General features: G+C 54.6%; 51 protein-coding genes and 2 tRNA genes (1 of these 53 running past the window's edge). 11 read left to right on the top strand and 42 right to left on the bottom strand.

Features of this window, described 5'->3' with window-relative positions:
* Nucleotide 1: 1 nt before the first annotated feature.
* The 8 genes from ACCW76_RS18825 to tam form a co-directional block, all read right to left on the bottom strand.
* Nucleotides 2-75, bottom strand: a tRNA-Arg gene (locus ACCW76_RS18825).
* 8 nt (nucleotides 76-83) lie between these two features.
* Nucleotides 84-176, bottom strand: a tRNA-Ser gene (locus tag ACCW76_RS18830).
* Nucleotides 177-479: 303 nt separating this feature from the next.
* Nucleotides 480-665 (bottom strand): carbon storage regulator CsrA, encoded by a 186-nt coding sequence (gene csrA, locus ACCW76_RS18835; protein WP_004155916.1) that lies wholly within the window; start codon nucleotides 663-665, stop codon nucleotides 480-482.
* 250 nt (nucleotides 666-915) lie between these two features.
* On the bottom strand, nucleotides 916-3,543 hold the full coding sequence (alaS, locus tag ACCW76_RS18840; RefSeq protein ID WP_436339743.1) for an alanine--tRNA ligase: 2,628 nt from the start codon (nucleotides 3,541-3,543) through the stop codon (nucleotides 916-918).
* Nucleotides 3,544-3,677: 134 nt separating this feature from the next.
* Nucleotides 3,678-4,193 (bottom strand): regulatory protein RecX, encoded by a 516-nt coding sequence (locus tag ACCW76_RS18845; RefSeq protein WP_197079611.1) that lies wholly within the window; start codon nucleotides 4,191-4,193, stop codon nucleotides 3,678-3,680.
* Between the two features lie 110 nt (nucleotides 4,194-4,303).
* Entirely contained in the window at nucleotides 4,304-5,374 is a 1,071-nt protein-coding gene (gene recA / locus ACCW76_RS18850; RefSeq protein WP_034822205.1) for a recombinase RecA, read from the bottom strand.
* 94 nt (nucleotides 5,375-5,468) lie between these two features.
* A complete protein-coding gene (pncC, locus tag ACCW76_RS18855) occupies nucleotides 5,469-5,963 on the bottom strand; it encodes a nicotinamide-nucleotide amidase (protein ID WP_436339746.1) in 495 nt (164 codons plus the stop codon).
* A gap of 101 nt (nucleotides 5,964-6,064) precedes the next feature.
* The gene (tam, locus tag ACCW76_RS18860; protein ID WP_436339748.1) at nucleotides 6,065-6,841 is read right to left on the bottom strand and encodes a trans-aconitate 2-methyltransferase; all 777 of its coding nucleotides are present in this window, start codon (nucleotides 6,839-6,841) and stop codon (nucleotides 6,065-6,067) included.
* A 167-nt stretch (nucleotides 6,842-7,008) separates the two neighbouring features.
* Here tam and ACCW76_RS18865 point away from each other — a divergent pair, with 167 nt between their 5' ends.
* Nucleotides 7,009-7,896 carry a dihydrodipicolinate synthase family protein gene (locus ACCW76_RS18865; protein WP_436339750.1) on the top strand — a complete coding sequence of 296 codons (888 nt, stop codon included), beginning with the start codon at nucleotides 7,009-7,011 and terminating at the stop codon, nucleotides 7,894-7,896.
* Nucleotides 7,897-7,931: 35 nt separating this feature from the next.
* On the opposite strand, the gene ACCW76_RS18870 is transcribed toward ACCW76_RS18865, so the two are convergent.
* Nucleotides 7,932-8,267: a zinc ribbon domain-containing protein YjdM gene (locus ACCW76_RS18870; protein WP_038645217.1), complete on the bottom strand. Its 336-nt coding sequence runs from the start codon at nucleotides 8,265-8,267 to the stop codon at nucleotides 7,932-7,934.
* Nucleotides 8,268-8,353: 86 nt separating this feature from the next.
* Nucleotides 8,354-9,436, bottom strand: coding sequence for a lytic murein transglycosylase B (gene mltB, locus ACCW76_RS18875; protein ID WP_045816437.1), 1,083 nt, complete (start codon nucleotides 9,434-9,436; stop codon nucleotides 8,354-8,356).
* A 348-nt stretch (nucleotides 9,437-9,784) separates the two neighbouring features.
* Here mltB and mutS point away from each other — a divergent pair, with 348 nt between their 5' ends.
* Complete coding sequence (gene mutS, locus ACCW76_RS18880) at nucleotides 9,785-12,346, top strand: DNA mismatch repair protein MutS (protein WP_436339752.1); 2,562 nt, start codon at nucleotides 9,785-9,787, stop codon at nucleotides 12,344-12,346.
* A 112-nt stretch (nucleotides 12,347-12,458) separates the two neighbouring features.
* Here the strand turns inward: mutS and rpoS are convergent, their stop codons facing one another.
* The 13 genes from rpoS to cysG all read right to left on the bottom strand — a co-directional run bounded on the left by rpoS (nucleotide 12,459) and on the right by cysG (nucleotide 23,892).
* Nucleotides 12,459-13,451, bottom strand: coding sequence for an RNA polymerase sigma factor RpoS (gene rpoS, locus ACCW76_RS18885; RefSeq protein ID WP_034822992.1), 993 nt, complete (start codon nucleotides 13,449-13,451; stop codon nucleotides 12,459-12,461).
* 51 nt (nucleotides 13,452-13,502) lie between these two features.
* The gene (gene nlpD, locus ACCW76_RS18890) at nucleotides 13,503-14,642 is read right to left on the bottom strand and encodes a murein hydrolase activator NlpD (protein ID WP_436339753.1); all 1,140 of its coding nucleotides are present in this window, start codon (nucleotides 14,640-14,642) and stop codon (nucleotides 13,503-13,505) included.
* A 166-nt stretch (nucleotides 14,643-14,808) separates the two neighbouring features.
* Nucleotides 14,809-15,435, bottom strand: a complete 627-nt coding sequence (locus ACCW76_RS18895) for a protein-L-isoaspartate(D-aspartate) O-methyltransferase (RefSeq protein WP_038645170.1) — start codon at nucleotides 15,433-15,435, stop codon at nucleotides 14,809-14,811.
* Nucleotides 15,429-16,190 (bottom strand): 5'/3'-nucleotidase SurE, encoded by a 762-nt coding sequence (surE, locus tag ACCW76_RS18900; RefSeq protein WP_200681242.1) that lies wholly within the window; start codon nucleotides 16,188-16,190, stop codon nucleotides 15,429-15,431. Before surE ends, ACCW76_RS18895 begins: the two co-directional genes overlap by 7 nt.
* Nucleotides 16,191-16,407: 217 nt before the next feature.
* Complete coding sequence (gene truD / locus ACCW76_RS18905; RefSeq protein WP_436339754.1) at nucleotides 16,408-17,451, bottom strand: tRNA pseudouridine(13) synthase TruD; 1,044 nt, start codon at nucleotides 17,449-17,451, stop codon at nucleotides 16,408-16,410.
* A 2-nt stretch (nucleotides 17,452-17,453) separates the two neighbouring features.
* Complete coding sequence (gene ispF / locus ACCW76_RS18910) at nucleotides 17,454-17,930, bottom strand: 2-C-methyl-D-erythritol 2,4-cyclodiphosphate synthase (RefSeq protein ID WP_045816453.1); 477 nt, start codon at nucleotides 17,928-17,930, stop codon at nucleotides 17,454-17,456.
* Nucleotides 17,930-18,646 carry a 2-C-methyl-D-erythritol 4-phosphate cytidylyltransferase gene (gene ispD / locus ACCW76_RS18915; protein ID WP_436339755.1) on the bottom strand — a complete coding sequence of 239 codons (717 nt, stop codon included), beginning with the start codon at nucleotides 18,644-18,646 and terminating at the stop codon, nucleotides 17,930-17,932. Before ispD ends, ispF begins: the two co-directional genes overlap by 1 nt.
* Before the next feature lie 3 nt (nucleotides 18,647-18,649).
* Complete coding sequence (ftsB, locus tag ACCW76_RS18920) at nucleotides 18,650-18,967, bottom strand: cell division protein FtsB (RefSeq protein WP_007893240.1); 318 nt, start codon at nucleotides 18,965-18,967, stop codon at nucleotides 18,650-18,652.
* A 171-nt stretch (nucleotides 18,968-19,138) separates the two neighbouring features.
* Nucleotides 19,139-19,459: a DUF3561 family protein gene (locus tag ACCW76_RS18925; protein WP_058961495.1), complete on the bottom strand. Its 321-nt coding sequence runs from the start codon at nucleotides 19,457-19,459 to the stop codon at nucleotides 19,139-19,141.
* A gap of 56 nt (nucleotides 19,460-19,515) precedes the next feature.
* A complete protein-coding gene (cysC, locus tag ACCW76_RS18930) occupies nucleotides 19,516-20,121 on the bottom strand; it encodes an adenylyl-sulfate kinase (protein WP_436339757.1) in 606 nt (201 codons plus the stop codon).
* Nucleotides 20,121-21,548, bottom strand: a complete 1,428-nt coding sequence (gene cysN / locus ACCW76_RS18935) for a sulfate adenylyltransferase subunit CysN (protein WP_045816431.1) — start codon at nucleotides 21,546-21,548, stop codon at nucleotides 20,121-20,123. Before cysN ends, cysC begins: the two co-directional genes overlap by 1 nt.
* Before the next feature lie 10 nt (nucleotides 21,549-21,558).
* Entirely contained in the window at nucleotides 21,559-22,467 is a 909-nt protein-coding gene (gene cysD / locus ACCW76_RS18940; protein WP_034823008.1) for a sulfate adenylyltransferase subunit CysD, read from the bottom strand.
* 9 nt (nucleotides 22,468-22,476) lie between these two features.
* Entirely contained in the window at nucleotides 22,477-23,892 is a 1,416-nt protein-coding gene (gene cysG / locus ACCW76_RS18945) for a siroheme synthase CysG (protein WP_038645158.1), read from the bottom strand.
* A gap of 248 nt (nucleotides 23,893-24,140) precedes the next feature.
* Here cysG and ACCW76_RS18950 point away from each other — a divergent pair, with 248 nt between their 5' ends.
* Together ACCW76_RS18950 and ACCW76_RS18955 are read left to right on the top strand one after the other, a co-directional pair.
* Nucleotides 24,141-25,160 carry an aminopeptidase gene (locus tag ACCW76_RS18950; RefSeq protein WP_038645156.1) on the top strand — a complete coding sequence of 340 codons (1,020 nt, stop codon included), beginning with the start codon at nucleotides 24,141-24,143 and terminating at the stop codon, nucleotides 25,158-25,160.
* Nucleotides 25,161-25,169: 9 nt separating this feature from the next.
* Complete coding sequence (locus ACCW76_RS18955; RefSeq protein WP_038645154.1) at nucleotides 25,170-25,454, top strand: YciI family protein; 285 nt, start codon at nucleotides 25,170-25,172, stop codon at nucleotides 25,452-25,454.
* A gap of 99 nt (nucleotides 25,455-25,553) precedes the next feature.
* Here the strand turns inward: ACCW76_RS18955 and ACCW76_RS18960 are convergent, their stop codons facing one another.
* The 3 genes from ACCW76_RS18960 to cysJ are packed head-to-tail and all read right to left on the bottom strand — an operon-like array spanning nucleotide 25,554 to nucleotide 29,814.
* On the bottom strand, nucleotides 25,554-26,288 hold the full coding sequence (locus ACCW76_RS18960) for a phosphoadenylyl-sulfate reductase (protein WP_436339759.1): 735 nt from the start codon (nucleotides 26,286-26,288) through the stop codon (nucleotides 25,554-25,556).
* Entirely contained in the window at nucleotides 26,285-28,009 is a 1,725-nt protein-coding gene (gene cysI / locus ACCW76_RS18965) for an assimilatory sulfite reductase (NADPH) hemoprotein subunit (protein ID WP_436339760.1), read from the bottom strand. The genes ACCW76_RS18960 and cysI overlap by 4 nt, the downstream gene beginning before the upstream one ends.
* Nucleotides 28,009-29,814, bottom strand: coding sequence for an NADPH-dependent assimilatory sulfite reductase flavoprotein subunit (cysJ, locus tag ACCW76_RS18970; RefSeq protein ID WP_436339761.1), 1,806 nt, complete (start codon nucleotides 29,812-29,814; stop codon nucleotides 28,009-28,011). Before cysJ ends, cysI begins: the two co-directional genes overlap by 1 nt.
* 294 nt (nucleotides 29,815-30,108) lie before the next feature.
* Here cysJ and queD point away from each other — a divergent pair, with 294 nt between their 5' ends.
* Together queD and ACCW76_RS18980 are read left to right on the top strand one after the other, a co-directional pair.
* Nucleotides 30,109-30,471, top strand: a complete 363-nt coding sequence (gene queD / locus ACCW76_RS18975; protein ID WP_176505758.1) for a 6-carboxytetrahydropterin synthase QueD — start codon at nucleotides 30,109-30,111, stop codon at nucleotides 30,469-30,471.
* Between the two features lie 130 nt (nucleotides 30,472-30,601).
* On the top strand, nucleotides 30,602-31,201 hold the full coding sequence (locus ACCW76_RS18980) for an inorganic diphosphatase (RefSeq protein ID WP_436339763.1): 600 nt from the start codon (nucleotides 30,602-30,604) through the stop codon (nucleotides 31,199-31,201).
* Nucleotides 31,202-31,307: 106 nt separating this feature from the next.
* On the opposite strand, the gene queE is transcribed toward ACCW76_RS18980, so the two are convergent.
* From queE to rlmD, 6 genes are all read right to left on the bottom strand, one after another.
* Nucleotides 31,308-31,979, bottom strand: coding sequence for a 7-carboxy-7-deazaguanine synthase QueE (gene queE / locus ACCW76_RS18985; protein ID WP_436339765.1), 672 nt, complete (start codon nucleotides 31,977-31,979; stop codon nucleotides 31,308-31,310).
* A gap of 149 nt (nucleotides 31,980-32,128) precedes the next feature.
* Nucleotides 32,129-33,424 carry a phosphopyruvate hydratase gene (gene eno / locus ACCW76_RS18990; protein WP_034823037.1) on the bottom strand — a complete coding sequence of 432 codons (1,296 nt, stop codon included), beginning with the start codon at nucleotides 33,422-33,424 and terminating at the stop codon, nucleotides 32,129-32,131.
* A 77-nt stretch (nucleotides 33,425-33,501) separates the two neighbouring features.
* Nucleotides 33,502-35,139, bottom strand: coding sequence for a glutamine hydrolyzing CTP synthase (pyrG, locus tag ACCW76_RS18995; protein ID WP_034823046.1), 1,638 nt, complete (start codon nucleotides 35,137-35,139; stop codon nucleotides 33,502-33,504).
* 249 nt (nucleotides 35,140-35,388) lie between these two features.
* Nucleotides 35,389-36,180 carry a nucleoside triphosphate pyrophosphohydrolase gene (mazG, locus tag ACCW76_RS19000; protein WP_045816425.1) on the bottom strand — a complete coding sequence of 264 codons (792 nt, stop codon included), beginning with the start codon at nucleotides 36,178-36,180 and terminating at the stop codon, nucleotides 35,389-35,391.
* 176 nt (nucleotides 36,181-36,356) lie between these two features.
* A complete protein-coding gene (gene relA, locus ACCW76_RS19005) occupies nucleotides 36,357-38,591 on the bottom strand; it encodes a GTP diphosphokinase (protein WP_034823050.1) in 2,235 nt (744 codons plus the stop codon).
* A 32-nt stretch (nucleotides 38,592-38,623) separates the two neighbouring features.
* Nucleotides 38,624-39,940: a 23S rRNA (uracil(1939)-C(5))-methyltransferase RlmD gene (gene rlmD, locus ACCW76_RS19010; protein WP_436339768.1), complete on the bottom strand. Its 1,317-nt coding sequence runs from the start codon at nucleotides 39,938-39,940 to the stop codon at nucleotides 38,624-38,626.
* A gap of 91 nt (nucleotides 39,941-40,031) precedes the next feature.
* On the opposite strand from rlmD, the gene barA reads away from it, so the two are divergent.
* On the top strand, nucleotides 40,032-42,761 hold the full coding sequence (gene barA / locus ACCW76_RS19015) for a two-component sensor histidine kinase BarA (protein ID WP_436339770.1): 2,730 nt from the start codon (nucleotides 40,032-40,034) through the stop codon (nucleotides 42,759-42,761).
* A 195-nt stretch (nucleotides 42,762-42,956) separates the two neighbouring features.
* On the opposite strand, the gene ACCW76_RS19020 is transcribed toward barA, so the two are convergent.
* The 6 genes from ACCW76_RS19020 to ACCW76_RS19045 all read right to left on the bottom strand — a co-directional run bounded on the left by ACCW76_RS19020 (nucleotide 42,957) and on the right by ACCW76_RS19045 (nucleotide 49,950).
* A complete protein-coding gene (locus ACCW76_RS19020) occupies nucleotides 42,957-44,096 on the bottom strand; it encodes a glycerate kinase (protein ID WP_436339772.1) in 1,140 nt (379 codons plus the stop codon).
* Between the two features lie 85 nt (nucleotides 44,097-44,181).
* Nucleotides 44,182-45,066 (bottom strand): 2-hydroxy-3-oxopropionate reductase, encoded by an 885-nt coding sequence (gene garR, locus ACCW76_RS19025; RefSeq protein ID WP_034823058.1) that lies wholly within the window; start codon nucleotides 45,064-45,066, stop codon nucleotides 44,182-44,184.
* A gap of 19 nt (nucleotides 45,067-45,085) precedes the next feature.
* On the bottom strand, nucleotides 45,086-45,853 hold the full coding sequence (garL, locus tag ACCW76_RS19030) for a 2-dehydro-3-deoxyglucarate aldolase (RefSeq protein WP_436339774.1): 768 nt from the start codon (nucleotides 45,851-45,853) through the stop codon (nucleotides 45,086-45,088).
* A gap of 52 nt (nucleotides 45,854-45,905) precedes the next feature.
* A complete protein-coding gene (gene gudD / locus ACCW76_RS19035; RefSeq protein ID WP_045816420.1) occupies nucleotides 45,906-47,237 on the bottom strand; it encodes a glucarate dehydratase in 1,332 nt (443 codons plus the stop codon).
* Nucleotides 47,238-47,247: 10 nt separating this feature from the next.
* On the bottom strand, nucleotides 47,248-48,594 hold the full coding sequence (locus ACCW76_RS19040; RefSeq protein ID WP_038645131.1) for an enolase C-terminal domain-like protein: 1,347 nt from the start codon (nucleotides 48,592-48,594) through the stop codon (nucleotides 47,248-47,250).
* A gap of 9 nt (nucleotides 48,595-48,603) precedes the next feature.
* Nucleotides 48,604-49,950, bottom strand: a complete 1,347-nt coding sequence (locus ACCW76_RS19045; RefSeq protein ID WP_436339776.1) for an MFS transporter — start codon at nucleotides 49,948-49,950, stop codon at nucleotides 48,604-48,606.
* Between the two features lie 506 nt (nucleotides 49,951-50,456).
* On the opposite strand from ACCW76_RS19045, the gene garD reads away from it, so the two are divergent.
* Nucleotides 50,457-52,016, top strand: coding sequence for a galactarate dehydratase (gene garD, locus ACCW76_RS19050; protein ID WP_436339778.1), 1,560 nt, complete (start codon nucleotides 50,457-50,459; stop codon nucleotides 52,014-52,016).
* 126 nt (nucleotides 52,017-52,142) lie between these two features.
* Here the strand turns inward: garD and ACCW76_RS19055 are convergent, their stop codons facing one another.
* The 4 genes from ACCW76_RS19055 to syd all read right to left on the bottom strand — a co-directional run bounded on the left by ACCW76_RS19055 (nucleotide 52,143) and on the right by syd (nucleotide 54,845).
* Nucleotides 52,143-52,589 (bottom strand): flavodoxin, encoded by a 447-nt coding sequence (locus ACCW76_RS19055; protein WP_038645126.1) that lies wholly within the window; start codon nucleotides 52,587-52,589, stop codon nucleotides 52,143-52,145.
* A gap of 12 nt (nucleotides 52,590-52,601) precedes the next feature.
* Nucleotides 52,602-53,381: a tRNA pseudouridine(65) synthase TruC gene (truC, locus tag ACCW76_RS19060; protein WP_045816417.1), complete on the bottom strand. Its 780-nt coding sequence runs from the start codon at nucleotides 53,379-53,381 to the stop codon at nucleotides 52,602-52,604.
* Complete coding sequence (locus ACCW76_RS19065; RefSeq protein ID WP_436339780.1) at nucleotides 53,381-53,707, bottom strand: YqcC family protein; 327 nt, start codon at nucleotides 53,705-53,707, stop codon at nucleotides 53,381-53,383. Before ACCW76_RS19065 ends, truC begins: the two co-directional genes overlap by 1 nt.
* 589 nt (nucleotides 53,708-54,296) lie before the next feature.
* Nucleotides 54,297-54,845: a SecY-interacting protein gene (syd, locus tag ACCW76_RS19070; RefSeq protein WP_436339781.1), complete on the bottom strand. Its 549-nt coding sequence runs from the start codon at nucleotides 54,843-54,845 to the stop codon at nucleotides 54,297-54,299.
* 62 nt (nucleotides 54,846-54,907) lie between these two features.
* On the opposite strand from syd, the gene queF reads away from it, so the two are divergent.
* From queF to xni, 3 genes are all read left to right on the top strand, one after another.
* Complete coding sequence (gene queF / locus ACCW76_RS19075) at nucleotides 54,908-55,753, top strand: NADPH-dependent 7-cyano-7-deazaguanine reductase QueF (protein WP_045816415.1); 846 nt, start codon at nucleotides 54,908-54,910, stop codon at nucleotides 55,751-55,753.
* A 186-nt stretch (nucleotides 55,754-55,939) separates the two neighbouring features.
* Nucleotides 55,940-57,295: a nucleotide 5'-monophosphate nucleosidase PpnN gene (gene ppnN, locus ACCW76_RS19080; RefSeq protein ID WP_034823077.1), complete on the top strand. Its 1,356-nt coding sequence runs from the start codon at nucleotides 55,940-55,942 to the stop codon at nucleotides 57,293-57,295.
* A gap of 38 nt (nucleotides 57,296-57,333) precedes the next feature.
* Nucleotides 57,334-57,671: the start of a flap endonuclease Xni gene (gene xni, locus ACCW76_RS19085; protein ID WP_436339782.1), read on the top strand. Its footprint extends 418 nt past the window's final position; the window shows 338 of its 756 coding nt (coding positions 1-338); its start codon is at nucleotides 57,334-57,336; the stop codon falls past the right edge of the window.

The raw sequence follows: 57,671 nt of genomic DNA on the forward strand, positions 1-57,671 counted from the left end.
GTGCATCCAGGAGGATTCGAACCTCCGACCGCTCGGTTCGTAGCCGAGTACTCTATCCAGCTGAGCTATGGATGCATCGGAAATGGCGGTGAGGCGGGGATTCGAACCCCGGATGCAGCTTTTGACCGCATACTCCCTTAGCAGGGGAGCGCCTTCAGCCTCTCGGCCACCTCACCTTACGCGTCCTTCCGAACCGTGCTTCTGAACTTGTTTCTGCTCATCGGCACTGCGTGGCGCACATATTACTTTCCCGCACTTATAAGTCAAACAATTTTTCCCGACTTTTTCTGGATATCGTTCTGTTTGCACAAATGACGTGCAATTAGGATGTTTTGCCGACAAAAAGAGTGATTAATCAACAGCGAAAGCACGTTGCAGTTAACAAAATGGGAAGAAAGAAAATGAGGTTAAGGGCGGAAAAAATGAAGAGGGGGGGATAAAAGCGGTAGCGCCTCGCAGGATGCGAGGCGCTGAATCCGTTAGTAACTCGTTTGCTGAGTTTTTTCGGCCTGGATACGCTGATAGATTTCTTCGCGATGCACCGAAACTTCTTTAGGCGCATTGACGCCAATACGGACCTGGTTACCTTTAACACCCAGCACCGTTACAGTCACCTCATCGCCAATCATGAGGGTTTCACCAACTCGACGAGTTAGAATAAGCATTCTTTGCTCCTTGAAAGATTAAAAGAGTCGGGCCTGTTCGGTCTCCCGGCCATATCCATCATATAACGCTGAACAATGTCTATGACAAATACACCATTGTGCATCGCCACGCCAATACATTCTGCTGATAGTTAGTTTAGCCGAAATACACTACATCAACCGGACTTTGTCATTATCGGGTGCACACCGCGTTAAAAAGCGCCAGAACACGGGGGTTCTGGCGCTTCTCACGATGCTGAATTTTAATTCGTTACAGTCGGTTACTCACCCACTCCGACACGCCAGCCAGTGCGCCAGCCAGTGCCTCAGGGTTTGTACCCCCCGCCTGAGCCATATCAGGACGACCGCCGCCTTTACCGCCAACCTGAGCGGCCAGTTCGCCGACCAGCTCACCCGCTTTGACGCGGTCAGTCAGGTCTTTAGTCACCCCAGCAATCAGGGAAACCTTACCTTCTGCAACAGTTGCCAGCACGATGATGGCCGAGCCGAGCTGATTCTTCAGGTCATCCATCATGGTGCGCAGCATCTTCGGCTCAACGTTGTTAAGCTCGCTGACCAGCAGTTTGGTACCCTTCACGTCCACTGCTTTACTGCTCAGCGAGGCACTCTCTTGCGCCGCTTGCTGATCGCGTAGCTGCTGCAGTTCTTTTTCCAGCGCGCGGACATGATCAACCAGACCGCGTACTTTCTCATTCAGATTACTGCTGTTGGCTTTAACCACCTGCGCAATTTCAGTTATCTGATCGCTCTGCGCATGCAGCTGAGCCATTGCGCCTTCACCCGTCAGCGCTTCAATACGACGCACACCTGCCGCCGTGCCGGATTCAGACTGAATGCGGAACAGGCCAATGTCGCCAGTGCGCGCTGCGTGCGTACCGCCGCACAGCTCAACGGAATATTCACCCATGCTGACCACGCGCACACGCTGTTCATACTTCTCACCGAACAACGCCGTTGCGCCGCGCGCTTTCGCTTCATCCAGATCCATCACTTCAGTCTGGATGAGTAAATTGCGACGAATCTGGGTATTAACGATATCTTCAACGGTGCGAATCTGCTCTGGCTTCATCGCTTCGGTATGAGAGAAGTCGAAGCGCAGGTATTTATCGTTGTTGAGTGAGCCTTTCTGACCTACATGATCGCCCAATACTTCACGTAACGCTTCATGCATCAGATGTGTTGCGGAGTGGTTGAGAATAATACGAGCACGGCGCTCCTCATCCACTTGTGCATTGAGGCGGTCACCCACACGCAGCTCACCGCGGTTGAGCTTACCGATATGACCAAAGGCTTTGCCATACTTCTGTGTATCCTGGACGCTGAATTCAGCATTCTGCCCAGTCAGCACGCCGGTATCGCCCACCTGGCCACCTGACTCGCCATAGAATGGTGTTTGATCCAGAATCACTACCGCTTCCTGGCCAGCCGCGATCTGCTCAACCTGCTGACCGCCAACGAACAGCGCCTGCACGGTGCCTTCAGCCTGCAGCTGGTCATAACCTTTGAAGTCAGTGGCAGCATCAAAGCGAATCACGCTGTTGTAGTCCGCGCCAAAACCACTGGCCTCACGCGCACGCTGGCGCTGCTGTTCCATAGCCGTTTCGAAGCCCGCTTCATCAATCTTCAGATTGCGCTCGCGGCAGACGTCAGCCGTCAAATCGGCCGGGAAACCGAAGGTGTCATACAGACGGAAGACCGTTTCGCCATCCAGCGTATCACCTTGCAGATTGGCCAACTCTTCATCCAGCAATGCCAGGCCGCGTTCCAGCGTTTTGGCAAATTGCTCTTCTTCATTTTTCAGCGTGTTTTCAACATGCTTCTGCTGGCGTTTCAGATCTTCACCGGCATCACCCATGACGTCGATCAATGGCGCAACCAGTTTGTAGAAGAAGGCTTCTTTAGCTCCCAACATATTGCCATGACGCACTGCACGACGAATGATACGGCGCAGCACGTAGCCACGGTTTTCATTCGATGGGATGACGCCATCAGCGATCAGGAATGCACAAGAACGGATGTGGTCAGCGATCACGCGCAACGATTTATTGTTGAGATCGGTTGCACCTGTGACCTGAGCAACAGCCTTGATCAGTTTGGCAAACAGATCGATTTCATAGTTGGAGTTAACATGCTGCAGTACCGCGGCGATACGCTCCAGACCCATACCGGTGTCAACTGACGGCTTCGGTAGAGGTTCCATGGTGCCGTCAGCCTGACGGTTGAACTGCATGAAAACGATGTTCCAGATCTCAATATAGCGATCGCCATCTTCTTCCGGGCTACCCGGCGGGCCACCCCAGATATGGTCGCCGTGATCGTAGAAAATTTCGGTGCACGGACCACAAGGGCCGGTATCACCCATCTGCCAGAAGTTGTCAGACGCGTAGGCGCTGCCTTTGTTATCGCCGATGCGAATAATACGTTCGCGCGGCACGCCGACATCGTTAGCCCAGATTTCGAAGGCTTCATCATCGGTTTCATAAACGGTGACCCACAGACGCTCTTTCGGCAGCTTGAACCACTGCTCACCCGTCAGCAGTTCCCAGGCATAAGCAATCGCTTCTTTCTTGAAGTAGTCGCCAAAGCTGAAGTTACCCAGCATTTCAAAGAAGGTGTGGTGACGAGCGGTGTAACCCACGTTCTCAAGATCGTTGTGCTTACCACCGGCGCGCACACAACGTTGAGACGTAGTTGCGCGTGCATAATCGCGTTTATCCTGACCGAGGAAAACGTCTTTAAACTGCACCATTCCCGCATTGGTAAACAGCAACGTTGGGTCGTTGTTCGGTACGAGGGAGCTGCTGGCTACAACCTGATGTCCCTTGCTATGAAAAAAGTCGAGAAACGCTTGACGGATCTCAGCAGTGCTCTTGCTCATATAATTCCTGGAATCACGCTAACGAACGTTCCCTTTCGCGGGTAAACCACATCTGCAGGTTTACCGCTGATTGAGGAACAAAAAGTGGGAATAAGATAAATTTTCTTCAGTGGGAAGTAAAATCCCATCGCCTTTCAGTCGTCAATATTTCTGAAAACTGCCTGAATATCTTCCATCATAAAGCCTTTAGCCATTAAAAAGCGCTGTACCTTGCTTTTCTCAGCCCAGGTTTGCGGCAGAGGATCACCAAACTTACGCTTAGCCAAATCGGCCGCGCATTGACTCCAGTCCACTTCAGTATCCATCATCGCCTGATTGATCTCATCGCGGCTGATGCCCTTCTGCTGTAATTCCATGCGCACGCGCTGTGAGCCGTAACCTTTACGTGCGCGACTTTGGATAAAGCGTTCGGTGAAGCGCTGATCGTTGAGCCAGCCACTCTCCTGGCACCAGTCGAGCACCTTTTCCAGCAGCTCATCCGGTATCGGCACATTTTCTTCTTGCTTCAGATAAGCTGCACGCTGAGAAGAGAGTTGCAGCTTGCGCTTCAATTCATCACGACTGTGGTCTCGCTGCGATAAGACACGCATGGCACGATCCAGCAAACGGGAAAATGTCGGCACCGAAGCCGTTGAAGGTGATGATGACATGAATTTGACCTTGTTCTGACTGTTGCGCAGGGTAAAGCAAGAAGACGATCAGGGGAAGTGTTGACGGGGAAAAGCAAACGGGAGCATCGCTGCTCCCGTGGGGGTATATCTTAGAAATCTTCGTTGGTTTCGCTAGCTTCTTCGTAGTCATCAGCAGAAATTTCTGCTGCACCCGCTCCAGCCGTTGCACCCGTCAGCAGCAGATCGCGTAACTTCTTATCGATCTCGTTAGCAATCGCTGGGTTCTCTTTCAGGAAGTTGGTCGAGTTCGCTTTACCTTGACCAATCTTTTCGCCGTTGTAGCTGTACCACGCACCGGCTTTCTCAACCAGTTTGTGTTTCACGCCGAGATCCACCAGCTCGCCAAAGGTGTTGATGCCTTCACCGTACATAATCTGGAATTCAGCCTGCTTAAATGGCGCAGCGATTTTGTTCTTCACCACTTTTACGCGGGTTTCGCTACCGACCACTTCATCGCCCTCTTTAATCGCACCGATACGGCGGATATCAAGACGAACAGAAGCATAGAATTTCAGCGCGTTACCACCGGTAGTGGTTTCTGGGTTACCGAACATCACACCAATTTTCATACGAATCTGGTTGATGAAGATCAGCAGCGTGTTGGACTGCTTCAGGTTACCCGCTAACTTACGCATCGCCTGGCTCATCATACGTGCGGCCAGACCCATGTGCGAATCACCGATTTCACCTTCGATTTCCGCTTTCGGCGTCAGTGCCGCAACGGAGTCAACGATGATCACATCAACGGCACCGGAGCGTGCTAACGCATCACAAATCTCCAGCGCTTGCTCACCGGTGTCCGGCTGCGAACACAGCAGATTGTCGATATCAACGCCGAGTTTTTTGGCATACACCGGATCAAGCGCATGTTCAGCATCGATAAAGGCACAGGTTTTACCTTTACGCTGTGCAGCGGCAATCACCTGCAGCGTCAGCGTGGTTTTACCGGAAGATTCTGGTCCGTAGATCTCAACGATACGCCCCATCGGCAAGCCACCAGCCCCCAACGCGATATCCAGTGACAGTGAACCGGTTGAGATGGTTTCTACGTCCATTGAGCGGTCTTCACCCAGGCGCATGATCGAGCCTTTGCCAAATTGTTTCTCAATCTGGCCCAGCGCGGCAGCTAAAGCTTTCTGTTTGTTCTCGTCAATCGCCATTTCCACTCCTAATCATGCTGGGTAAGCCGACATCATTGTGTGCCTGCTCGTTCTGTTGCCGGTAATTATACTGTATGACCATACAGTATCAAGTTTAATTTGTCAGAAATTCATCAAGCAGTGTTTGTAGCGCCCAGCTGACGGATTGCCGACGCACCGCGTCACGGTCTCCGGCAAAGACCTGCCGCTGCGCCAGAACACGATCGCCAGGTCCGGCAATGGCAAACCACACGGTACCCACTGGCTTTTCTGCTGAACCGCCATCTGGCCCCGCAATCCCGCTCACAGCAATGCCAAACTCAGCGGCGGCGGCATTGCAGGCACCTTGAGCCATCTCACGCACAGTTTGCTCACTGACCGCGCCATACTGCGCCAAAGTCGCTGCCTGCACGCCCACCATCTGCTGTTTGGCTTCGTTGCTGTAGGTCACGAAACCCCGCTCAAACCAGGCAGAGCTGCCACTGACATCGGTAAACACTTTGGCAATCCAGCCACCGGTGCAGGATTCCGCCGCGGTCACCGTTGCCTTGCGTTTCTTCAGCTGTTCACCAATACGCTGGCTGAGCTGCTGCAACTGTTGGTCGTTCATCGCCTTCTCCTGTTTTGGCGCTGCGCGTTAGACATAAATGGTGCAACAGAGCGCCCTTTTCAACCTCTGTCACACCATTTTGCGTGCGCGCTTCCACGATACTAATGCGTTCTCACTGCCACCATAAATAAACGCGGGAAAGCCAGCAAAACCTGACCATTGCTGCGTGGGGGATAAGCCGGCATTAATGTCTGATGATAGTCATGCAGAAAATCGGCCTGTTGCTGTTCAGTCAATCCGGCGAGGAAGGGACGCAAGCCCGTGGCACGGAGCCAGGTAATGATGGCCTGCGCATCGGCCATCGGGTGATAGTACGTGGTACGCCAGATATCCACCTGACAGCCTGCATCATTCAGCAAATCATAATATTGTTCCGTGCTTAGCAGGCGTTTGCGATCCGCGGCCTGTGGCGAGATATGTGCCTGCCAGCGTTCACTGGCCGCCACTTTACGCATCAAGCTGTGAGAAGCTTCTTCAAGATTGTCCGGCATCTGTATCGCCAGAGCGCCACCGATATCCAGCTGTTCAACCAAATGCGGCAGCAGCGTGTGATGATCGGTTAGCCACTGCAGCGAAGCATTCGCATAGATGACCTGCTGTGGCTGGTTAGCCTGCCAGGTACGAATATCCGCCTGCAGAAAAGTGCAGGCAGGTAACCGCTCATGCGCTTGTTCCAGCATGGCTGCAGAGCTATCGATGCCTGTAATCACCGCGTCTGGCCACGCTTGCGCCAGCAGCTCAGTACTGTTGCCGGGACCGCATCCGAGGTCAGTCGCGAAATGCACGTCGGTTAGTGGAATACGTTCTAATAGTTCACGCGCAGGGCGCGTGCGTTCCGATTCAAATTGACGATACAGCTGTGGATTCCAGTCTTGCATGGCAACGCTCCTGTCTGGCTGAAGAGCATCACACTACCTGTTTTCTCAATCGCTAAGCGAAGAGAAAAGTGCGATGTCTCACCTTTTTACCCTTTGTCACTGGTTAATGTCAGTCACGAGCACTAAGTTAAAACAACGTTTCATTTTTAAAAATTAAGGATCGCGTTATGGCTGCACAACCTGAATTAACCGGCGTCTGGTGTCCTTCAGTTACCCCTTTCGATCAACATAATAAGCTCGATATTGATGCGCTGGGCCGCCACTTTGCGCGCCTGAACGCCTCGGGGATTGATACGCTGTTGTTGATGGGCAGTATCGGGGAGTTTGCTTCGCTGACGCAACAGGAACGGCTGATGCTGATTCGCGAAGCTCGTCAGCTTTCGCCACTGACCATGGTCGCGAATATCTCAAGTACCTGTGTTCCCGACATGTTGCAGCTCGCTGAAGCCGCCTGGGAAAATGGTTATGACGCCGTGATGGTTTTGCCGCCCTACTACTATGGGCAAACGCAGAAACAGCTGTTGAGCTACTTTAAAGCACTGGATAAACAGTTAGGTGGCAAGTGGTTTGCCTACAACTTTCCGGCGCGCACCGGCTGCGATTTAACGCCGGCATTGGTGGCTGAATTAGCCGCTGAACTGCCGCAATTTATCGGCATTAAAGACACCATGGATTGTCTTTCACACAATCGAGCCCTGATTGAAGAAACCAAAAAGGTTCGCCCTGATTTCACCGTACTTTCAGGGTATGACGAATATCTTCTGCCCAATTTGCTGGCAGGCGGTGCCGGGGTGATTTCCGGCTTAAACAACATCGTACCGGAGTTGTTTGCCAAGGCGATGCACGCATGGCGAGCGGGAGAGTTAACACAGTTGGCACAGATTCAACAGCGTATTGGTAAGCTGATGGCGATTTACACCATCGGCGATGACTTTGTCACGACTATCAAAACCGCAGTGGCGCGCAAATATGATTCGATGGGCAGCCATTCACGTAATTATGGCGGCGAACTCACGGTTGAGCAGTGCGCAGAGCTGGATCGTTTGCTGATGTGATCACAATAAGGGACGGCCGGACAGCCGTCCTATACTCAGTTCTTTTTCACAAACTCAGATTTGAGTTTCATTGGGCCAAAACCATCGATTTTGCAATCAATGTTGTGGTCGCCTTCAACCAGACGAATGCTTTTCACTTTGGTGCCAATCTTCAGGGTTGAAGAGCTGCCTTTCACCTTGAGATCCTTGACCACGGTAACGCTGTCACCATCGGCCAGCAGATTGCCATTGGCATCCCGCACCACCAAACCCTCCGATGCTGCATCAGCACTCGGTGACCAGATATGGCCACAAGATGGGCAGTTCAGGTTCTCACCATCCTGCCAGGTATAATCAGCCTGACACACAGGGCAAGCAGGTAATGTTGTCATGAGCATTCCTCAGAAGTCGAAAGGCGGTGAAGATGGCACCGCAAAAGGGGCGCCATCTTATACCCTCACTCTTTATAAGGACAGCATTAAAGCATGTTGCCCTGACGCGCTTTCGCCACTGCCTGGCCCAACTGCCATACCGCCATGGCATAGTGTGTGCTGTGGTTATAACGCGTGATGACATAGAAGTTAGGCAGGCCATACCAATATTGATAACTGGTACCAAGATCAAGCCGCAACAGACTCGCCTGGTTATTACCGTCCAGCGATCCTTGTGGCGTCAGGCCGCTCGCCATCAGCGTATTCACCGGATAAAGCGTTTTAAAGCCATTTTCCAGCGCAGGAGCCTGCCCGCTTGCCGGTACGGCAACATTCTGCCCTGCCCGCCAACCGTGCTCTTTAAAGTAATTTGCTACGCTGCCAATCGCATCCACAGGATCCCACAAATTAATGTGGCCATCACCATTGAAGTCGACCGCATACTCTTTATAGGAAGACGGCATAAACTGGCCGTACCCCATTGCACCCGCAAAGGAACCGCGCAGATCCAGCGGATCATCCTGTTCAGTGCGCGCCATCAGCAGGAAGGTTTCCAGTTCGCTGCTGAAGTAGGCCGCGCGACGAGGATAGCTAAAGGATAAGGTAGCCAGCGCATCCAGCAGACGCGTTTTGCCCATCACCCGACCCCAACGTGTTTCCACGCCAATGATTCCGACGATGATCTCCGGCGGCACGCCATAAACCTGCTGAGCGCGTTGCAGAGCGTCCTGATATTGATCCCAGAATGCCACGCCATTTTGTACATTATCTGGCGTGATGAATTTATTGCGGTAGCGGATCCAGGCTCCGTTCGGCCCCGTCGGCGGCGTGTAGCTTGGCGCTTGTTGGTCCATCAGACGCAGCACGTAATCGAGACGCTTCGCCTGGCCGATCACCGCATGCAGTTGATCACGGTTAAAACCGTGTTTTGCCACCATTTGATCAATAAACTGCTCAGCCGCCGGATTCCCCGCGAAATCACCAAACATCGGCTGAACGGCGTGTGAAGGCTCCAGTAAGAAACCACCTTTTGGTGCTGGCACAACGGCGGTTTGCTGCTGGGTTGCAGGCTTACTGCTGCAGGCAGCAAGCAAGGCGATAAGTGGAAGAAAAGCAACCTTAAAACGCATTAGATATCCATAAGCCAGATGAAACCGGAAGCCAACATGGTAATCGTTCATCAAAGCGGGATACAGAGCAATATCTTAAATTTACGCCGCTTTTCCCTGGTTTCAGTGGGTTGCAGCGAAAATTTGCGGAACAGCTCCACACTTTACCTTTATCCCCCGATTTTACTTTTTACTGCTTATCGCAATTTGTTAAGGTCGGCAGCCAGAATCAATTGCGGGCGGATGATGCGCGCAGGGCAAAATGCTAATATCTGCGCCTTGGTTATCCGTCTGTGAGATAACGCACCATACTGGCCTGCTCATATCGGGCAGCCATGATTGAACGAGTGAATTTTGAGCGAAAACGAGATGAAAGGAGCAGCGCAAATGGACTTTACTGGCCACACGCCCATGATGCAGCAATACCTGCGCCTGAAGGCTGACCATCCCGAAATCCTGCTGTTTTATCGCATGGGCGATTTTTACGAGCTGTTCTACGACGACGCCAGGCGAGCATCACAACTGCTGGAGATTTCACTCACGAAACGCGGCGCGTCAGCGGGTGAACCCATCCCGATGGCGGGCGTGCCCTATCATGCTGTTGAAGGTTATCTGGCAAAACTGGTCCAGCTCGGTGAATCCGTGGCGATCTGTGAACAGATTGGCGACCCGGCACTGAGCAAAGGACCGGTTGAGCGTAAAGTCGTGCGCATTGTGACGCCCGGCACCATCAGTGATGAAGCGCTGCTACAGGAGCGTCAGGACAACTTACTGGCGGCAATCTTCCAGAGCCAGCGCGGGTTTGGCTATGCCACCCTCGATATCAGTTCGGGGCGTTTTCGCCTGAGCGAACCGGTCGACCAGGAGACCATGGCGGCAGAACTCCAGCGCACTAATCCTGCCGAACTGCTCTATCCCGAAGATTTCCAGGCCATGGCGCTGATCGATCAGCGCCGTGGTCTGCGCCGTCGTCCGTTATGGGAATATGAAATCGACACCGCACGCCAGCAATTAAACCTGCAATTTGGCACGCGTGATCTCAGCGGCTTTGGTGTTGAACAGGCTCATCTGGCGCTACGTGCTGCAGGTTGTCTGCTTCAATATGTCAAGGATACCCAACGCACCTCCCTGCCACATATTCGCTCGTTAAGTATGGAGCGTCAGCAGGACAGCGTAATCATGGATGCAGCCACTCGCCGCAACCTGGAAATCACGCAAAATCTGGCCGGAGGTACCGAAAATACCCTGGCAGCAGTGTTGGATAAAACCGTGACCCCGATGGGCAGCCGTATGCTGAAGCGCTGGCTGCATATGCCACTGCGCGACGTCACCACCATCAGTCGTCGCCAGGAATCGATTGCCGAACTGCAATCCCTGAGTGAAGCATTGCAGCCGGTTCTGCGCCAGGTGGGCGATTTGGAACGCATCCTGGCGCGTCTGGCACTGCGCACCGCGCGCCCGCGTGATTTAGCTCGCATGCGACATGCATTCCAGCAACTGCCGGAATTAAACCAGCAGCTGGAAGGTGTCGAGGCGACTCAACTGGTCAATTTGCGTTCGCAGATGGGTGAATTTACTGAATTGCGCGAGCTGCTGGAACAAGCCGTCATTGAATCCCCTCCCGTGCTGGTGCGTGACGGTGGTGTGATTGCACCCGGCTATAACGCTGAATTAGATGAATGGCGTGCGCTGGCCGACGGTGCCACTGATTATCTCGACCGCCTGGAAATTCGCGAACGAGAGAAGCTAGGGCTGGATACTTTAAAGGTAGGTTTTAACGCGATTCATGGTTACTACATTCAGGTCAGTCGCGGCCAAAGTCACCTGGTGCCGATTCACTATGTACGCCGCCAGACGCTGAAGAACGCCGAGCGCTACATCATTCCTGAATTGAAAGAGTACGAAGACAAAGTACTGACCTCGAAAGGGAAAGCGCTGGCGCTGGAAAAAGGACTTTACGAGGCGTTGCTCGACCGTCTTCTGCCACACCTTGAAGCACTGCAGATCAGCGCGGCGGCACTGGCTGAACTGGATGTGCTGGCTAACCTGGCAGAGCGTGCCTGGACACTGAATTACTGCCGCCCGGTGTTGCAGGAAAAAGCGGGCATTCGCATCACCGCAGGCCGCCATCCGGTCGTGGAACAGGTCCTGAAAGAGCCGTTTATTGCTAACCCGCTATCGTTGTCAAATCAACGACGCATGCTGATCATCACCGGCCCCAATATGGGCGGTAAAAGTACTTACATGCGTCAGACTGCATTGATTGCGCTGATGGCGTGGATTGGCAGCTATGTGCCAGCTGAAGAAACCATAATGGGTCCCATCGATCGCATCTTTACTCGCGTCGGTGCGGCTGATGACCTGGCGTCTGGACGGTCAACCTTTATGGTTGAGATGACGGAAACGGCCAACATCCTGCACAACGCCACGGAAAACAGCCTGGTGTTGATGGATGAAATCGGTCGCGGCACATCGACCTACGATGGGCTGTCGCTGGCATGGGCTTGTGCGGAGAGTCTGGCAAACCGCATCAAAGCAATGACGCTGTTTGCCACCCACTACTTCGAACTGACGACCCTGCCGGAAAAAATGGAAGGCGTAGTGAATGTGCATCTTGATGCCATGGAGCATGGCGATACCATTGCATTTATGCACAGCGTACAAGATGGCGCAGCCAGCAAAAGTTATGGTTTAGCAGTTGCTGCGTTAGCGGGCGTGCCGAAAGACGTGATCAAACGTGCGCGCAACAAGCTGAAAGAGCTGGAAGCGCTCTCCGGCAGTTCAGCGGCATCCACTGTAGAAGGGTCGCAAATGCAGCTTCTGGTGGCAGAAACATCGCCAGCTGTAGACGCGCTGGAAGCATTGGACCCTGATAGCCTCACGCCAAAACAGGCGCTGGAGTGGATTTACCGCCTTAAAACATTGGTCTAGTTCACTTCTGATTAGCGGCGGGTAATGGCGCCGCTCATTAGCGTAACGGACTGAAAACGAACATAAAAAAACGGTGACCCAGGGGTCACCGTTTTTTATTGCCGGTTACGGCTTATTCGCGAAACAGTGCTTCAATGTTGAGGCCCTGAGTCTGCAGGATTTCACGCAGACGACGCAGACCTTCAACCTGAATCTGACGGACGCGCTCACGGGTCAACCCGATCTCACGGCCCACATCTTCCAGCGTTGCCGCTTCATAGCCTAACAGGCCGAAACGACGCGCTAGCACTTCACGCTGCTTGGCATTCAATTCAAACAACCACTTAACGATGCTTTGTTTCATATCATCGTCCTGCGTGGTGTCTTCCGGGCCGTTGTCTTTTTCATCGGCCAGGATATCCAGCAGCGCTTTTTCGGAATCTCCACCCAGCGGTGTGTCAACCGAGGTAATACGCTCGTTGAGACGCAGCATACGGCTTACATCATCAACCGGCTTGTCTAACTGCTCGGCAATCTCTTCAGCACTCGGCTCATGGTCAAGCTTGTGCGAAAGTTCGCGCGCGGTACGCAGATAAACATTCAACTCTTTAACGATGTGGATCGGCAGACGAATAGTACGGGTTTGATTCATGATCGCCCGTTCAATAGTCTGACGAATCCACCAGGTGGCGTATGTTGAGAAACGGAACCCACGTTCTGGGTCAAACTTCTCCACGGCACGAATCAGGCCGAGATTACCCTCTTCAATCAGATCCAGCAGTGCGAGACCACGATTGCTATAACGACGGGCAATTTTCACCACCAGGCGTAAATTACTTTCAATCATGCGGCGGCGAGAAGGAATGTCACCACGTAGTGCACGACGAGCGAAGAACACTTCTTCTTCCGCCGTCAGTAGTGGAGAGTAACCGATCTCACCAAGGTAAAGCTGCGTCGCATCCAAAACGCGTTGCGTCGCACCCTGTGACAACAGCTCTTCTTCAGCTACTTCGTTATCACCAGGTTCGTTCTCAACGAGAGCCTTCTCATCAAAAACCTCAGCTCCGTTCTCCTCGAATTCCGCATCTTCATGTAACTCGTTAACTTTCAGCGTATTCTGGTTCATAAGCGGCTCCTACCCGTGATCCAAGGGCAGAACACCTAAGGTTCTGCCGGATTATCGCTGCGGTAAATAACGCAACGGGTTTACGGATTTCCCCTTGTAACGAATTTCAAAATGTAATCTTACCGAACTGGTTCCGGTACTACCCATGGTAGCGATTTTTTGCCCCGCCTTAACTTCCTGTTGTTCCCGGACCAGCATGGAATCGTTATGGGCGTAAGCACTCAGATAATCATCATTGTGTTTGATGATGATTAAATTACCGTACCCACGGAGCGCGTTGCCTGCATATACCACCCTTCCTGAAGCAGTGGCGACAACAGGTTGTCCACGCGAACCGGCGATATCGATCCCTTTGTTTCCGCCTTCCGCAGCGGAGAAGTTATCGATGATCTTCCCATCAGTCGGCCAACGCCAGCTTCCCACTGGGGTTGTGCTATTTGTCGTGCTGCTGACTGTAGGCGGTGCGGTAACCGGAGCTGTGGTCGTTGCCACATTATTTGCTCCTTTCGACGGCAGCATTTTACCGCCTGTCGAACCCGAATCATCAGAATACGTAATAACAGGTTGCTGTGCAACAGGGGCCGATTTAATTTGCGTTTGGTTGGATGCAACCGGCACCCCGCCCTGCGTGGCGTCCGCTGCGGTTATCGCATTGCCACCGGTGATGGTCTGGCCATTACCGTTACCAACTTGCAAGACTTGCCCGGCTTCCAGGCCATACGGGGCCGGGACGTTATTGCGTTGCGCCAGATCGCGGAAGTCATTGCCGGTAATCCAGGCAATATAGAACAGGGTATCTCCACGTTTAACGGTGTAAGTCTCACCACCGTAACTACCTTTAGGAATATTCCCATAATTACGGTTGTACACGATACGACCATTTTGCGTGACAACATTATTATTGCCACTAACCATTCCACCGGAGGGTGCAGCCGATGGTGTACCGCCGCTTAACATTCCGCCGTGTGGCATGGCGGGTACGGTACTGTTCTGCGATGAGAGCATGCCACCGCTGCTGGGTGCAGACGTCATGCCGCCGCCTGAGGACATCATACCGCTGTCCCCGCCGCCGCCAATCTGGCTTATCGGAGCCTGCGTGTTGTCGCCTGAGCTACAGCCCGCCAGCCAAAAACCTACCAGTGAAAGTGCCGCCAAACGGCGTAATTGAAATACTGTGCTTCCCGTGCTCATTGATCCCCCGTTATGGCAAACCTGGATGTAACTGTGTCGTGGATGTGACCGCATTATTCACTGCGCAACAGGCGAAATACGGTCTTTCACATTGATTAACAAGGATAGTAACAATATCAACTGCGCCATGCCATGTAACAGTTGTGAAGATTTACGTAGCAATGGCTCAGGCCAGATCGCCCTGAACTAGCGGCACAAAGCGGACAGGTTCGATGATTTCTTCAATTAATTCATCACCCTGGCGATGTAAACGCTTTAAGACCTGCTGATCTTCGCCTACTGGCAGCACCATTTTGCCACCCTCACCTAATTGCGCTATCAGCGCAGTCGGAATTTCAGGGGGTGCAGCGGTGACAATGATGGCATCAAACGGGCCACGCGCTGCCCAGCCTTGCCAGCCGTCGCCATGGCGCGTCGAAATATTGTGCAGGTCGAGTTGTTTCAGGCGGCGCTTGGCCTGCCACTGCAACCCTTTGATGCGTTCCACGGAATAAACGTGATTAACAAGATGGGCCAGAATAGCGGTCTGATAGCCCGAACCGGTGCCGATTTCCAGCACGCGCGATTCCGGGTTCAGTTCAAGTAACGCGGTCATCCGCGCCACCATGTAGGGCTGTGAAATCGTCTGCCCACTGCCAATCGGCAGCGCAACGTTTTCCCAGGCTTTATGCTCAAACGCCTCATCGATAAAGCGTTCACGCGGGACATCGGCGATGGCTTTAAGCAAGTGCTCATCGTGAATTCCCTGGGCACGCAGCTGCTCTAACAGCGTTTCGATGCGGCGGTTCACCATGCCAGATTTACCTCAGCCTCGATTAACCAGTCGCGTAATACTTCTTGTGCCGCATGTGCAGTGAGATCGACATGCAGTGCCGTTAGCGACACATAACCTGCATCCACCGCCGCGAAATCGGTATCGGGGCCCGCATCCAGTTTATCCCCCGGTGGGCCAATCCAGTACAGCGTATGGCCGCGCGGATCTTCCGTGCAAATCACCTGATCGGCAGGATGACGGCTGCCACAGCGTGTCACACGAAAACCTTTGATTTCCGATAGCGGTAGATCAGGCACGTTGATATTCAGGATACGCCCGGTGCGCAGCGGTGCGCGGGACAGCGCACGCAGCAGTGTGCAGGTCACCGCCGCTGCGGTGGCATAGTGTTGATGGCCATTGAGTGAGACCGCCAGCGCGGGCAGTCCGAGATGGCGCCCTTCCATTGCGGCGGCCACGGTGCCTGAGTAAATCACGTCATCACCCAGATTGGGGCCGGCGTTGATGCCTGAAACCACAATGTCCGGACGTGGCTGCATCAGTTTGTTAACCCCGAGAAACACACAATCCGTCGGCGTACCCATCTGTACGGCGATGTCACCATTCTCATGGGTAAAGGTACGCAGCGGGGTTTCTAACGTCAGGGAATTTGATGCGCCACTTCGATTGCGATCGGGCGCGACAACCTGCACCTCCGCAAACTCACGCAGTGCGCGAGCCAGCGTCTGAATGCCGGGGGCATGAATTCCATCGTCGTTGCTGAGCAATATCCGCATCTGTTCCTGACCTTTGTTCATTCAACTGGCCCTCAACTCGCCTGGCATCCGCTGTTAGGGTGCCGAATAAAGAAGATCTGGCGAGACGAAGATGTTTGCATTCTAGCGGTGAGGCGCGGGAAGTGGTAGGCGTAAATCACGGAACTTCCGGCGTTTGCCGCAACATTACGCAGCCGGAGCAAAGATTTACCCGGCGTCAAGGCCGGGTAAAGTGGGGTTATTCCTCGCTGATAGGCGCAGCGGCACCGTTACTCAGCAGTTCGCGCACCACGCTGGTGGCAAAACTCCCGGCTGGCAGCCAAAACTGCATCTCGAGCGTCACGTCATCCCACCAGTTCCAGCGCAGATCTTTCGGCACCACCAGCATAGCGCGGCGTGCCGCATCAACGCGTTCACGCTCGAGCAGCGCCAGCAAATCCGCAGCAGGTGCGAGATTAGCCTGCTCAAAGGCCAGCGCGTCTCCCTGGGGGCCCAGCTCACCTCGTCCGGCGAGCGGCGCGGTGATGCGCAGTTCATGATCATTCACCCGCTGCTGCAATTCCGCCAACTCTTCCGCCTGCGCCACAAACCAGCTGCCGCGTCCGGCCAGCTGCAGCGCATCGCCCGCCTGCACTTGATCCAACACGCCATCACGCTGCAAACGCGCACTGGTGACCTGATTAAACAGCTGGCTGCGCGCTGCGGACAGCAAAATACCTTTCATGCTGCGATCGCGCGGGCGGAACTTATCTTCTGCCCACAATTTTGCCTGCGTCAGGTTATTGCCGCCGCGACCAAAGCGTTGTTCACCAAAGTAGTTAGGCACGCCGCTTTGCTGGATATGCTGCAAGCGCGCTTCCACTTCAGCGCGATCCGAAATCTGACGCACAACCAAGCGGAACGCATTCCCCGCCAGCGCGCCAGTGCGCAATTTGCGCTTATGGCGGATCACCTGCAGAATTTCCACGCCTTCCAGCTGGAAACCGGTCAAATTCGGCATCGCGTTACCCGGCACGCGGAAACACAGCGTCTGCTCGGTCACCGCATGGCGGTCTTTCATCCCGGCATAGCTCATATCACGTTGATGCACACCGAGGAATTTCGCGATTGCTTCAGCGACAAAGCGCGTATTGCAACCGATCTTGCGGATGCGCACTAGCACCTGCTCGCCTTCGCCATCATAGGGATAGCCGAGGTCTTCAATCACCACGAAATCTTCGGGATTGGCCTTGATCACGCCGGTGGCGCTCGGAACGCCGTGCAGGTAAAGCAGTTCACTCATACTTAATCGGCCTTCACCAGCAGCGCCACGGCTTCACAGGCAATGCCTTCACCACGGCCGGTAAAGCCGAGCTTCTCGGTCGTGGTCGCTTTGACGTTGACATCATCCATATGGCAGCCCAGATCTTCGGCGATGTTGACGCGCATCTGCGGCACATGCGGCAACATTTTTGGCGCTTGCGCGATGATGGTCACGTCGACGTTACCAATGCGATAACCTTTCTGCTGGATGCGACGCCAGGCTTCACGCAGCAAGCCACGGCTGTCCGCCCCTTTGAAGGCGGGATCGGTGTCCGGGAATAGCTTACCGATATCGCCCATCGCCACCGCGCCGAGCAGCGCATCCGTTAATGCATGCAGGGCAACATCGCCATCTGAATGGGCAATAAAACCGTGTTCGAAGGGAATACGCACCCCGCCAATCACTAACGGACCTTCGCCGCCAAAAGCGTGAACGTCAAAACCGTGACCGATACGCATCATGCGCTCTCCTTTAACTGAATCTGGGTTAGATAGAAGGCCGCCAGCGCCAGGTCTTCTGGCCGCGTCACCTTAATGTTGTCGCTGCGTCCGCTAACGAGCTCTGGATGATAGCCGCAATATTCCAGCGCCGACGCTTCATCGGTAATGGTAGCGCCTTCATGAAGTGCACGCGTTAAACACGCCTCCAGCAGCTGATGCGGGAAAAATTGTGGCGTGAGTGCGTGCCAGAGATCTTCGCGTTCAACGGTATGCGCAATCGCCGCTTTACCGGGTTCAGCACGCTTCATGGTGTCGCGCACCGGTGCCGCCAGAATCGCCCCGACTTTGCTGTGTTCACGAACCGCCAGCAGGCGTGCCAGGTCATCCGGGTGTAAGCATGGCCGCGCGGCATCGTGCACCAGTACCCATTCGCTATGTTTAATTGCCTGCAAACCTGCCAGCACCGACTCCGCACGCGTGTCGCCACCTGTCACGCGCAGTACGCGAGAATCCTGCGCCAATGGCAGCGAATCAAACCAGCCATCATCAGGACTGATGGGCACGATCACTTGTTTAACGGCTGGATGAGCCAGCAAGCGCGCAACGCTGTGTTCAAGAAGGGTAAATTGACCAATGGTCAGATACTGTTTTGGGCAGGCAGCCTGCATACGGCTGCCCACGCCTGCGGCAGGCACCACGGCAATCACGTCCGCAAGGGAAGAGAGGTTGTTCATGGTTTATCGTTGTTGATTTTGCGCAGCTTGTTGCGCGTTACGTTTATTCTGGTCTGGCACCAGACGATAGAAAGTCTCACCGGGCTTAATCATACCCAGTTCATTACGTGCACGTTCCTCAATTGCTTCTGAACCGCCATTGAGGTCATCAATTTCGGCAAACAACTGATCGTTACGTGCTTTGAGTTTGGCGTTATTCGCCTGTTGCGACGCGACGTCTTCATTGACGCGCGTATAGTCATGAATACCGTTCTTACCCAGCCACAAGGAATATTGGAGCCATCCCAGCAGCACGAGCAACAGTAACGTCAGTTTTCCCATCCCCGCCCCCTGAAAAACGGCCCAATCATCCCATAACTTCGCACAGGACTCCACAGTGACAGTGAAAATGCCAGCAGCAGACGATTGTCTGTACAAAAAACGACAAGGCTAAAAGCGGGACGGCAGGTAAAGTTTTGTAACCTGCCGATGCGTTTGCACATCAGGTACGGGTTACCAACCAGAGAGAAATGAGAACAGCAGCCAGAATAGGCAGACAACAACAATCGCGGTGATCACCCCACTCCAGAACAAGCGCCCACGAATCATTAAGCTCAGTACGATGCCAATCAGGACCGAAACCGGTAACAACGCGAGGAAGAAAGGCCAGGTGTAGAGAAAGAAGAACAGCGTATTGGAGCCGTAGAGCATGAACGGAATCGCCAGCGCGCACCAGTACGAGAGAAAGCCAATCACGCCGCCCGGCAGTGATGAGCGGGACTCATCCGGGGTGCGTTCATCTTTACGTGCCAGCATGGGGGTAACGTTCTGCATAGAGATCCTGTTGACGCTAAAAAGCGGCAAACCACACGAGATTTGCCGCTGTCGGTTCAGGATCTGATGATATCGCGGTGACGCAGGAGGTCTAACAATTGGGCGGTCAAGTTTGTAACTAATTGTTCGCCATCTAAGTGAATTTCCGGCGCGTCTGGCGCCTCATAAACACTGTCGATACCGGTAAAATTGCGCAGCTCACCGGCACGCGCTTTTTTATACAAACCTTTGGGGTCACGCGCTTCACACACGACCAGCGGCGTATCGACAAACACTTCGACAAACTGCCCGGTGCCGAGCAAATCACGCACCATCTGACGCTCCGCGCGATGCGGCGAAATAAAGGCGGTTAATACCACTAAACCGGCATCCACCATCAGTTTCGCCACTTCTCCTACGCGCCGGATGTTCTCTTTACGATCGTCATCACTGAAGCCGAGGTCACGGCACAGGCCGTGACGCACGTTATCGCCATCCAGCAGATAGGTGCTGACGCCCGCGCGATGCAGCGCCTGCTCCAGCGCACCGGCCACCGTGGATTTTCCCGAGCCTGATAACCCGGTAAACCACAGCACCACGCCTTGATGGCCGTGCTGCTGTTCCCGCTCTTCTCGGGTCACCGGATGGTCATGCCACACCACGTTTTCGTCGTGTTGGGCCATTACTTGCCACCCAGCAGGTCGCGCGCATTCCAGTGTGGGAAATGACGACGCACCAGTGCATTCAACTCCAGCTCAAATTCACTGTATTGACCGGCTTGCCCGCGCACATCCGTCAGCGGTTGATTGATCATCCCCGCACCGACGGTGACATTGCTCAGGCGATCGATAAAGATCATGCCGCCCGTGACCGGGTTCTGGCGATACGCATCCAGTACCATCGGCTCATCAAACGTGATTTCGACCAGGCCGATACCGTTCAGCGGCAGGCTTTCCACCGCACGTTTTTCCAGCGTGTTGATCTCCACCTGATGGATGATCTTCTCGATACGACCACGCGCTTTCTTACCGGCAATCTTTACTTCGTAGCTTTGACCCGGCTGTAGCGGCTGTTCTGCCATCCATACCACATCAACCGTGGCAGATTGCACCGCTTGCAACTCAGCAGCGGCATCGACCAACAGGTCGCCACGGCTGATGTCGATCTCATCTTTCAGCACCAGCGTAATGGCTTCACCCGCTGCCGCTTCCTGCAAATCACCGTCAAAAGTCACAATGCGCGAAATCGTTGATTCGACGCCAGATGGCAGCACTTTTACGCGCTGTCCCACCTGCACCGTGCCCGATGCCAGCGTACCGGCATAACCACGGAAATCGAGGTTTGGACGGTTCACATACTGCACCGGGAAGCGCATCGGCTGATGATCCACCACGCGGTTCAGTTCCACGGTTTCCAGCACGTCAAGCAGCGTCGGGCCGCTGTACCATGGCATGGTCACACTTGGCGTCGCCACGTTATCGCCTTCCAGCGCAGACATCGGCACAAAGCGAATATCGAGATCTTCCGGCAGCTGACCAGCAAAATCGAGGTAAGACTGTTTGATCTGTTCAAAAGTCTCCTGCTTGTAATCCACCAAATCCATCTTGTTGATGGCGACGACCAAATGCTTGATACCCAGCAGCGTCGAGATAAAGCTGTGACGACGAGTCTGATCCAGCACGCCTTTGCGCGCATCGATCAGCAGAATCGCCAGATCACAAGTGGATGCGCCAGTCGCCATGTTACGGGTGTACTGCTCATGTCCCGGCGTATCCGCGATGATGAATTTGCGTTTCTCGGTGGAGAAGTAGCGATACGCCACGTCGATGGTGATGCCCTGCTCACGCTCGGCCTGCAGGCCATCCACCAGCAGCGCCAGATCGAGTTTCTCGCCCTGGGTGCCGTGACGCTTGCTGTCGTTGTGCAGCGAAGAGAGCTGATCTTCATAAATCTGACGGGTATCGTGCAGCAGGCGACCAATCAGCGTACTTTTGCCGTCGTCGACGCTACCGCAGGTCAGGAAACGCAGCAGGCTTTTGTGTTGTTGCGCGGTCAGCCAAGCTTCGACTCCGCCCTGATCGGCAATCTGTTGTGCAATTACGGTATTCATCTGCGTCTCCTTAGAAATAACCCTGACGTTTCTTCATTTCCATCGAACCGGCCTGGTCGCGGTCAATCACGCGTCCCTGGCGTTCACTGGTGGTGGAGACCAGCATCTCTTCAATAATTTCCGGCAGCGTTTGCGCTTCGGATTCGACAGCACCGGTCAGCGGCCAGCAGCCGAGGGTACGGAAACGCACCATACGCTGTTTGATCACTTCGCCAGGCTGCAGATCAATGCGATCGTCATCAATCATCATCAGCATGCCATCGCGCTCCAACACCGGACGCGGCGCAGCAAGGTACAACGGCACGATTTCGATGTTTTCCAGGAAGATGTACTGCCAGATATCCAGCTCAGTCCAGTTGGAGAGTGGGAACACGCGAATGCTCTCGCCTTTGTTGATCTGGCCGTTGTAGTTATGCCACAGCTCTGGACGCTGATTTTTCGGATCCCAACGATGGAAACGGTCGCGGAACGAGTAGATACGCTCTTTGGCACGTGACTTCTCTTCGTCACGACGTGCACCACCAAAGGCAGCATCAAAACCGTACTTATTCAGCGCCTGTTTCAGCCCCTCGGTTTTCATGATGTCGGTGTGCTTGGCGCTACCGTGGACGAACGGGTTGATGCCCATCGCCACGCCTTCCGGGTTACGGTGAACCAGCAGTTCCGCGCCCATGTTTTTCACAGTGCGATCGCGAAACTCGTACATTTCACGGAATTTCCAGCCGGTATCAACGTGCAGCAGCGGAAATGGCAGCGTGCCAGGATAGAAGGCCTTACGCGCCAGATGCAGCATCACCGAGGAGTCTTTACCGATGGAGTACATCATCACCGGGTTGCTGAACTCGGCCGCCACCTCGCGGATGATATGGATACTCTCTGCCTCCAGTTGGCGCAGATGAGTAAGACGATTTTGGTCCATAATTTTTCCTCAAGCCAAATTGACAACGGCGGACTCGCGAGCCCCCTGCTGTGCCGAATGTTGGAACCAGGCTAATTGCCCGTGTAAATTCACCACTTCGCCAATCACGATGAGTGCTGGCGTGGGCGCGGCCACTGCCAGCGCCTCTAGTTGATCTAATGTTCCGGTCAGCACTTGCTGATCCTGTCGCGTGCCACAGCCAATTACTGCCACTGGCGTGGAAGCCGCGCGTCCATGTTCGATAAGGCCCGCCGCGATTTCTGCCGCTTTCAACGTGCCCATATAAATCGCTAAGGTCTGACGCGCACGCGCCAGAGTTGGCCAGTCGATGCCTTCGCTATCACTGCGTAAGTGGCCGGTGACAAACAGCACGCTCTGCGCGTGATCGCGATGGGTTAACGGAATCCCGGCATAGGCGGTGGCACCCGCCGCTGCGGTAATGCCCGGCACCACCTGGAACGGAATGCCCGCTGCCTTCGCCGCCTGCAACTCTTCGCCGCCGCGACCAAAGATAAAGGGATCGCCACCTTTCAGACGCACCACGCGTTTACCCTGCTGCGCCAGCTCGACCAGCATCGCATTGGTCTCTTCCTGAGATACGGAGTGTGCTCCAGCGCGTTTACCGACGCAGATGCGGTCGGCATCACGGCGCACCAGTTCTAACACTTCGTCGCTCACCAGATGGTCATACAGCACCACATCCGCCAGTTGCATCACCTGCAGGCCACGTAACGTCAGTAAACCGCTATCACCTGGACCCGCGCCCACCAGCGTGATTTCACCCTGGTTGTCGCTGCTGTTCTCTAACTCGCGGTCCAGCGTGCGGCGGGCTTCATTGACGTTTCCGGCTGACATCTGGCTGGCGAACAAACCGTTAAATGCCCGCTCCCAAAAACGACGACGTTCCGACATGCTGTGATAGCGCTGTTTAACCTTGTCACGCCACTGTCCCGCCACTTCAGCCATCTGGCCGAGATTGGCAGGTAACAACGACTCAATTTTTTCACGCAGTAAACGAGCCAACACCGGCGCGGTACCACTGGAGGAGATCGCCACCACCAACGGGGAGCGATCGACAATTGAAGGGAAGATAAAACTGCACTTGGGCTGATCGTCGACGACGTTGACCAGCTTGTGGCGGGCATTGGCGGCATCAAAAACCTGCGCATTGAGCGCGTTATCATCAGTGGCAGCGATGACTAAGAAGACGCCATCCAGTTGAACTGGATCGAAGTGATGTGCAATCCACTCAATGGCATCGATTTCCAGCAGCGCCTGCAACTCATGGCCGAGGTCGCGCGCTGCTATCAGCACACGCGCACCGGCACGTCGCAGCAGTTCGATTTTACGCGCCGCGATTTCACCACCGCCAACAACCAGCACTGGACGGTTTTTGAGATCGGCAAAGAGAGGCAGATAATCCACGTTAACCTTGTTAGTTTTACAATAAGTTAACGCGACTATACTTTCCCACCTTCTGGCAGATGAAATTACGAATTGGCATTAGTAGTTACCGAATGGAATAACGCCCCAGGATTGCTGATAACAATTTGTGCTTAACAGATGATATTGCTGGTGTTTCGGAGCAATTCAAATTGTGCAATCGCGGTCACAGTTTCATACTAACCCGGAATTTTTTTAGCATCACGGGATGACATAAAAGGACAATTACTATGTTTGCCACTCTCCGCCGCACCGTGCTGGCTGCACTGATCGCGGGCGGTTTGCCTCTCTTTGCCCATGCTGCAAGCTACGCGCCAGGGCATTTTGCCGAACAGCAGCTACGCCACATCGCCACCTACTTCCCTGGCCGTATGAGCGGCAGCCCTGCTGAGCTGATGACGGCCGACTATTTGCAGCAGCAATTCACCGAGCTTGGCTATAAGAGTAATACCCGCCAGTTCAATACCAGCTACAACTGGTTAGAGCGCAAGGGCGAAACCCGCGCACGTAAAGTCTCCGCCACGTCGGTGATCGCCGCGCGCAGCGGTGCGGTGCCACAAGAAATCCTGATCGTCACGCATCTCGATACCTGGACGCCTCTCAGCCGCCATGAAGCGGATAGCAATCTGGGCGGCCTGCGTTTACAAGGTGTGGACGACAATGCATCCGGTCTGGGTGTGATGCTGGAACTGGCGCAACAGCTGAGTAAAACGCCACTGCACTACGGCGTGCGCTTTGTCGCGCTTAGCGCTGGTGAAGCCGGGCTGCACGGGATGGATGACTACCTGTCGCGCATGAGCGCGCAGGAGAAAAAGAACACGCTGCTGGTGATTGATCTCAACAGCCTGATCGTCGGCGATCACCTCTATTTTAACAGTGGTGCCAATACGCCCTCTGCGGTACGCAAGCAGACCAGCGCACGCGCCGTGCAGCTCGCACATCGCTACGGTATTTCCGCCGCCAGCCACACGCTGACGGCACGCGACTATCCGGGCGTGAATCCCTTTGATAAAGCCGGCATGCCGCTGCTGGATGTCACTGCCGCCAACTGGGCGCTGGGTAACAAAGACGGACAGCAGCAGCGGGCGCACAGTAGCCACTTCCCGGAGGGCAACGTACGCCACCAAACCGACCGTGATAACCTCAATTATCTGGATCGCTGGCTACCGGGCCGGATTACGCAACGCACGCGTGATAGCGTGAAGATCTTACTGCCGCTGGTCACCGAGCTGGCTAACCCAACAACTTAAGGATTTGCTATGTACGTGGTGTATCTCAACTATTTCCGTCCGGCAGAAGAAGCCGATGCGCTGCTGGCGCCACACATTGAGTGGCTGGATCGATACTTTGACAGCGGTGACTTTATTGCAGCAGGCCGTAAAGATCCGCGCACCGGCGGCATGGTGCTGGTGAAGGAGATGGATCGCGCCCGTTTGGATACTATCCTCGCGGAAGATCCTTTTGTCGCGGTGGCGCATTATGACGTGACAAAAGTGAACGTGACGCGTGCAGCGGAGGCGTTTGAAGGGTTAAAAGGGATTTAAGGACGACATAGTAGCGGCACGATTTATCGTGTACCTGTCAGCGTTAGAGGCGCTGCAGGGAGGCGCGATAAATCACGCCGCTACCCTTTTATTGATGCATCAACCTTCGTGCAATCCGCACTCGCGCTTCAGGCCAAAGAAGCGTGTCTCTTCTTCTGCCATGCCCGGTTCCCACTTCTTAGTGGTGTGCGTATCGCCCACTGACAAATAACCTTCGTCCCACAGCGGATGATACTTGAGGCCATGTTGCTTCAGATACTGATGCACTTGACGGTTATCCCAGTCAATGATTGGCAGAATCTTGAACACACCGCGCTGCACCGCCAGTACCGGCAAACTGGCGCGGCTGCCTGACTGGTCACGGCGTAGACCCGCAAACCAGGTCTGCGCACCCAGGGTTTCCAGCGCGCGATTCATCGGTTCGACCTTGTTGATTTGGTTGTACTGCTCAATCCCCTCGACGCCCTGCTCCCACAGTTTGCCGTAGCGCGCTTCCTGCCATGCTGGAGAAGTCTCAGCACGGAAGATTTGCAGATTGAGATTGAGCTTCTCAGTCAACTCATCAATAAAGCGGTAAGTTTCCGGGAACAGATAGCCGGTATCGGTCAGGATCACCGGCGTATCCGGTTTCTGCTGCGTCACCATATGCAGCAGAACCGCCGCCTGAATACCAAAGCTGGAGGACAGCACGAACGCACCCGGCATATTCTCCAGCGCCCAGTTCACGCGTTGCTCAGCGGAGAGTTTCTCCAGCTGCACGTTGCTTTCGGCCAATGCCATGATGCGATCGACTTTGCTGCCACTATTCAGTGCTGCGAGATCAAGTACCGTCATACTGCCTCCGAGTCCCAAAAATCACGGGCGGGATCCACCACGGCTTTGATGATGCCAGCGCGAATCACGAAGTCACCGAAGCCTTCATCGGCCTGACGCTCGGTTGCCCAGCGCGCCACCAATTCGTCGATGCTGGCCAGAATTTCGCCTTCGTTGATGTTTTCGCGGTACATACGTGGAATGCGTGTACCCATGCGATTGCCGCCAATGTGTAAGTTGTAACGGCCTGGTGCTTTACCCACCAAACCTAACTCAGCCAGCAAAGCACGGCCACAGCCGTTCGGGCAACCGGTAACGCGTAACACTATGTGCTCTTCACCGACGCCGTGCTTATGCATGATCTCTTCAACCTTGGTCACAAACGAAGGCAGGAAGCGTTCGGCTTCGGCCATCGCTAATGGGCAGGTTGGGAAAGCCACACAGGCCATGGAGTTTTCACGCTGCGGCGTCACCACTTCCATCAAACCGTGTTCACGGGCGATAGCTTCGATCTGCGCTTTTTGCTTCTCGGGCACACCGGCCACGATCAGGTTCTGGTTGGCAGTCAGGCGGAAATCGCCTTGGTGAATTTTGGCAATTTCAGCGATGCCGCGTTTCAGCGGACGGCCTGGATAATCCAGCAGACGGCCGTTTTCAATAAACAGCGTCAGATGCCATTTCTTATCAATGCCTTTCACCCAGCCAACGCGGTCACCACGCGTGGTAAACGCGTAAGGACGAATCGGTTCAAACGTCAGGCCAGCACGCTTTTCAACTTCCGCTTTGAAGGTTTCGACACCCACACGTTCCAGCGTGTACTTGGTTTTGGCATTTTTACGATCGGTACGGTTCCCCCAGTCGCGCTGCGTGGTCACTACCGCAGCCGCCACATCAAGGATCTTCTCTACTGGCAGGAAGCCAAACTCACTCGCAGTACGCGCATAAGTCGCTTTATTACCGTGATCGATCGACAACCCACCGCCAACCAACAGGTTAAAGCCAATCAGCTTGCCGTTCTCAGCAATGGCGATGAAGTTCAGGTCATTCGCATGCAGGTCGACATCGTTATGCGGTGGCACCACCACGGTCGTTTTGAACTTACGCGGCAGATAGGTTTCGCCCAGAATCGGCTCTTTATCCGTCGTGGCAACTTTTTCTTTATCCCACCAAATCTCAGCGTATGCGCGGGTTTGCGGCAGCAGGTGCTCAGAGAGCTTTTTCGCCCACTCGTAGGCTTCCTGGTGCAGTTCCGACTCGACCGGATTCGAGGTACAGAGCACGTTACGGTTAACGTCATTCGCCGTTGCCAATGCATCGAGGCCAACTTCGTGCAGCATCTGGTGCGTTGGCTTCACGTTCTTTTTCAGAATGCCGTGAAACTGGAAGGTCTGACGGTTGGTCAGACGGATGCTGCCATAAATGGTTTTGTCGGTGGCGAACTTATCAATCGCCAGCCACTGGGTTGGCGTGATGATGCCGCCCGGCAAGCGGCAACGCAGCATCATTGCGTGGCGGGGCTCAAGTTTCTGCGCCGCACGCTCCGCACGAATATCGCGGTCGTCCTGCTGGTACATGCCGTGGAAACGGATCAACAGGAAGTTATCGCCACTGAAGCCGCCGGTCAGGCCATCATCGAGATCCTCGAGAATGGTGCCGCGCAGATAGTTACTCTGTTTTTTCAGACGCTCTGCGTCGGTCAGCTTGCCTTCAACGACCAGCGGTCCAGGATGTTTTTCGCTCATTAGTAAACGTCTCGCTGATAACGGCGCTCAATGCGCAGCTCACTTAAAAATTCGTCAGCCGTTTCACGATCCATGCCGCCGTGTTCGACCACCACATCCAGTAATGCCTGCTCAACGTCTTTCGCCATGCGATTAGCGTCGCCGCAGACGTAAAGGTGCGCGCCTTCTTCAATCCAGCGCCACACTTCCGCCCCTTTGGCGCGGATTTTATCTTGTACGTATATTTTCTCAGCCTGGTCGCGTGACCACGCTAAATCAATGTTGGTTAGCAAACCGTCTTTGACGTATTTCTGCCATTCCACCTGATAGAGGAAATCATCGGTGAAGTGCGGATTACCAAAGAACAGCCAGTTTTTGCCGCCTGCGCCGTCGTTATCACGCTGCTGCATAAAGGAACGGAACGGCGCGATACCCGTGCCGGGGCCGACCATGATCACCGGAGTTTCCGGATTCGCCGGCAAGCGGAAGTTGTCGTTGTGTTCGATGAACACGCGGATGTCTCCCTCTTCTTCGATACGATCTGCCAGCCAGGTTGAAGCACCGCCGCCGCGCTGACGACCATCAATCTCGTAACGCACCGCACCGACAGTAATATGTACTTCGGTATCCGTTTCCGCTTGCGATGAAGCAATCGAATAGAGGCGCGGTGTGAGAGGACGCAATAGACCAGTGAGCTGTTCTGCATTGAGTTCAGTGGGTGCCTGACGCACCATATCGACAATCGGGAAGCTCTGCGCATAGCTCTGTAATTTCGGTTTATCACCCGACAGCGCCAGCAGCGCATCATTGCGTGACAGCGCAGCATACTGTTCAACGATCTGCGGCGTGTTCACCGTCAATTCATAATGCTTTTGCAGCGCTTCAGCCAGCGGCAGGTTTTCACCGTTAACCTCAACCGGCTCATCGCCTTTCAGCCACACCAGTTGCAGCAGTTCCTGCACCAGTTCGGCGTCATTCTCAAACCACACTCCCAGCGCATCGCCGGGCTGATAGCGCAGACCAGAATCGCCCAGATCGATTTCGATATGGCGAACATCTTTATCCGAATCGCGACCGGTAATTTTTTGGTTAGCGGCAAAACTGGCGGTCAGCGGCGCTTCTTTGGTGTAAGGGCTGCTGTGAATGTCATTCACAGCACCGGAAGCCGTCACGGCCGCCACTACTGAAGGCTCACTTGGCACGCGCGCTTTCAGAATCTCGGTCAGCTGTTGACGCCAGGCCGCAGCTTGCTCTTTGTATTCCACATCGGCATCAACACGATCCAGCAGGCGTTCTGCACCCAGTTCCGCCAGGCGCTCATCAAAATCTTTACCGGCTTTGCTAAAGAATTCGTAAGAGGTATCGCCGAGGCCGAACACCGCAAACGCGGCGCCAGCAGCAAATTTCGGCGCTTTTTTCGACAGCAGGAATTTGTGCAACGCCACGGCTTCTTCTGGTGGCTCACCTTCACCTTGAGTGGAAGTGACAACAACCAGTAATTTCTCCTGACCGATTTGCTTAAACTTGTAGTCACCGGCGTTCACCAGATTAACGCTCAGCTTAGCGGCCAACAGGTCGTCACGCAGCTGTTCAGCCAGGCGACGTGCGTTACCGGTCTGCGATGCGGAGATCAGCGTGATGGTTGGCACCTCGGCCTGCACCGGCGCAGGTGCGGCAACGGCGCCCGGCGTCTGGTTGACCATGCCCCAGAAGTAGCCGGAAAGCCAGGCCATCTGAGTGGTGTTAAAATCCGTGGTCGCTGCCTGTAAGCGCGCGAGTTGCTCCGGATTAAGCGGAAGCATTGAACCTGGTGCCTGAGTCGTCATCGCGTTAAAAATTCCAGTGTCTGAAGTCCGGACCGATATATGGCGGAAGAGTGGGTAGGTTACCGGGCTGTATATTAACGATTAAATACGCCTTCGACATAATTAATAACCAAAATGACTAAGTGGTTTTTCGGGTAATGTTAATCGGCAAAAGTGGTAAATAAAGATGCGTTTATTCAATACGTTAATCAACTTGTTGCGGCATGGGCGTGCGCAAAATGCCCTTTTCATCGTAAGCGGGTGCGAAAAATCTGTGATTCAGGTAGAATTCGGCGGTTTTTAAGTCTGAGAGCCATTATGTCTACCACGCTGTTTAAAGAGTTCCAGTTCGAATCTGCCCACCGCCTGCCGCATGTGCCTGAAGGGCATAAATGTGGTCGTCTGCATGGCCATTCGTTCCTGGTGCGATTAGAAATCACCGGTGAAGTGGATGCGCATACCGGTTGGGTAATGGATTTTGCCGAACTGAAAGCGGCGTTTATGCCGATTTATGATCGTCTCGATCATCACTATCTGAATGATATTCCAGGCCTGGAAAATCCAACCAGCGAAGTGCTGGCAAAATGGATTTGGGATCAGATGAAGCCGATCCTGCCAGAACTGAGTGCAGTGATGATCAAAGAAACCTGTACCGCTGGGTGTACTTATAAAGGTTAATCACTGTTAACGGGCTGCCGCTGTGCAGCCTGACTTTCCTGCTATACGCTTCTTTACGTTCACTTCATCTCGCTGTCATCTGTCCCCTCTACGTTGTTGTCTCCTTCATTAAAGATCAAGAGAATCAACAATGAACTTCGTTAAACGTCTTTCTGTCATTGCTTTGCTTGTTTCAGCCTCTGCTGCCGCTCAGGCGCAAAACGTACTGGATTTTCCGCAGCCAGAGAAAGTCCCGGATGAGTTCTATGCCGTGACTGAGATTCCTGCAGGCGGGATGATTAAATACGAAACCGATGCGAAAACCGGTTTCATCGTTGCTGACCGTTTCCAGTCGATGCCGGTTGCCTATCCGGCGAACTACGGTTCACTGACTCAGTCGCTGGGCGGTGATGGCGATCCGCTGGACGTGATCTTCTACACCCGCGCGCCACTGCAACCGGGCACACTGATCAAACTGCGCCCGATTGGCGTGCTGAAAATGATTGATGGTGGCGAAGTGGACGACAAGATTGTTGCGGTTCCAACCAGCAAAATCGACCCAACCTATGACGACATCAAAGAGATGAAAGACCTGCCGAAGATGGAGCAAGAGCGTCTGCAGGCGTTCTTCCGCGTGTATAAGCAGTTGCCAGATGGTCGTAAAAAAGTTGAGCTGAATGGTTTTGAGGATGCGGCGAAAGCCAAAGCTGAGATCAAACAGGCGTTCGACGCGTATAAAGCGAAGCAGTAATACGTTCGGCTGCACCGGTACGGGCTTGAACAAGGTCGCCATAAATAGCGACCTTGCGGAATCGGTGCAAATTTCGCCGGGTGCGCATTGATGCGCACCGAATTCATCAGGCGATATTCAAATACTTATGTGTCTGCATCGAAAGGCGCCAGTTACGCGCAATGCAGGTCTCAATGCACAGTTTGGTGGCCGCATCGCCACGACTGATCGGTTGCAGTGCCACGATGCGCTTCTTGTCATCATGCAAGCCTGCCAGCAGCCCATCCAAGGCTTCCACATCTCGCTCACGCGCCACTGGATGTTTAATCTCATCGGCACGCTGCAACGCCTGCGGCAGCACATCATAACCACCGCGCATATTCACCTTCGGTGAAACTGTCACCCATGTGGCGTCAGAACAGTGCACTTCATGCGTACCACTGGTCTCAATCTGGCACTCGAAACCGGCCGCTTCCAACGCCTCGGTCAACGGGCGCAAATCAAAAATAGCCGGTTCGCCACCGGTGATCACCACATGGCGTGCAGTCCAGCCCTGACGTTGAATAGTCTCAATCAGCATCGCCGCATCGGCACTGCCCCAGGCATCACTCTCCACGGTTTTCACCAGAATATCGCCCAGCGAGGTCTCCCGATCGGCCAGTTTTTCCCACGTATGCTTGGTATCACACCAGCTACAGCCCACCGGACATCCCTGTAAGCGGATGAACAGCGCCGGAACACCGGTGTAAAATCCTTCGCCCTGCAGGGTCTGGAACATTTCGTTAATCGGGTAGAACATTTTTTACTCACGTCTAAAATTCGAGGCGCAGATTATGGCAGATTTTCACCGCCGGTTCACAGCTGCTTCGTGCCAAAAAAGCAAAAGCCCCGCACGAGGCGGGGCTTTATCAGCGATGATGCGGCCAATCCGGCCACATCAACAGACCCTTACTGGCCTTTAACTTCTTTCAGACCGTTGAACGGGGCTTTGTCGCCCAGCGCTTCTTCGATACGAATCAGTTGGTTGTACTTAGCAACACGGTCAGAACGGCTCATAGAACCGGTTTTGATCTGGCCTGCTGCAGTACCGACCGCCAGGTCAGCGATGGTCGCATCTTCAGTTTCACCTGAACGGTGTGAAATCACCGCAGTGTAACCTGCATCTTTTGCCATCTTGATTGCAGCCAGCGTTTCGGTCAGAGAACCGATCTGGTTGAATTTGATCAGGATGGAGTTAGCGATGCCTTTATCGATACCTTCTTTCAGGATCTTGGTATTGGTCACGAACAGGTCGTCACCTACCAGCTGAATTTTGTCGCCCAGTACTTTGGTCTGGTAAGCGAAGCCCGCCCAGTCAGACTCGTCCAAACCGTCTTCGATAGACACGATTGGGTACTGTTTGGTCAGGTCTTCCAGGAAGTGCGTGAACTCTTCAGAGGTGAAGGCTTTGTTGCCTTCGCCAGCCAGCACATATTTGCCGTCTTTGTAGAATTCAGACGCTGCACAGTCCATCGCCAGGGTGATGTCTTTGCCCAGCTCGTAGCCTGCTGCTTTTACCGCTTCAGCGATAACAGCCAGCGCTTCGGCGTTAGAACCCAGGTTAGGCGCGTAGCCACCTTCGTCACCGACCGCAGTGCTCATGCCTTTGGCTTTCAGCACTTTTGCCAGGTTGTGGAAAACTTCAGAACCCATACGGATGGCTTCTTTCACGTTTTTCGCGCCAACAGGCTGAATCATGAATTCCTGGATATCAACGTTGTTATCCGCGTGCTCACCACCGTTGATGATGTTCATCATAGGCAGTGGCATAGAGAATTTGCCTGGGGTGCCGTTCAGTTCAGCGATGTGCGCGTACAGTGGCAGGCCTTTAGAAGCCGCAGCCGCTTTAGCTGCTGCCAGCGAAACCGCCAGAATGGCGTTAGCGCCGAAGTTGGATTTGTTCTCAGTACCGTCCAGCTCGATCATGATCTTATCGATGTTCGCCTGGTCTTTGGCATCTTTACCGGTCACCGCAGCAGCGATAGGACCGTTAACAGCGGCAACCGCTTTGGTCACGCCTTTGCCCAGGAAACGAGATTTGTCACCGTCACGCAGCTCCAGTGCTTCGCGAGAACCGGTTGAAGCACCTGATGGCGCAGCAGCCAGACCAACGAAACCGCCTTCCAGATGCACTTCTGCTTCTACAGTCGGGTTGCCACGGGAGTCGATGATTTCGCGACCGATGACTTTTACGATTTTGGACATTCGATTTTCCTCAGTACAAGTTAGTCAATCCTAAGACAAACAACGCGCGAAGAGTTCGCGCGCTGTTCGTTAAACTTTTACTTCGCTAACCGCTTCTGGTGCTCCTGCGCGGCTTTAACAAAGCCAGCGAACAGCGGATGACCATCACGCGGGGTCGACGTGAATTCCGGGTGGAACTGACAAGCTACAAACCACGGATGGTTCGGGAGTTCGATAATCTCCACCAGCTGGTCGTCGCCGGAACGGCCCGCAATATGCAGACCCGCCGCTTCAATCGGCTTCAACAGCAGATTGTTCACTTCATAACGATGACGGTGACGTTCAGTAATCACGTCAGAACCGTATAGCTGGCGCACTTTACTTTCCGGCGTCAGCTGGCACTGCTGGCTACCCAGACGCATGGTGCCGCCCAGATCGCTCTGCTCAGTACGTTGCTCAACGTTGCCTTCTTCATCACGCCATTCAGTGATCAGCGCGACCACTGGGTACTTACAGTCTGGCACAAATTCCGTTGAGTTGGCGTCTGCCATCCCGGCCACGTTGCGTGCGAATTCCATCAGCGCAACCTGCATACCCAGGCAGATACCGAGGTAAGGGATGTTGTTCTCACGCGCGTATTGCGCCGTGAGCATTTTGCCTTCCACACCACGGTAGCCGAAGCCGCCCGGGATCAGGATAGCATCCAGATCTTTCAGAATTTCGACACCGCGTGATTCCACATCCTGCGAGTCGATCAACTTAATGTTCACGGTCACACGATTTTTCAGGCCACCGTGCTTCAGTGCTTCAATCACTGACTTGTAAGCATCTGGCAGCTCGACATATTTGCCGACCATACCGATGGTCACTTCGCCGCCCGGATTGGCTTCTTCATAGATAACCTGTTCCCATTCGGCCAGGTTCGCTTCCGGTGCGCTCAGATTGAAACGCTTACAGATATAGTCATCCAGACCCTGTGATTTCAACAGGCCAGGAATCTTGTAGATGGAATCCACATCTTTCAGGGAAATAACCGCTTTCTCTGGTACGTTACAGAACAGGGCGATCTTCGCACGTTCGTTGGCCGGCACAGCACGGTCAGAACGGCAGATCAGCACATCAGGCTGGATACCGATCGACAGCAGCTCTTTCACTGAATGCTGGGTTGGCTTGGTTTTCACTTCGCCTGCAGCGGCCATATACGGCACCAAAGTCAGGTGCATATACATGGTGTGTTCACGGCCCACATCAACAGCCATCTGGCGAATCGCTTCGAGGAACGGCAGGGATTCGATATCGCCTACGGTACCGCCGATTTCCACCAGCACGACATCATGACCTTCGCCGCCTTCAATAATGCGTTCTTTGATGGCGTTGGTGATGTGTGGGATGACCTGAATCGTGGCACCCAGATAGTCACCGCGACGCTCTTTGCGCAGCACTTCTGAGTAGATACGACCGGTCGTAAAGTTGTTGCGGCGCGACATTTTGGTACGGATGAAGCGCTCGTAGTGACCCAAGTCCAGATCGGTTTCGGCCCCATCATCGGTAACAAACACTTCACCGTGCTGCGTTGGGCTCATGGTACCCGGATCGACGTTAATGTACGGATCGAGTTTCATGATGGTCACATTCAGACCACGTGCTTCAAGGATGGCTGCGAGGGAGGCTGCGGCAATGCCTTTGCCCAGAGAGGATACGACCCCGCCGGTCACAAAAATATAATTCGTTGTCATGCTGAACCTGAGAGTTTAGGTTTAAAGACGGTGGAATAACCAAGACGGGAAAATAGTATACCCGAAGTCGTCCTCAGCCACAATTGATGAATCACATCACCCCCCCGCATTGCAGCCGATAACATAGCGAATAGGCGAGGGTGAAATGTTGATGTGCGTCACAAAGTTGCCGCTTGGCTGAATCGAGTAAGCTCAAGCGGACAATTTATGCGCAATGCAGGAATAATCGACGATTTAAAGAATAACCGCTTAGTCTTTGTTCTCACTGCATTTCACCTGCTGCCAGGCGGCTTCCATTTGATCCAGGGTCGCATCCTGCATCGCCAGTCCCTGCCCGCTGATGATGGATTCAACCTGGCGGAAGCGACGCTCAAATTTATCATTGGCTTTTTGTAAGGCGATTTCGGCCTTGCTGCCCAAATGACGAGAAAGGTTGACGGTGGCAAACAGCAAATCGCCAATCTCCTCTTCCAGCTTGTCATTGTCGACCACCGCCTGCTGCGCTTCGTGCATCACTTCATCGATTTCTTCATGCACTTTATCGAGCACTGGCCCCAGGTTGTTCCAGTCGAATCCCACCGTGCTACAGCGCTTCTGGATTTTGTGAGCACGCATCAGTGCAGGCAAGGCTTTTGGAATGTCATCCAGCACCGAATGCTGTGACTTCTCTGCGCGCTCGCTGTGTTTGATCGCTTCCCAGTTTTTCAGCACTTCCTGTGTGGTTTCAGCCTGCACATCACCAAAAATATGCGGATGACGGCGCTCCAGCTTGTCGCTGATGGCGTTGCAGATGTCATCGAAATTGAAACGCTGCTGCTCATCGGCCATCTGCGCATAAAACACCACCTGAAACAGCAGGTCGCCGAGTTCACCGCGCAGGTCATCAAAGTCCTCGCGCTGAATCGCGTCGATCACTTCGTAGGTCTCTTCCAGCGTGTAAGGGGCGATGGAGGCGAAGGTCTGCTGACGATCCCACGGGCAGCCACGTTCCGGGTCGCGCAAGGTTTGCATGATGGTGAGCAGACGATTCAGGGCGGTCATGGGTAAATCCTTAGGGGTTAAAAATGGAAAAGGTCGCCAAAATGGCGACCCTGAGGCGCACCGAAATCAGGTCGACACGTCATTGATGGCCATACCCTGCACCCAAGACAACGTAGACGTGCCATTTCGGGCGTACAGTAAATGCCAGGCTGCCCTTTCATGGCGGCCTGGCCACATCAGTTCAGACGGCGTGCGTCGATGATATCCGGCACCTGGTTAAGACGCGCCAGCACGCGGCCCAGCACCTGCTGGTTGTAGATTTCGATATCCATATCAATGGTTGCCAGCTGCTTTTTGGTGTCGCTGCGGCTGGAAACGCCCAGCACGTTAACCTTCTCATTCGCCAGAATGGTGGTGATATCACGCAGTAACCCGCTGCGATCGTTGGCGGTGACGCGTACCACCAGCGAATAGCCGCTCGAGTAATCTTCGCCCCACACCGCATCGACAATACGCTCAGGCGCATGGGAGATCAGTTCGCTGAGCTGGTCACAGTCGGCACGGTGAATGGAAATTCCGCGCCCCTGGGTGATAAAGCCCACGATATCGTCACCCGGAATCGGCTGGCAGCAGCGCGCAATGTGGTGCAGCAGATTGCCTACACCTTCCACCACCACGCGTCCACTTTCTCTGCGCGCAGATGAAGGCTGATGTGATTTTTGCGTCAGCTGGCGCAGCGCTTCACGATCTTCCTCTTCCGCACTCGGCTTGTTGAGCTTGGCCTGCAGGAAGTTGACCATCTGATTGAGGCGAATATCGCCGCCGCCAATCATCGCCAGTAGCTCATCCTGCGAGCTGACGTTATAACGCGGCAGCAGAATTTTTTCTGCATCGCGGAAACTGATATCCAGCTGGCTCAACTCACTTTCAAGAATCTGGCGGCCAGCCAGAATGTTCTTGTCGCGATCTTGTTTGCGGAACCAGGCATGAATCTTCGAACGGCCACGGCTGGTGGTGATATAGCCGAGGTTCGGGTTCAGCCAGTCGCGGCTCGGGTTAGGCTGCTTCTGGGTAATGACCTCAATCTGATCGCCCATCTGCAACTGATAGGTGAACGGCACGATACGGCCGCTGATCTTGGCACCAATGCAGCGATGGCCGATATCACTGTGAATGTGATAAGCGAAGTCCAGCGGTGTTGAACCCGATGGCAGATCGACTACATCACCTTTCGGGGTAAACACGTACACCCGATCGTCAAAGACCTGGCTGCGCACCTCTTCCAGCATCTCGCCGGAATCCGCCATCTCTTCCTGCCAGGTAATCAGCTTACGCAGCCACGCAATGCGTTCTTCGTGCCCTGCCGCACCGCGCGCGTTGCTGGAAGTCGGGCCTTCTTTGTACTTCCAGTGCGCGGCCACGCCCAACTCCGCATCTTCATGCATCTGGCGAGTACGAATCTGGATCTCTACCGTCTTGCCCTGCGGACCGAGCACCACAGTGTGAATGGATTGATAACCGTTGGGTTTGGGATTGGCAACGTAGTCGTCGAACTCGCTGGGAAGATGGCGATACAGCGTGTGCACGGTGCCCAGGGCGCCATAGCAATCCTGCAAACGTTCCGCCACGATGCGCACCGCGCGCACATCGAACAGCTCATCAAACGCCAGCGACTTCTTCTGCATCTTGCGCCAGATGCTGTAGATATGTTTCGGGCGGCCATAGACTTCAGCACGCACGCCCTCCTTCTGCATCTCTGCACGTAAGTTACTCACGAAGTTATCAATGTAACCTTCGCGGTCAATACGGCGTTCATGCAGCAGTTTGGCGATGCGTTTGTACTCATCGGGGTGCAGATAGCGGAAGCAGTAATCTTCCAGCTCCCATTTGAGCTGACCGATACCCAGACGATTGGCTAACGGCGCATAGATATTGGTGCTCTCTTTGGCAGCGAGCACACGTTCGTCTTCTGGTGCATCCTTCATTTCACGCAGGTGGGCGATACGCTCTGCCAGCTTGATGACCACGCAGCGGAAATCTTCCACCATCGCCAGCAGCATGCGGCGCACGTTATCCACCTGCTCGGAGGCCATCGAATCATTGTGGATGGCTTTCAGCTGGCGGATCGCGTCCATATCACGCACGCCGTGTACCAGCGAGACAATGCCTTTGCCGAACGACTTTTCCAGCTCTTCTTCACTGACCACATCCGCGTTGGCCAGCGGGAACAGTAAGGCCGCGCGCAGGCTATCGTTGTCCATACTGAGCATGGTGAGTATTTCCACCATCTCAATACCGCGCCACAGCAGCAGAGCCTGATCTGGATGGTTGTGCGTTTCGGTTTCACAGTAGCGCCAGGTATCCGCCAATCGCTGACAGGATTGCGGATTATTGATATTTAAACTGGCGATCCACTGGTCGAGGGCAAATTCCCCTTCCGTATTCAAATGCGCACTTCTAACCGCAACCATATCCTCTCCTGCCATAACGACGAAAACGCCGCTTATGCTTTGCTAAACAGCACCATGGACTCGAGATGACTGGTATGAGGGAACATATCCAGCATCGCGACCCTTTCCAAATGGTAGCCCGCCGACAGTAATGCCTGACTGTCGCGCGCAAGTGTTGTTGGGTTACAGGAAACATAGACCACGCGTTGTGGCGCAAGTTTAACGATATGCGACATCACACCCGCGGCCCCAGCACGTGCTGGATCCAGTAACACCTTGTTAAATCCCTGCGCTGCCCACGGCTGGTGGGCAACGTCTTCTTCCAGGTTGTGCTGGAAAAAGCGGACATTTTTAAGATTATTCAGCTCAGCATTATACGCTGCCTGGTGGACTAAAGCTGCAACACCCTCCACACCCACAGCATTTTGTACGAACTTTCCTACAGGCAAAGTGAAATTGCCCATACCGCAAAACAGATCCAGCACCCGATCTTCGGGCTGTAAATCAAGCCATTCAATGGCTTTTGCCACCATCTGCTGATTCACGCCATCATTCACCTGAATGAAATCCTGCGGGCTGAAAGTCAGTTTCAAATCAAACGATTGGTAGAACGGTGCATAATCCCCCAGCGGCTGCAAAGTGTCGCCGCCGTCGGCCAGATACAGCATCAGCTGATGCTCATGCGAAAAGCGTTCCAGTTTTGCACGATCGCCTGCGGACAATGCATCAAGATGACGCAGCACCATCACCGGGCCATTGTCCGCCAGCACTAACTCGACATGGCCCAGTCGCCGTGCGGCCTGCAGGGTGCTGAGGCAGTGGTGCAATGGCTGGAGTAACGCCTCAAGCTCGGGCACCAAAATGGGGCATTGGCTTAGCGCCACTAAATCATTGGTTGCTGCCTGGCGGAACCCCATCAGCAAACGCTGCTGTTTAGGCTGCCATTGCAGTCCCAGGCGAGCGCGGCGGCGGTAGCCCCAGGTATTGCCACTGATGATCTCATTCACCTGCACCGGCAAAGGCGCATCCCGACTCAGCATTCGGCTCAGCGCACGTGCTTTACTGTCCTCCTGTAACGCGATCGCGGCATGCTGTTGCTGGCATCCACCGCAGACACCAAAGTGCACGCAGCGCGGTTTTTCCCGCTGTGCGCTCGGCTGAGTAATCTTTTTGGCTTTGGCCCGCGAGAACTGACGTTTATCTTCCACGACCATGACTTCGGCCTGTTCACCCGGCAGTGCGCCGCTGACAAACATCGCTTTGCCATTATGGCGCGCAACACCTTGTCCAAAGGGGTCAAGGTCTTCGATAGTGACGGTAATACGCTGCTTTGTCGCCACACGCTGTTTTGCGGAGTAAAATTGCGCCATAGTGTTGTGAATTCTCTAAATTAATGGGGTGTGCCATCGCAAGCGGATTGTGCACAGGGATATCAATGCCAGGATTTGCCAGGCCACAATTATGACCAAATATAGCCTGCGGGCGCGAATGATGATTTTGATACTGGCGCCAACGTTAATGATTGGTCTGCTGCTCAGTACCTTCTTCGTGGTGCACCGTTATAACGAATTACAACATCAGGTGCGCGATGCCGGATCGAACATTATTGAACCGCTGGCTGTCTCCAGCGAATACGGCATGACCTGGCACAATCGTGATGCGATTCGCGAGCTGGTCAGCCTGCTGCATCGTCGTCATTCCGATATTGTCCGTGCCATTACCATTTTCGACAACAACAATCACATCTACGTCACCTCGAACAACAACCAAAACCTCGCGTTATTGCAAAAAGAAGACATCTCGACGCTGGAAGATGGTGTATCGGTGGAGCGCCACGGCAATTTGATGGTGCTGCGAACCCCGATTATCTCCGAACGCTATTCCGTAGACGAACTGCCCGGTGAAGATGCCAAACCCGCGGGGAATCCGTTGGGGTATGTGGCAATTGAACTCGATCTGCAATCGGTGCGGCTGGAGCAGTACAAAGAGGTGTTTGTGGCCACTTTGCTCTTACTGTTTTGTTTGTGCATCGCCATGCTGTTTGCCTATCGTCTGATGCGCGACGTCACCGGTCCGATTCGGAACATGGTTTCCACCGTTGACCGCATCCGTCGCGGCCAACTCGACAGCCGCGTTGATGGCTACATGCTGGGCGAACTGAGCATTCTGAAAAACGGCATCAATGCCATGGCGATGTCGCTCACTGCCTATCACGAAGAGATGCAGCAGAATATCGATCAGGCCACCTACGATCTGCGTGAAACCCTGGAACAGCTGGAGATTCAAAACGTCGAGCTGGATTTGGCGAAGAAGCGCGCGCAGGAAGCGGCGCGTATCAAATCCGAATTCCTCGCCAATATGTCGCATGAGCTACGAACACCGCTCAACGGAGTGATTGGCTTTACCCGTCAGATGCTGAAAACCGGACTGAGCACCAACCAGCGCGATTATATGAGCACCATTGAGCGCTCGGCCAATAACCTGCTGAGCATCATCAACGATGTGCTGGATTTCTCGAAACTCGAAGCCGGCAAGCTGGTGCTGGAATCGATCCCCTTCCCGCTCCGCGCCACGCTGGATGAAACCCTGGTGCTGCTGGCACCTTCAGCACATGACAAAGGGCTGGAGATCACCGTTTGCCTGGAAAAACAGGTGCCGGATAATGTGATTGGCGACCCGCTGCGTTTACAGCAGATCATGATTAACCTGATTGGTAATGCCATTAAGTTTACTGAGCAGGGGCACATCGATTTGCGTGTTGAGCTGCGTAGCCTGAGCACCACGCGCGTTGAACTGGAAATTCAGGTACACGACACCGGCATTGGCATTTCTGAGCAGCAGCAGTCACAGCTGTTCCAGGCGTTCCGTCAGGCCGATGCGAGTATTTCCCGCCGCCACGGCGGCACCGGTTTGGGTCTGGTGATCACGCAAAAACTGGTGTCGGAGATGGGCGGAGAGATTGCGTTCCACAGCCGTCAAAATCAGGGATCCACTTTCTGGGTGCACGTTCATCTCGATCTCAATCCCAACGCGCCGCCCATCCCGCGCATGCTGGAAGATCTGCGCGCCATCCCGTTAGCCTATATCGAACCCCATGCCGCGGTGGCGAAAGCGGTGCAGGAGATGCTCAGCATCACGCCGCTGCAGGTTCAGCATTTCACTTCACTGGAAGCGCTGCCGGATACCCGCTTCCCGCTGTTGTTGATGGGATTGCCGGTGAACGATCCTCACCCCGCCACGCTGCCGGATGCGTTAATTCAGCGGCTGCGCGCACATGCCGATTCGGTACTGCTGGCGCTGCCCAGCGAGATGATGCTGTTCGCCGACGATTTGCGCGCACGAGGCATCGCCGGCTGTATCGCCAAACCCGTCTCACTGACGCGCTTGTTGCCGATGCTGCTGGATTTACACAGTTTGCATAACGATGCCTTACCGCTTAGTACCCGCCAGCCGCTAACGGTGATGGCGGTGGATGACAATCCTGCCAATCTGAAGTTAATTGGTGCGCTGCTGGAGGAGCAGGTTCAGCACATCATTCTGTGCGACAACGCGGAACAGGCCATTCGCCAGGCGCGTTTACACAAGCTGGATGTGATTTTAATGGATATCCAGATGCCGGATATCGACGGCATTCGCGCCAGTGAAATCATTCGCAGCCTGCCGCTGCATGCGAATACCCCGATTGTCGCGGTCACTGCACATGCACTGGATGGCGAGCGCCAGCAGCTGATTGGTGCCGGGATGAATGATTATCTGGCGAAGCCGATTGACGAAGGCAAACTGAGCCAACTGTTGCAGCGTTATGCCCCGAACCCCACGGCGGCACCCACACCGCAGCCAGATGTTGCGCCGTCGCTCGACTGGGCGCTGGCACTGCGTCAGGCCGCCAATAAACCAGACCTGGCTCGCGATCTGCTGCAGATGCTGCTGGATTTCCTGCCGGAAGTGGAGGCGCGCGTGGAGAGTTCTATGGCCAGTAATGATGTTAATGGCCTGCGCGAGATCATCCACAAGCTGCACGGCAGCGCCAGCTACAGCGGCGTGCCCAGACTGAAACAGCTGTGTCAGCAGCTGGAGAAGAGTTTGCATCAGGAGAGTGATATCGAAGCGCTGGAGCCGGAATTGCTGGAATTGAGTGATGAGATGGCGAACGTGGCGCGTGAGGCCAGGAAAGTGTTGGGCGTGGGATAAGGGAACGTTTCATGCCCTCTGCCACTCACCAAAGAGCGTTAATCGAGCCAGGTTTAAGAATGACTTGTCGCCTCCATCATCGCAACCAACGGTCCCCTCGCCCGATAATGGGAGAGGGTTAGGATGAGAGGGGCGCGCCTGTAAGGCCAGCCCCACATTGTTCACTGCCACGACATTGCGCGCGATCAGCCGCATCTATAAGGCCTGCCCCACCTTGATTGTTGCCGCCACATTGCGCGCGGTCAGTCGCACATTTTGCGCCGCATTGGCTAACGCATCCTCCAGCGAGCCAATACTGAACAGCACGCTGAATACCGCATCCAGCCCGTGCTGATGCACCACGCCAACATCTGCGGTTAAACTGCCCGCAATGCCAATCACCGGCTTGTTAAACTGCTTCGCCACCTTCGCCACACCAATCGGCACTTTGCCGTTAATCGTCTGGCTATCAATGCGTCCTTCGCCGGTAATCACCAGATCGGCATCTTGCACCTGATCCGCTAACCCAAGGGCTTCCGTGACGATCTCAATACCGCGACGCAGCTCGGCCTGGCAAAACGCATGCAGTGCCGCGCCCATGCCCCCCGCCGCACCGCCGCCCGCAATGTGCAGCACATCAATGTCTAAATCGCGATGGATAATCTCAGCGTAATGCGCCAGCGCGTTATCCAGTTGCTGCACCAGTTCCGGCGTGGCTCCTTTTTGTGGACCAAAGATCGCCGAGGCCCCCTCTTCACCGGTCAAAGGATTAGTAACATCGCAGGCCACTTCTATGCGGCACTGCTGAATACGTTTATCCAGCTGATCGATTTCAATCCGCGCCAGCTGCGGCAGTGCGCCGCCGCCAAAGGCAATCTCATTGCCCTGCTGGTCCAGCAAGCGAGCGCCCAGCGCCTGCATCATGCCGGATCCCCCATCGTTAGTGGCGCTGCCGCCAATACCAATAATGATGTGGTCAACACCGCGATCGAGCGCGTTTTTAATCAGCTCGCCGGTGCCAAAAGAGTTGGTGATCAGCGGGTCACGCTGCGCGGCCGGCACCAGTTCCAGACCGCTGGCTGCCGCCATTTCGATAAATGCGCTGCGTTCATCACCGGATAATCCGTAAAAAGCCTCAACCGGCGCGCCGAGCGGTCCGGTCACGGTTAATCTGACAATACTTCCTTGCGTCGCCGCCACCATGGCTTCTACCGTGCCTTCACCACCGTCGGCGACCGGTATTTTCACGTATTCGGCGTCGGGAAAAATCTCGCTAAATCCCGCTTCAATCGCCGCAGCCACTTCCAGGGCAGACAAACTCTCTTTATATGAATCCGGTGCGATGACAATTTTCATAGGCAATCCGAGCGCGATGGGTGACGGAATTCCGTCCTGCTAAAGCAGTGAGCAGTCCGGCATCCGCAGACACCGGACAGGCAAACTACCGGGTGATCTCGACCTGAGCTAATTTTTCATAATAGCAAGCCAGCGCACTATGGTCAGAAGTGCCCTTGCCGTCGACTTTCAGTGCCTGCATCATTTCCATCACCGCAGCCGTCAGCGGCAGATGCGCGCCAATGCCGTGTGAAGTGTCCAGCGCATTCGCCAAATCCTTGATGTGCAGATCGATGCGGAAGCCCGGCTTGAAGTTACGATCCAGCACCATTGGCGCTTTGGCATCCAGCACCGTGCTGCCTGCCAGCCCACCACGAATCGCCTGATAGACCAGTTCTGGGTTCACACCGGCTTTGGTTGCCAGCGACAGCGCTTCGGACATCGCCGCGATGTTCAGCGCCACAATCACCTGGTTCGCCAGCTTGGTCACGTTGCCTGCACCGATATCACCGGTGTGCACCACGGAACCCGCCATGGCTTTCATGATGTCGTAGCATTGGTCGAATACCGCTTTATCACCACCGACCATCACGGACAGCGTGCCCTCAATCGCTTTCGGCTCGCCACCACTGACCGGCGCATCCAGCATCTTGATGCCTTTTTCTGCCAGCGCATCGTGCACTTCACGGCTGGCCAGTGGCGCAATCGAACTCATGTCGATCACAATCAGGCCAGGCTTCGCGCCTTCGATAATCCCGTTGGCGCCGAGGCAAACCTCTTTCACCTGCGGTGAGTTCGGCACCATGGTGATCACCACATCAACCTGTTCGGCGACCTCTTTTGGCGTTTTCGCCACGGTGGCGCCCAGCTCCACCAGTTCAGCTTCGTTGCTAACGTTGTGGTCACGCACCACCAGCGAATAACCGGCTTTCACCAGGTTTTTACTCATCGGTTTGCCCATAATACCGAGGCCGATAAATCCAATTTTCATTGCCTTTCCCCTTCGTCAGTTATTGCTTAAATTTGTCGCACAGCGCCTGCGTGGCGTTGCGGAAAACACCCAGATCGCTGCCTACAGCAACGAATGTGGCACCCCATTCCAGATAACGGCGCGCATCGGCTTCGACCGGTGCCAGAATGCCGCTGGGTTTACCTGCTGCTTTGGCACGTTCAAAAATGTGTTTAATCACTTTCAACACTTCAGGATGCGCAGGCTGGCCGAGATAGCCGAGTGCGGCAGACAAGTCACCCGGGCCGACAAAAATGCCATCCACGCCGTCAACGGCAGCAATCGCATCGATGTTATCCACGGCCTGCTGAGTTTCGATTTGCACCAACACGGTGATGTTGTCATTGATGGTGGCGTTGTAATCCGGCAGCGTGCCGTACATGTTGCTACGATGCGAAACCGACACGCCGCGAATGCCCGCTGGCGGATAGCGCGTTGACGCTACGGCGCGAATCGCCTCTTCCTCGGTCTCCACAAACGGCACCAGGAAGTTATAGAAACCAATATCCAGCAGGCGTTTGATGATAATCGGCTCATTGCACGGCGGACGCACTACCGGCGCACTGTGGCTGCCCTTCAGCGCCATCAACTGCGGGATAAAGGTGGTGATGTCGTTCGGCGCGTGCTCGCCATCCAGCACCAGCCAGTCAAAGCCCGCCAGGCCCAGAACTTCGGTGGAAATCGGGCTAGCAAGCGCGCACCAGCTACCAATCAGGGTTTCCCCTGCCAGTAAACGGCGACGAAAAGTGTTCGGCCAGGCATTGCTCATTGTGATTACTCCAGTCGGTTACAACAGGCGCCCGCACGGAGCGCCGGAAACGTTAGCGCACCAGGCAAGGACGCTTGTTATCGAAAGTCCAATTCGGCACGAGGTACTGCATCGCTTGCGCATCATCACGCGCGCCCAAACCGTGTTTCTGATACAGCGCGTTGGCCTGCATCACCTGATCCATATCCAGCTCGACGCCGAGACCGGGTTTCTGCGGCACCTGTACCATGCCGCCTTTGATTTGGAACGGCTCTTTGGTCAGGCGCTGGTTGCCCTCCTGCCAAATCCAGTGGGTATCGATGGCGGTAATGGCGCCCGGCGCAGCAGCGGCCACGTGGGTGAACATCGCCAGCGAAATATCGAAGTGGTTGTTGGAGTGCGAACCCCAGGTCAGGCCGAAGTCGTGGCACATCTGCGCCACGCGCACCGAACCTTGCATGGTCCAGAAATGCGGGTCGGCCAGCGGGATGTCCACCGATTGCAGCGACAGCGTGTGGCCCATTTGACGCCAGTCGGTGGCAATCATGTTGGTGGCCGTTGGCAAACCGGTGGCACGGCGGAATTCCGCCATCACTTCACGGCCAGAGTAGCCTTGCTCAGCGCCACACGGATCCTCCGCATACGCCAGCACGCCTTTGAGTTGCTTACCGAGCAGAATCGCTTCATTCAGCGACCAGGCACCGTTAGGATCGAGCGTCACGCGTGCCTGCGGGAAGCGTTTCGCCAGCGCCGTCACGGCTTCGGCCTCTTCACCACCACGCAGCACGCCGCCTTTCAGTTTGAAATCGTTGAAGCCATATTTTTCATAGGCGGCTTCGGCAAGACGCACTACGGTATCTGGCGTCAATGCCTCTTCATGACGCAGGCGATACCAGTCGCATTTCTCATCTTCCTGGCTCTGATAAGGCAGCGAGGTTTTCTTACGATCGCCGACGTAGAACAGGTAACCCAGCATCTCCACGCGATCGCGCTGCTGACCATCACCGAGCAACGAGGCAACGTTGACGCCCAGATGCTGACCGAGCAAATCCAGCAGTGCCGCTTCAATGCCGGTCACTACATGGATGGTGGTACGCAGGTCAAAGGTTTGATTGCCGCGTCCGCTGGAGTCGCGGTCGGCAAAAGTGCTGCGGACCAGATTGAGGATGTTCTTGTACTCACCCACGGTTTTCTGCACCACCAGCGCCGCCGCGTCTTCCAGCGTCTGACGAATCTTCTCTCCACCGGGAATTTCACCCACGCCAGTGTGGCCCGCGTTATCCTTGATGATGACGATATTACGGGTGAAGAACGGTGAATGTGCGCCGCTCAAATTCAGCAACATACTGTCGTGACCCGCCACCGGAATGACCTGCAGCGACGTAATTTTCGGGGTCTGACTCATTTCCTGCTCCTTATGCATGACGACGTCCAAAAGCCGGACGCTTGCGGTCGAATGACCAACCGGGAACCAGATACTGCATCGCGGTGGCGTCATTACGCGCACCCGCCGGCAGAGATTTGTAGAGGGCATTGGCCTGATGCAGACGATCCCAATCCAACTCGACACCGAGACCGGGTTTATCCGGCACGGCAATCTTGCCGTTGCGGATTTGCAGCGGCTCTTTAGTGAGGCGCTGATCGCCTTCCTGCCAAATCCAGTGGGTATCGATAGCTGTCGGTTTGCCCGGTGCGGCAGCGCCAACGTGGGTAAACATCGCCAGCGAAATGTCGAAGTGGTTGTTGGAGTGGCAACCCCAGGTTAAGCCCCAGTCGTCGCACAGTTGCGCCACGCGCACCGCACCGCTCAGCGTCCAGAAGTGCGGATCGGCCAGCGGGATATCCACCGAATTGAGCATCACCGCGTGATTCATCTCACGCCAGTTGGTGGCGATCATATTGGTGGCGACCGGCAATCCAGTGGCGCGTCGGAACTCCGCCATCACTTCACGGCCGGAATAACCCTGTTCGGCACCGCACGGATCTTCGGCGTAGGTCAGCACATCACCCATGCCTTTGCACAAGCCAATCGCTTCATCCAGCGTCCAGGCGCCGTTGGGATCGACGGTGATGCGTGCATCCGGGAAACGCTTTTTCAGCGCGGCAGCGGATTCAATCTCCTGCTCGCCCGGCAATACGCCGCCCTTCAGTTTGAAATCTTTAAAGCCGTATTTGTCCTGCGCCGCTTCGGCTAAACGCACCACCGCTTCCGGCGTTAAGGCTTCCTGATGGCGCAGGTGATACCAGTCATGGCTGGCACCTTCGCCCGTCAGGTACGGTAAATCGGTTTTACGACGATCGCCGAGATAGAACAGATAACCGAGTACCGTGACTTCATCGCGCTGCTGTCCCGGCCCGAGCAGTTCTGCCACCGGCACGCCCAGACATTGGCCCAGTAAATCCAGCAGTGCGGCTTCCAGCGCCGCCACCGCGTTGACGCGCAGTTCGAAGGTCCAGGCCCCTTTGCCGAAGGTATCGAAATCCGCCGACTGATTGCCTTTGTGCACCTGCTGCACCAGGCGGTTCATGCGCGCCACCTGCTGGCCTTTGACCTGTGGAATCGCCTCTACCAGGGTTTGGTAAATGGTTTCGCCACCCGGCGCTTCACCGACGCCGGTATGACCATCACTGTCGGTCAATACCACAATGTTGCGGGTGAAGCAGGCGCTATGCGCTCCACCAATGTTCAGCAACATGCTGTCGTAACCGGCAACCGGAATCACCTGCATATCGGTGATCACCGGGCTACTTTGCGTATTCATAGTTCGTCCTTATGCTCGGTGTTTCAGTTCAATACGTTTGATATCACCCGTAATGAACAGGAAGCTAAACGCAGCGACAAAGGCGTGGATGCCGACGTAAATCAGCGCACCTTCGAAAGAACCGGAAGCGGCGATGATGTAGCCGATAGCAATGGGCGTGACGATGCCGGAGAAGTTGCCGAACATGTTGAACAAGCCACCGCTCAATCCACTGATCTCTTTCGGTGCGGTATCTGCCATCACCGCCCAGCCCAGCGCACCGATGCCCTTGCCGAAGAACGCCAGCGCCATAAACAGCACCACTACCCACTCAGTTTCGGTGTAGTTACACATCACCATGCTGATGGAGAGCAGCATGCCGACCACAATTGGCGTCTTACGCGCAATATTCAGCGAGCCAGTTTTGCGCATCAGGTAATCGGAAATCACGCCACCTAACACACCACCGAGGAAGCCACAGATAGCGGGAATCGAGGCGATCATGCCTGCTTTCAGAATCGACATGCCGCGTGCCTGCACCAGATACACTGGGAACCAGGTGATAAAGAAGTAGGTCAGCGCGTTAACGCAGTATTGTCCGAGATAGATACCCCACATCATGCGAGTCGAGAGCAGCTGTTTGATTTGATACCATTTCTCATCCCAGCTCACTTTACGGTCGGCTTTTTTGGCATCCATATTGATCAGCGCGCCGCCCTGCTCCATGTACTCCAGCTCAGCCTTATTCACGCCCGGATGATTGTTCGGATCGTGCATGAACTTCAGCCAGACGAAGCTGAGAATGATGCCTAGACCGCCCATAAACCAGAACACGTGCGCCCAGCCCACTTCGGCCACCAGCCAGCCCATGATCGGGGCGAAAATCACCGTAGCGAAATACTGTGCCGAGTTGAAAATCGCGACGGCGGTACCGCGCTCTTGCGCCGGGAACCAGGCTGCCACAATGCGGCTGTTACCCGGGAAGGAAGGTGCCTCCGCCAGACCAACCAGAAAGCGCAGCAGGAACAGTGAGATCACGATGCCGAAGCCACTGAACAGGTCAACAAAGCCTTGCAGCAGGGTAAAAAGCGACCAGAGGAAAATACTCCAGAAGTAAACGCGTTTTGAGCCAAAGCGGTCGAGCAGCCAGCCGCCAGGAATTTGTCCAATAACGTAAGCCCATGAGAAGGCGGAGAAGATATATCCCAGACCGACCGAATCGAGGCCGATATCTTTAGACATCGCGGAACCGGCAATCGAAATGGTTGCACGGTCACCGTAGTTGAATGAAGTGACGATAAATAACATCACCACAATCCAGTAACGGGCGTTGGTGCGTTTTTGCACCGCTTCCGCTGTCTGGCTGAAACAATTCATGATGCACTCCTGAAATATAGCGAACGCTACATCCACTCTGACTGCATACACATCGCGTTGGGTATCAGAATGATGTCGGGTTAAACACGGCGATTGTTGTTATGGCAAAACGATGATGCGTCGTGACAAATAACCAAACGTTGAAGAACGAGAATCAGTATAGGAACAGCTCCACCACGAGGCATTGGAAGAAAGCATGATGATGAGCATTGATTCATGCTGTTTTTATGGCAATTGCACATATCCCTGCGGCGTAGCTCACGGAACCTGATTTTTCACCCATGAATTGATTAAGAAGCAGCCAGCTAACCTGCTCTTTGTGAGACTGTTCACTTGTATTTGGATAAACGAACCAAACTCAGGTAATAAAACCCCGAAAAGCCAGTCAGTTGCACAATGCGCAGGCCAATACCCCTGCATATACTGAGGCTGGCAAAAAATGATGACGTGATAGAAGCATTTACAACGCGCTGCCATGCACAGCGCGACGCACTGGAAGGTGAGCAATGAACCGACCGCTAACAGAGAAACCGCTTTATATAAAAGTACACGATGCCGACAACGTGGCGATCGTGGTCAACAACCAGGGATTGACGGCTGGCACTCGCTTTGAAGATGGCCTGCAGCTGACGGAACATGTCCCGCAGGGACATAAAGTGGCGCTGGTGGATATTCCTGAAAACGGCGTCATCCTGCGCTATGGCGAAGTGATTGGCACCGCCTTGCGCCCGATTGCGCAAGGGAGCTGGATTGAAGAATCGCTGGTGGCGCTACCCGAAGCGCCTCCGCTCAACAGTTTGCCACTGGCGAACAATGTGCCCCCCGCTCTGCCACCGCTCGAAGGTTACACCTTTGAGGGTTATCGCAACGCCGATGGCAGCGTAGGAACACGCAATCTGCTCGGTATCACCACCAGCGTGCACTGTGTGGCTGGCGTAGTGGATTACGTGGTGCAAATGATCGAGCGCGATCTGCTGCCACGCTATCCCAACGTTGATGGCGTAGTGGCACTGAATCATCTTTATGGCTGTGGTGTGGCGATTAATGCGCCCGCTGCGGTGGTGCCGATCCGCACTATCCATAACCTCGCGCTGAACCCCAATTTTGGGGGTGAAGTGATGATTGTCAGTCTCGGCTGCGAGAAATTACAGCCGGAGCGTCTGCTGACCGGCACGCCGGATGTGCAGGCCATCTCGCTGGATGATCATGACATTGTGCGTTTGCAGGATGAACGGCATGTAGGTTTCGGCGCGATGGTCGATGAAATTCTCCAGGTGGCTGAGCGCCATCTGAAAAAACTGAATCAGCGCCAGCGCGAAACCTGCCCGGCCTCAGAACTGGTGATTGGCACGCAGTGCGGCGGCAGCGATGCGTTTTCCGGCGTGACGGCCAATCCGGCAGTCGGTTTTGCCTCGGATTTGCTGGTGCGCTGCGGCGCCACCGTGATGTTTTCTGAGGTCACCGAGGTGCGTGATGCAATACATCTGCTGACGCCGCGCGTGGTCGATGAAAATGTGGGTAAACGTCTGCTGGAAGAGATGGCGTGGTATGACGATTATCTCAGCCAGGGCCAAACCGACCGCAGCGCCAATCCCTCGCCGGGTAATAAGAAAGGCGGGCTGGCGAACGTGGTGGAGAAAGCGCTGGGATCGATTGCCAAATCAGGACGCAGTCCGATTGTAGAAGTGCTGTCACCCGGACAGCGCCCGACTCAACGCGGTTTAATCTACGCGGCGACACCGGCCAGTGATTTTGTCTGCGGCACCCAGCAGATGGCGTCAGGTATTACCTTGCAGGTGTTTACTACTGGACGCGGCACACCCTACGGTTTGGCTGCGATTCCGGTGATTAAAATGGCGACGCGCAATGCGCTGGCTGAGCGCTGGCACGATCTGATGGATATCAATGCGGGCACCATTGCTACCGGCGAGGAGAGTATTGAGCAGGTGGGCTGGCGGTTGTTTGAGTTGATACTGGATATCGCCAGTGGTCGCAAACAAACCTGGTCCGATCGCTGGGGCATTCGCAATCAGCTGGCGGTGTTTAATCCGGCACCGGTGACCTGATGGTCATCTGCCCCTCTCCCAACATCGGAGAGGGGAACAATCTGGGGGGCCTGAAAAATCATCACCTCATTTTCAGGCTCTTTAGATTGCCTATGGTCGCTTGCAAGAGCCAACGCGAAGGCAGAACTACAGCAGTTTACCCCAGCTCTCAACCCACGGCGTGGTCACAGATTCAGGCTCTGGATCTTCAGTGGCATCCACCAGCAACACATCACCGATGCGCTTGGCGCTTTGTTCCTGCAGGGTGGCATCAAAGGTTTTGCCCGCACCGCAGAAGTTTTCATAGCTGCTGTCACCCAGCGCAATCACGCCGTAGCGCAACGCTGGCTGATACCCCACTTCATCGCGTACCTGCACATACAAGCGGGCAATATTGTCCGGGAAGTCGCCCTGCCCAGTGGTGGAGGTGACAATCAGAATAACCTCCTGGCTGTAAGCCTGCCAATCCGCCAGTGAGGCATCCTCAAAAACTTTAACTTCGTGGCCCTGCTCTTCCAGTACCGGCTGCGCTTCTTCCGCCACCAGCAATGCATTGCCGTAAACCGTACCTGTAAAAATGCCAATCTTTGCCATCTTGCCGCTCCTTTATTCTGTTGGCTTATCCTGGACTGCCTCGTCGGCAAACTCAACCCTGGGAACCTCAGGGATCTGATCCTGCCAGCCAAACTGTTGCAGCATGCCTTGCCAGACGCGATCGAGCCCGGCGCGAATCACCAGAGGTTCCCCGGTGACCGGATGCGTCAGGCTCAGCGCACTGGCATGCAGCATCAATCGATTCATACCAAAGTGCTCTGCTGCACCCCGATTCTGCCGCAAATCACCATGGGCGCTATCGCCAATAATCGGGTGACGCAGATGCACCATATGGCGGCGAAGCTGATGTTTACGGCCGGTATGCGGCGACATCTCCACCAGGGTATAACGCGCGCTGTCGTAACGGCTGATCGCCACCGGCATTTCTACTTGCGCCAGTGAGCGATAATCAGTGACGGCAGGCTGCGCGGTACGTTCCTGAGTCGCGAACTTATCGGCAATCTTATCCAGCTCTTCGACCAGCGGATAATCGAGCGTCGCGCTGCCATCCAGCCAACCTCGCACCACCGCGTGGTAGGTCTTCTGCATTTTATGCTGCTCGAACTGCTGTGACAGTAAATGCGCCACTTCGCTGGAGAGCGCCATTAACAGCACGCCGGAGGTGGGGCGATCGAGGCGATGCACGGTAAATACGTGCTGACCAATTTGATCGCGTACCGTTTGCATCACCACCACTTTTTCGTCGCGATCGAGCCAACTACGATGCACCAGCCAGCCGGAAGGTTTGTTGACGGCGACCAGCCATTCATCTTGATAAAGGATTTCCAGCATTAAGAGGTCGGGTCCTGAAAAAGCGCATCGAACTGGCCTAATGTCAGCAACAGGACCGCATGGCCGGGTGTGGTGGCAAGTAACGCCACTTCATAGTAAGGCGTTACAGAGAAATTTTGCGGAAGCGGCGCACCGGCTTCGATTAATGCATGGAAACGTGGGATGAGTACCCACTGCAGCCACTCCAGCGGCTCCATGGTATTGAGGCAAAAAGGCTCGGTACTGGCGAAGGCTGCCGGCTCAGGGGATTGCGTCTGCCAGTGGCCGTGTTCGCGCATCACCGCTTCGATCTGCTGCAGCTGTTGAATAATCATTTGCGACGACATACGCCACCTCCAGAGAAAAATTGGGCGGCAAGCATACCATTAGTCGTTCAACGTGCAAAAAAGGCATAAAAAAAGGGAGCACTGTGATTACAGTGCTCCCGGTTTCGTTCGCAGCATTCCCGCCACCGCTGTGCTCCCTGCTCATCCATGACAACTCGTCCTCTGCTTTCCATTGCCTGTCATCGTGACAGTTATCCTTAGCATCCTGGCCCACCACAATCCGCGTGGCTCTCATTCTCCGTCCTGGAGGTGTCCCTGACTCAATCCTGAGTGTCCTGCTTCATCCAGAAGCTTTCCATGTGCCGTAAACTCCGTTACGTTCCCGCCTCCTGGCTGACATTCTCCTGAACGTCTCTTCATCCCCAGCATCCTGCCAGTGGTGACTATTCTGTCAGAAACCATCGTAATAACAAGTTAGTAAGACGCGTTAATAGATTTCTCACACTACTAATTTTAGGAGTGATGCCATAAGCTTATGATTCACAATATTTTTACATCCTTGTTTTCCGGATGGCTGCAAAATGATCTAGCGATCTCTCACACCTAATGTGAGAGATCTCTTACAAACCTCGCCAGCGAAGTCTGTCACTCAGGCACTAACCGGTTGTAAATCATTAAGAAATATCTTAATGCTCGCAGCCAGTACCTGACGCTTTTTACTGCCAGGCTGTTCCAGAATCACTTCACCGGAAAGGTTACACAGAGCAATCACATCCTGCTCCGATTCAGTCGTCGCAATGAATAATGTTGGACTCTGTCTTAAGCGGCGCTTCATGACCAGATGTCCAATCAGATTCTCCTGCAAGCGGGTAAAGTCTGATTCGCTCCACACCTGTAACAAGGTAATCTGCTGCTGCTGAAAGGTTGCGGTCATATCCCCGGCAAACTGCGACGTGTAAAAAGCACTGATTTCCGATTGCAACTGGATATCCAGTGCACGCTCAACCGCTTCCAGCGTAGCTGGCAAGGTGAACGGTTGTGGTTGCCACAACACACGATCATCCAGTGTGCTGACGATACAGGGGGATGGCACCCCCAGTAGATCCGTGCTTGCCGGCAGATGTCCAGCCTGCTGCTGCCAATGTTGCACATAACGGGCGGTAAACTCACGCAGGGCGTCTGCGGTTTGTTGCATCATTCTTCTTCTCGCTTGTGATCGGTTACACTTAGCCACTTTGATGGAATTTAGTGGTAACCGATATGTCTTCTGAAAACCGCGATCAGGCGTTAAGCGGCCTGACGTTAGGTAAGCCCACGGCTTATGTTGATCGTTACGATAACACGCTGCTGCAATCGGTGCCGCGCAGCCTGAATCGCGAACCGCTGGGGCTCTACCCGGATAATCTGCCGTTCCAGGGCGCAGATATCTGGACGCTGTACGAACTCTCCTGGCTCAACAGCAAGGGCGTGCCGCAGGTGGCGGTGGGCGAAGTGGTGCTGCGCGCTGATAGCGAAAACCTGATCGAGTCCAAGAGCTTTAAGCTCTATCTTAACAGCTTTAACCAGACGCGTTTCGCGGACTGGGGCGACGTGCGCCAGACACTCGAGCGTGATCTGCGCGCCTGCGCTAATGGCGAAGTCAGCGTGGCACTGTTCCGTCTGGGCGAAGTGGAAGGCCAGCCAATCGGCCATTTCAATGGCGATGTTATCGACGAGCAGGATATCGAGATTCACGACTATGCTTTTAACGCCGATTATTTAGCGCAGGCTGCGGGCAGTGAAGTGGTGGAAGAAACGCTGGTGAGCCATTTGCTGAAATCCAACTGTTTGATCACCCATCAGCCTGATTGGGGTTCCGTAATGATTCGCTACAAAGGCCCACGTATCGATCGTGAAGCCCTGCTGCGTTACCTGATCTCATTCCGTCAGCACAATGAGTTCCATGAACAGTGCGTTGAGCGCATTTTCAACGACATTCAACGCTTTTGCCAACCAGAATCCCTGACCGTTTATGCACGTTATACGCGCCGTGGTGGACTGGATATTAATCCGTGGCGCAGCAACGTTCCCTTCTCTCCTGGGTTTTCCCGCCTGGTACGTCAGTAACAGATTGCGAGACGCCTCGCAGGCCGCAGCACGGATGCGCGGTTCCACTTGAGCATTCACTGCGGACAACGTTACTCTGTCAAAGGCGCTAAGGTTTAAACCTGCGTTCCGAAGGATTTTCGTCACTGCGTTCAGCAAGTTAAGCGCAGCGTCACCCGTCACGCATTTGCGTGTAAAGGAGTTCTCTTGATTACACATATCAGCCCGCTTGGCTCAATGGATCTGCTCTCCCAGTTGGAAGTCGACATGCTGAAGCAAACGGCCAGCAGCGACCTTTACCAGCTTTTTCGCAACTGCTCACTCGCGGTGCTCAACTCCGGCAGCCAGACCGACAGTAGTCAGGAACTGCTCTCCCGTTTTGAAAATTTCGACATCAACGTGCTGCGCCGTGAGCGCGGCGTCAAACTCGAACTGATTAATCCGCCGGAAGAAGCCTTTGTTGATGGCCGTATTATCCGCTCATTGCAGGCCAACCTGTTTGCCGTGCTACGCGATATTCTGTTTGTGAATGGCCAGCTTGAGCGCAGCGATCAGAAAAACGCTGACGATTCCGCTCACATCACGAATCAGGTGTTTTCAATTCTGCGTAACGCGCGTGCGCTGCACATTGGTGAATATCCCAATACCGTGGTGTGCTGGGGTGGTCACTCGATTAACGCAGTGGAGTATCAGTATTGCCGCAATGTCGGCACACAAATGGGCCTGCGTGAACTCAACATCTGCACCGGCTGTGGGCCTGGCGTGATGGAAGCGCCGATGAAAGGTGCCGCGGTGGGCCATGCACAGCAACGCTACCACGACAGTCGTTTCATTGGCCTGACCGAACCGTCAATTATCGCGGCTGAGCCACCAAATCCGCTGGTGAATGAACTGATCATCATGCCGGATATCGAAAAGCGTCTTGAGGCGTTTGTGCGTATTGCGCATGGCATCGTGATCTTCCCGGGTGGTGTCGGCACCGCAGAAGAGTTGCTGTATCTATTGGGGATCCTGATGAATCCACACAACAGCGACCAGGTCCTGCCGCTGATTCTCACCGGCCCGAAAGAGAGCGCCGACTACTTCCGGGTGCTGGATGATTTCATCGTTAATACGCTGGGTGAAACCGCACGTAAGCACTACAAGATCATCATTGATGATGCTGCTGAAGTGGCACGTCTGATGAAGAAGGCCATGCCGCAGGTCAAAGAGTATCGTCGCGAAACTGGCGATGCCTACAGTTTTAACTGGTCGATTCGCATCGCGCCAGAGTTGCAGGTACCGTTTGTACCGACGCACGAAAACATGGCTAACCTGAAACTGTTCCCGAACCAGCCAGCGGAAAAACTGGCTGCAGATTTGCGTCGCGCTTTCTCTGGTATTGTTGCCGGCAACGTTAAAGAGGTTGGCATTCGCGAGATCCGCGAGAAAGGGCCTTACAAACTGCACGGCGACGCCGACATTATGCATCGCATGGATGAACTGCTGCAGGGCTTCGTCGCTCAGCAGCGTATGAAGTTGCCAGGCAGCGCCTACATCCCCTGCTACGAAATCATTAAATAACCCATCAGGAAGGCAGCCTGCGGGCTGCCACTATCACTATGTCGTTTCATCTTCTGATTATTGATGCGCTGAACCTGATCCGCCGTTTGCATGCCGTGCAAGGCACGCCCTGCCGCGAAGCCTGCATCGCAGCGCTGCATCAGCTATTAGGCCACACGCAACCGACGCACGTCGTCGCGGTATTTGATAGCCACGATCGTCACCCTGGCTGGCGACATCAGCTGCTACCCGACTACAAAGCGGGTCGCCCACCGATGCCGGATGATTTGCAGATGGAGATGCCCGTTATCCAGCAGGCCTTTGAGGCTGTCGGCGTGCGTTGCTGGGTCGCCGATCTCGATGAAGCCGACGATCTCGCCGCCACGCTGGCGGTGAA

The organism is Pantoea sp. C8B4 (assembly GCF_051336905.1).
In the GTDB taxonomy this organism is placed as follows: Bacteria; Pseudomonadota; Gammaproteobacteria; order Enterobacterales; family Enterobacteriaceae; genus Pantoea; species Pantoea rwandensis_B.

Bases quoted from the DNA above. Each gene is read 5' to 3' on its own strand.
- ftsB (WP_007893240.1), bottom strand. From the start codon at position 18,967: ATGGGAAAACTGACGTTACTGTTGCTCGTGCTGCTGGGATGGCTCCAA.
- ACCW76_RS18845 (WP_197079611.1), bottom strand. From the start codon at position 4,193: ATGTCATCATCACCTTCAACGGCTTCGGTGCCGACATTTTCCCGTTTG.
- cysC (WP_436339757.1), bottom strand. From the start codon at position 20,121: ATGGCCCAACACGACGAAAACGTGGTGTGGCATGACCATCCGGTGACC.
- pyrG (WP_034823046.1), bottom strand. From the start codon at position 35,139: ATGACAACGAATTATATTTTTGTGACCGGCGGGGTCGTATCCTCTCTG.
- ACCW76_RS18950 (WP_038645156.1), top strand. From the start codon at position 24,141: ATGTTTGCCACTCTCCGCCGCACCGTGCTGGCTGCACTGATCGCGGGC.
- garL (WP_436339774.1), bottom strand. From the start codon at position 45,853: ATGAGCAATGCCTGGCCGAACACTTTTCGTCGCCGTTTACTGGCAGGG.
- rpoS (WP_034822992.1), bottom strand. From the start codon at position 13,451: ATGAACCAGAATACGCTGAAAGTTAACGAGTTACATGAAGATGCGGAA.
- queE (WP_436339765.1), bottom strand. From the start codon at position 31,979: ATGTTCTACCCGATTAACGAAATGTTCCAGACCCTGCAGGGCGAAGGA.
- truD (WP_436339754.1), bottom strand. From the start codon at position 17,451: ATGAGTGAACTGCTTTACCTGCACGGCGTTCCGAGCGCCACCGGCGTG.
- mltB (WP_045816437.1), bottom strand. From the start codon at position 9,436: ATGCGTTTTAAGGTTGCTTTTCTTCCACTTATCGCCTTGCTTGCTGCC.
- garD (WP_436339778.1), top strand. From the start codon at position 50,457: ATGAACCGACCGCTAACAGAGAAACCGCTTTATATAAAAGTACACGAT.
- ACCW76_RS19045 (WP_436339776.1), bottom strand. From the start codon at position 49,950: ATGAATTGTTTCAGCCAGACAGCGGAAGCGGTGCAAAAACGCACCAAC.
- ACCW76_RS19055 (WP_038645126.1), bottom strand. From the start codon at position 52,589: ATGGCAAAGATTGGCATTTTTACAGGTACGGTTTACGGCAATGCATTG.
- ispD (WP_436339755.1), bottom strand. From the start codon at position 18,646: ATGAACAACCTCTCTTCCCTTGCGGACGTGATTGCCGTGGTGCCTGCC.
- cysI (WP_436339760.1), bottom strand. From the start codon at position 28,009: ATGAGCGAAAAACATCCTGGACCGCTGGTCGTTGAAGGCAAGCTGACC.
- tam (WP_436339748.1), bottom strand. From the start codon at position 6,841: ATGCAAGACTGGAATCCACAGCTGTATCGTCAATTTGAATCGGAACGC.
- ACCW76_RS18960 (WP_436339759.1), bottom strand. From the start codon at position 26,288: ATGACGGTACTTGATCTCGCAGCACTGAATAGTGGCAGCAAAGTCGAT.
- barA (WP_436339770.1), top strand. From the start codon at position 40,032: ATGACCAAATATAGCCTGCGGGCGCGAATGATGATTTTGATACTGGCG.
- cysD (WP_034823008.1), bottom strand. From the start codon at position 22,467: ATGGACCAAAATCGTCTTACTCATCTGCGCCAACTGGAGGCAGAGAGT.
- ACCW76_RS19040 (WP_038645131.1), bottom strand. From the start codon at position 48,594: ATGAATACGCAAAGTAGCCCGGTGATCACCGATATGCAGGTGATTCCG.
- ACCW76_RS18980 (WP_436339763.1), top strand. From the start codon at position 30,602: ATGAACTTCGTTAAACGTCTTTCTGTCATTGCTTTGCTTGTTTCAGCC.
- truC (WP_045816417.1), bottom strand. From the start codon at position 53,381: ATGCTGGAAATCCTTTATCAAGATGAATGGCTGGTCGCCGTCAACAAA.
- cysJ (WP_436339761.1), bottom strand. From the start codon at position 29,814: ATGACGACTCAGGCACCAGGTTCAATGCTTCCGCTTAATCCGGAGCAA.
- ACCW76_RS19020 (WP_436339772.1), bottom strand. From the start codon at position 44,096: ATGAAAATTGTCATCGCACCGGATTCATATAAAGAGAGTTTGTCTGCC.
- ACCW76_RS18895 (WP_038645170.1), bottom strand. From the start codon at position 15,435: ATGGTGAACCGCCGCATCGAAACGCTGTTAGAGCAGCTGCGTGCCCAG.
- rlmD (WP_436339768.1), bottom strand. From the start codon at position 39,940: ATGGCGCAATTTTACTCCGCAAAACAGCGTGTGGCGACAAAGCAGCGT.
- eno (WP_034823037.1), bottom strand. From the start codon at position 33,424: ATGTCCAAAATCGTAAAAGTCATCGGTCGCGAAATCATCGACTCCCGT.
- cysN (WP_045816431.1), bottom strand. From the start codon at position 21,548: ATGAATACCGTAATTGCACAACAGATTGCCGATCAGGGCGGAGTCGAA.
- mazG (WP_045816425.1), bottom strand. From the start codon at position 36,180: ATGACCGCCCTGAATCGTCTGCTCACCATCATGCAAACCTTGCGCGAC.
- ACCW76_RS18865 (WP_436339750.1), top strand. From the start codon at position 7,009: ATGGCTGCACAACCTGAATTAACCGGCGTCTGGTGTCCTTCAGTTACC.
- gudD (WP_045816420.1), bottom strand. From the start codon at position 47,237: ATGAGTCAGACCCCGAAAATTACGTCGCTGCAGGTCATTCCGGTGGCG.
- surE (WP_200681242.1), bottom strand. From the start codon at position 16,190: ATGCGGATATTGCTCAGCAACGACGATGGAATTCATGCCCCCGGCATT.
- ispF (WP_045816453.1), bottom strand. From the start codon at position 17,930: ATGCGTATCGGTCACGGTTTTGACGTTCACGCTTTTGGCGGCGAAGGT.
- ACCW76_RS18955 (WP_038645154.1), top strand. From the start codon at position 25,170: ATGTACGTGGTGTATCTCAACTATTTCCGTCCGGCAGAAGAAGCCGAT.
- ACCW76_RS18925 (WP_058961495.1), bottom strand. From the start codon at position 19,459: ATGCAGAACGTTACCCCCATGCTGGCACGTAAAGATGAACGCACCCCG.
- ACCW76_RS18870 (WP_038645217.1), bottom strand. From the start codon at position 8,267: ATGACAACATTACCTGCTTGCCCTGTGTGTCAGGCTGATTATACCTGG.
- garR (WP_034823058.1), bottom strand. From the start codon at position 45,066: ATGAAAATTGGATTTATCGGCCTCGGTATTATGGGCAAACCGATGAGT.
- alaS (WP_436339743.1), bottom strand. From the start codon at position 3,543: ATGAGCAAGAGCACTGCTGAGATCCGTCAAGCGTTTCTCGACTTTTTT.
- queF (WP_045816415.1), top strand. From the start codon at position 54,908: ATGTCTTCTGAAAACCGCGATCAGGCGTTAAGCGGCCTGACGTTAGGT.
- nlpD (WP_436339753.1), bottom strand. From the start codon at position 14,642: ATGAGCACGGGAAGCACAGTATTTCAATTACGCCGTTTGGCGGCACTT.
- mutS (WP_436339752.1), top strand. From the start codon at position 9,785: ATGAAAGGAGCAGCGCAAATGGACTTTACTGGCCACACGCCCATGATG.
- pncC (WP_436339746.1), bottom strand. From the start codon at position 5,963: ATGAACGACCAACAGTTGCAGCAGCTCAGCCAGCGTATTGGTGAACAG.
- syd (WP_436339781.1), bottom strand. From the start codon at position 54,845: ATGATGCAACAAACCGCAGACGCCCTGCGTGAGTTTACCGCCCGTTAT.
- csrA (WP_004155916.1), bottom strand. From the start codon at position 665: ATGCTTATTCTAACTCGTCGAGTTGGTGAAACCCTCATGATTGGCGAT.
- ACCW76_RS19065 (WP_436339780.1), bottom strand. From the start codon at position 53,707: ATGTCGTCGCAAATGATTATTCAACAGCTGCAGCAGATCGAAGCGGTG.
- relA (WP_034823050.1), bottom strand. From the start codon at position 38,591: ATGGTTGCGGTTAGAAGTGCGCATTTGAATACGGAAGGGGAATTTGCC.
- recA (WP_034822205.1), bottom strand. From the start codon at position 5,374: ATGGCGATTGACGAGAACAAACAGAAAGCTTTAGCTGCCGCGCTGGGC.